Annotated in this window: 51 protein-coding genes, 1 tRNA gene and 3 pseudogenes (1 of these 55 cut by a window edge); 29 read left to right on the top strand and 26 right to left on the bottom strand. The window is 68.9% G+C overall.

What is annotated here, in order from left to right:
* A protein-coding gene (locus ACZ4WS_RS41155) for an NAD-dependent epimerase/dehydratase family protein (protein WP_467988309.1) crosses the window boundary here: on the bottom strand, nucleotides 1-797 show its 5' portion. Its footprint begins 199 nt before the window's first position; the window shows 797 of its 996 coding nt (coding positions 1-797); its start codon is at nucleotides 795-797; its stop codon lies beyond the left edge, outside the window.
* A 449-nt stretch (nucleotides 798-1,246) separates the two neighbouring features.
* Between ACZ4WS_RS41155 and ACZ4WS_RS41150 the strand changes: the two genes are divergently transcribed.
* Nucleotides 1,247-2,089 carry a COG4705 family protein gene (locus ACZ4WS_RS41150; protein WP_467988308.1) on the top strand — a complete coding sequence of 281 codons (843 nt, stop codon included), beginning with the start codon at nucleotides 1,247-1,249 and terminating at the stop codon, nucleotides 2,087-2,089.
* Here the strand turns inward: ACZ4WS_RS41150 and ACZ4WS_RS41145 are convergent.
* Both ACZ4WS_RS41145 and ACZ4WS_RS41140 read right to left on the bottom strand, forming a co-directional pair.
* Nucleotides 2,054-2,554 carry a bromodomain-containing protein gene (locus ACZ4WS_RS41145; protein WP_467988307.1) on the bottom strand — a complete coding sequence of 167 codons (501 nt, stop codon included), beginning with the start codon at nucleotides 2,552-2,554 and terminating at the stop codon, nucleotides 2,054-2,056. The two genes, ACZ4WS_RS41150 and ACZ4WS_RS41145, sit on opposite strands and share 36 nt — an antisense overlap.
* Nucleotides 2,555-2,785: 231 nt before the next feature.
* Nucleotides 2,786-3,841: a helix-turn-helix domain-containing protein gene (locus tag ACZ4WS_RS41140; RefSeq protein ID WP_467988306.1), complete on the bottom strand. Its 1,056-nt coding sequence runs from the start codon at nucleotides 3,839-3,841 to the stop codon at nucleotides 2,786-2,788.
* A 153-nt stretch (nucleotides 3,842-3,994) separates the two neighbouring features.
* On the opposite strand from ACZ4WS_RS41140, the gene ACZ4WS_RS41135 reads away from it, so the two are divergent.
* Nucleotides 3,995-4,285 (top strand): hypothetical protein, encoded by a 291-nt coding sequence (locus ACZ4WS_RS41135; protein ID WP_467988305.1) that lies wholly within the window; start codon nucleotides 3,995-3,997, stop codon nucleotides 4,283-4,285.
* A gap of 606 nt (nucleotides 4,286-4,891) precedes the next feature.
* A complete protein-coding gene (locus ACZ4WS_RS41130) occupies nucleotides 4,892-6,364 on the top strand; it encodes a PLL family lectin (protein ID WP_467988304.1) in 1,473 nt (490 codons plus the stop codon).
* A 76-nt stretch (nucleotides 6,365-6,440) separates the two neighbouring features.
* Here ACZ4WS_RS41130 and ACZ4WS_RS41125 read toward each other — a convergent pair whose 3' ends face one another.
* The 3 genes and pseudogenes from ACZ4WS_RS41125 to ACZ4WS_RS41115 all read right to left on the bottom strand — a co-directional run bounded on the left by ACZ4WS_RS41125 (nucleotide 6,441) and on the right by ACZ4WS_RS41115 (nucleotide 9,768).
* The gene (locus ACZ4WS_RS41125; protein ID WP_467988303.1) at nucleotides 6,441-8,111 is read right to left on the bottom strand and encodes a lysyl oxidase family protein; all 1,671 of its coding nucleotides are present in this window, start codon (nucleotides 8,109-8,111) and stop codon (nucleotides 6,441-6,443) included.
* Between the two features lie 238 nt (nucleotides 8,112-8,349).
* Nucleotides 8,350-9,411, bottom strand: a pseudogene (locus ACZ4WS_RS41120) (chitinase); the annotation flags it as partial.
* Between the two features lie 243 nt (nucleotides 9,412-9,654).
* The gene (locus ACZ4WS_RS41115) at nucleotides 9,655-9,768 is read right to left on the bottom strand and encodes a BBE domain-containing protein (protein ID WP_467988302.1); all 114 of its coding nucleotides are present in this window, start codon (nucleotides 9,766-9,768) and stop codon (nucleotides 9,655-9,657) included.
* Nucleotides 9,769-9,975: 207 nt separating this feature from the next.
* Here ACZ4WS_RS41115 and ACZ4WS_RS41110 point away from each other — a divergent pair, with 207 nt between their 5' ends.
* On the top strand, nucleotides 9,976-10,854 hold the full coding sequence (locus ACZ4WS_RS41110; protein WP_467988300.1) for a hypothetical protein: 879 nt from the start codon (nucleotides 9,976-9,978) through the stop codon (nucleotides 10,852-10,854).
* A gap of 429 nt (nucleotides 10,855-11,283) precedes the next feature.
* On the opposite strand, the gene ACZ4WS_RS41105 is transcribed toward ACZ4WS_RS41110, so the two are convergent.
* Entirely contained in the window at nucleotides 11,284-11,553 is a 270-nt protein-coding gene (locus ACZ4WS_RS41105) for a hypothetical protein (protein WP_467988299.1), read from the bottom strand.
* Nucleotides 11,554-11,662: 109 nt separating this feature from the next.
* Between ACZ4WS_RS41105 and ACZ4WS_RS41100 the strand changes: the two genes are divergently transcribed.
* On the top strand, nucleotides 11,663-12,283 hold the full coding sequence (locus tag ACZ4WS_RS41100) for an RNA polymerase sigma factor (protein WP_467988298.1): 621 nt from the start codon (nucleotides 11,663-11,665) through the stop codon (nucleotides 12,281-12,283).
* Nucleotides 12,280-13,335 (top strand): CU044_5270 family protein, encoded by a 1,056-nt coding sequence (locus ACZ4WS_RS41095; protein WP_467988296.1) that lies wholly within the window; start codon nucleotides 12,280-12,282, stop codon nucleotides 13,333-13,335. Before ACZ4WS_RS41100 ends, ACZ4WS_RS41095 begins: the two co-directional genes overlap by 4 nt.
* A gap of 368 nt (nucleotides 13,336-13,703) precedes the next feature.
* On the opposite strand, the gene ACZ4WS_RS41090 is transcribed toward ACZ4WS_RS41095, so the two are convergent.
* Nucleotides 13,704-14,648, bottom strand: coding sequence for a DNA-3-methyladenine glycosylase family protein (locus tag ACZ4WS_RS41090; RefSeq protein ID WP_467988295.1), 945 nt, complete (start codon nucleotides 14,646-14,648; stop codon nucleotides 13,704-13,706).
* Between the two features lie 5 nt (nucleotides 14,649-14,653).
* Nucleotides 14,654-15,022, bottom strand: a complete 369-nt coding sequence (locus tag ACZ4WS_RS41085) for a VOC family protein (protein WP_467988294.1) — start codon at nucleotides 15,020-15,022, stop codon at nucleotides 14,654-14,656.
* Nucleotides 15,023-15,104: 82 nt separating this feature from the next.
* Between ACZ4WS_RS41085 and ACZ4WS_RS41080 the strand changes: the two genes are divergently transcribed.
* Together ACZ4WS_RS41080 and ACZ4WS_RS41075 are read left to right on the top strand one after the other, a co-directional pair.
* Nucleotides 15,105-15,566, top strand: a complete 462-nt coding sequence (locus ACZ4WS_RS41080; RefSeq protein WP_467988293.1) for a MarR family winged helix-turn-helix transcriptional regulator — start codon at nucleotides 15,105-15,107, stop codon at nucleotides 15,564-15,566.
* 161 nt (nucleotides 15,567-15,727) lie between these two features.
* Entirely contained in the window at nucleotides 15,728-15,871 is a 144-nt protein-coding gene (locus tag ACZ4WS_RS41075; RefSeq protein ID WP_467988292.1) for a hypothetical protein, read from the top strand.
* Nucleotides 15,872-16,099: 228 nt separating this feature from the next.
* Here ACZ4WS_RS41075 and ACZ4WS_RS41070 read toward each other — a convergent pair whose 3' ends face one another.
* A complete protein-coding gene (locus ACZ4WS_RS41070) occupies nucleotides 16,100-19,399 on the bottom strand; it encodes an AfsR/SARP family transcriptional regulator (protein WP_467988291.1) in 3,300 nt (1,099 codons plus the stop codon).
* Nucleotides 19,400-19,510: 111 nt separating this feature from the next.
* On the opposite strand from ACZ4WS_RS41070, the gene ACZ4WS_RS41065 reads away from it, so the two are divergent.
* Nucleotides 19,511-19,840 carry a hypothetical protein gene (locus ACZ4WS_RS41065; protein WP_467988290.1) on the top strand — a complete coding sequence of 110 codons (330 nt, stop codon included), beginning with the start codon at nucleotides 19,511-19,513 and terminating at the stop codon, nucleotides 19,838-19,840.
* Nucleotides 19,841-19,916: 76 nt separating this feature from the next.
* Here ACZ4WS_RS41065 and ACZ4WS_RS41060 read toward each other — a convergent pair whose 3' ends face one another.
* Nucleotides 19,917-20,546, bottom strand: a complete 630-nt coding sequence (locus ACZ4WS_RS41060; RefSeq protein WP_467988289.1) for a TetR/AcrR family transcriptional regulator — start codon at nucleotides 20,544-20,546, stop codon at nucleotides 19,917-19,919.
* 109 nt (nucleotides 20,547-20,655) lie between these two features.
* Between ACZ4WS_RS41060 and ACZ4WS_RS41055 the strand changes: the two genes are divergently transcribed.
* On the top strand, nucleotides 20,656-21,426 hold the full coding sequence (locus ACZ4WS_RS41055; RefSeq protein ID WP_467988288.1) for an SDR family NAD(P)-dependent oxidoreductase: 771 nt from the start codon (nucleotides 20,656-20,658) through the stop codon (nucleotides 21,424-21,426).
* A gap of 489 nt (nucleotides 21,427-21,915) precedes the next feature.
* Here the strand turns inward: ACZ4WS_RS41055 and ACZ4WS_RS41050 are convergent, their stop codons facing one another.
* Complete coding sequence (locus ACZ4WS_RS41050) at nucleotides 21,916-22,179, bottom strand: hypothetical protein (protein WP_467988287.1); 264 nt, start codon at nucleotides 22,177-22,179, stop codon at nucleotides 21,916-21,918.
* Nucleotides 22,180-22,500: 321 nt separating this feature from the next.
* Here ACZ4WS_RS41050 and ACZ4WS_RS41045 point away from each other — a divergent pair, with 321 nt between their 5' ends.
* From ACZ4WS_RS41045 to ACZ4WS_RS41025, 5 genes are all read left to right on the top strand, one after another.
* Nucleotides 22,501-22,854 carry a hypothetical protein gene (locus ACZ4WS_RS41045; protein WP_467988286.1) on the top strand — a complete coding sequence of 118 codons (354 nt, stop codon included), beginning with the start codon at nucleotides 22,501-22,503 and terminating at the stop codon, nucleotides 22,852-22,854.
* Nucleotides 22,851-23,177, top strand: a complete 327-nt coding sequence (locus ACZ4WS_RS41040; RefSeq protein ID WP_467988285.1) for a hypothetical protein — start codon at nucleotides 22,851-22,853, stop codon at nucleotides 23,175-23,177. Before ACZ4WS_RS41045 ends, ACZ4WS_RS41040 begins: the two co-directional genes overlap by 4 nt.
* Complete coding sequence (locus ACZ4WS_RS41035; protein ID WP_467988284.1) at nucleotides 23,174-23,647, top strand: hypothetical protein; 474 nt, start codon at nucleotides 23,174-23,176, stop codon at nucleotides 23,645-23,647. The genes ACZ4WS_RS41040 and ACZ4WS_RS41035 overlap by 4 nt, the downstream gene beginning before the upstream one ends.
* 303 nt (nucleotides 23,648-23,950) lie before the next feature.
* Nucleotides 23,951-24,211 (top strand): ribbon-helix-helix domain-containing protein, encoded by a 261-nt coding sequence (locus ACZ4WS_RS41030; protein WP_467988283.1) that lies wholly within the window; start codon nucleotides 23,951-23,953, stop codon nucleotides 24,209-24,211.
* On the top strand, nucleotides 24,208-24,651 hold the full coding sequence (locus tag ACZ4WS_RS41025) for a PIN domain-containing protein (protein WP_467988282.1): 444 nt from the start codon (nucleotides 24,208-24,210) through the stop codon (nucleotides 24,649-24,651). Before ACZ4WS_RS41030 ends, ACZ4WS_RS41025 begins: the two co-directional genes overlap by 4 nt.
* A gap of 752 nt (nucleotides 24,652-25,403) precedes the next feature.
* On the opposite strand, the gene ACZ4WS_RS41020 is transcribed toward ACZ4WS_RS41025, so the two are convergent.
* Nucleotides 25,404-26,900 (bottom strand): YVTN family beta-propeller repeat protein, encoded by a 1,497-nt coding sequence (locus ACZ4WS_RS41020; protein WP_467988281.1) that lies wholly within the window; start codon nucleotides 26,898-26,900, stop codon nucleotides 25,404-25,406.
* Between the two features lie 486 nt (nucleotides 26,901-27,386).
* On the opposite strand from ACZ4WS_RS41020, the gene ACZ4WS_RS41015 reads away from it, so the two are divergent.
* The gene (locus ACZ4WS_RS41015) at nucleotides 27,387-28,193 is read left to right on the top strand and encodes a DUF1963 domain-containing protein (RefSeq protein ID WP_467988280.1); all 807 of its coding nucleotides are present in this window, start codon (nucleotides 27,387-27,389) and stop codon (nucleotides 28,191-28,193) included.
* Between the two features lie 357 nt (nucleotides 28,194-28,550).
* Here ACZ4WS_RS41015 and ACZ4WS_RS41010 read toward each other — a convergent pair whose 3' ends face one another.
* The gene (locus tag ACZ4WS_RS41010) at nucleotides 28,551-28,970 is read right to left on the bottom strand and encodes a hypothetical protein (RefSeq protein ID WP_467988279.1); all 420 of its coding nucleotides are present in this window, start codon (nucleotides 28,968-28,970) and stop codon (nucleotides 28,551-28,553) included.
* 261 nt (nucleotides 28,971-29,231) lie between these two features.
* Nucleotides 29,232-30,002: a transposase gene (locus tag ACZ4WS_RS41005; protein WP_467988278.1), complete on the bottom strand. Its 771-nt coding sequence runs from the start codon at nucleotides 30,000-30,002 to the stop codon at nucleotides 29,232-29,234.
* Between the two features lie 87 nt (nucleotides 30,003-30,089).
* Between ACZ4WS_RS41005 and ACZ4WS_RS41000 the strand changes: the two genes are divergently transcribed.
* The gene (locus ACZ4WS_RS41000) at nucleotides 30,090-30,617 is read left to right on the top strand and encodes a GNAT family N-acetyltransferase (RefSeq protein WP_467988277.1); all 528 of its coding nucleotides are present in this window, start codon (nucleotides 30,090-30,092) and stop codon (nucleotides 30,615-30,617) included.
* 69 nt (nucleotides 30,618-30,686) lie between these two features.
* On the opposite strand, the gene ACZ4WS_RS40995 is transcribed toward ACZ4WS_RS41000, so the two are convergent.
* Nucleotides 30,687-31,739: a DUF1152 domain-containing protein gene (locus ACZ4WS_RS40995; protein WP_467988381.1), complete on the bottom strand. Its 1,053-nt coding sequence runs from the start codon at nucleotides 31,737-31,739 to the stop codon at nucleotides 30,687-30,689.
* Between the two features lie 135 nt (nucleotides 31,740-31,874).
* Here ACZ4WS_RS40995 and ACZ4WS_RS40990 point away from each other — a divergent pair, with 135 nt between their 5' ends.
* Both ACZ4WS_RS40990 and ACZ4WS_RS40985 read left to right on the top strand, forming a co-directional pair.
* The gene (locus ACZ4WS_RS40990) at nucleotides 31,875-32,615 is read left to right on the top strand and encodes a GntR family transcriptional regulator (protein WP_467988276.1); all 741 of its coding nucleotides are present in this window, start codon (nucleotides 31,875-31,877) and stop codon (nucleotides 32,613-32,615) included.
* Between the two features lie 271 nt (nucleotides 32,616-32,886).
* Nucleotides 32,887-33,615, top strand: coding sequence for a GntR family transcriptional regulator (locus ACZ4WS_RS40985; RefSeq protein WP_467988275.1), 729 nt, complete (start codon nucleotides 32,887-32,889; stop codon nucleotides 33,613-33,615).
* A 16-nt stretch (nucleotides 33,616-33,631) separates the two neighbouring features.
* Here ACZ4WS_RS40985 and ACZ4WS_RS40980 read toward each other — a convergent pair whose 3' ends face one another.
* On the bottom strand, nucleotides 33,632-34,279 hold the full coding sequence (locus ACZ4WS_RS40980) for a dihydrofolate reductase family protein (RefSeq protein WP_467988274.1): 648 nt from the start codon (nucleotides 34,277-34,279) through the stop codon (nucleotides 33,632-33,634).
* 175 nt (nucleotides 34,280-34,454) lie between these two features.
* Here ACZ4WS_RS40980 and ACZ4WS_RS40975 point away from each other — a divergent pair, with 175 nt between their 5' ends.
* The 3 genes and pseudogenes from ACZ4WS_RS40975 to ACZ4WS_RS40965 form a co-directional block, all read left to right on the top strand.
* Nucleotides 34,455-34,805, top strand: coding sequence for an SCO3933 family regulatory protein (locus tag ACZ4WS_RS40975; RefSeq protein WP_467988272.1), 351 nt, complete (start codon nucleotides 34,455-34,457; stop codon nucleotides 34,803-34,805).
* A 4-nt stretch (nucleotides 34,806-34,809) separates the two neighbouring features.
* Nucleotides 34,810-35,838 (top strand): annotated as a pseudogene (locus ACZ4WS_RS40970) (FtsK/SpoIIIE domain-containing protein); the annotation flags it as partial.
* A pseudogene (locus tag ACZ4WS_RS40965) lies at nucleotides 35,823-36,312 on the top strand (tyrosine-type recombinase/integrase); the annotation flags it as partial. The pseudogenes ACZ4WS_RS40970 and ACZ4WS_RS40965, both read left to right, overlap by 16 nt.
* Nucleotides 36,313-36,361: 49 nt before the next feature.
* On the opposite strand, the gene ACZ4WS_RS40960 reads toward ACZ4WS_RS40965, so the two are convergent.
* A tRNA-Gly gene (locus ACZ4WS_RS40960) sits at nucleotides 36,362-36,435 on the bottom strand.
* Nucleotides 36,436-36,963: 528 nt separating this feature from the next.
* Here ACZ4WS_RS40960 and dcd point away from each other — a divergent pair.
* Both dcd and ACZ4WS_RS40950 read left to right on the top strand, forming a co-directional pair.
* Nucleotides 36,964-37,539 carry a dCTP deaminase gene (gene dcd, locus ACZ4WS_RS40955; protein WP_010985889.1) on the top strand — a complete coding sequence of 192 codons (576 nt, stop codon included), beginning with the start codon at nucleotides 36,964-36,966 and terminating at the stop codon, nucleotides 37,537-37,539.
* Between the two features lie 10 nt (nucleotides 37,540-37,549).
* Complete coding sequence (locus ACZ4WS_RS40950) at nucleotides 37,550-38,059, top strand: phosphoribosyltransferase (RefSeq protein WP_467988380.1); 510 nt, start codon at nucleotides 37,550-37,552, stop codon at nucleotides 38,057-38,059.
* A gap of 124 nt (nucleotides 38,060-38,183) precedes the next feature.
* Here the strand turns inward: ACZ4WS_RS40950 and ACZ4WS_RS40945 are convergent, their stop codons facing one another.
* The 8 genes from ACZ4WS_RS40945 to ACZ4WS_RS40910 all read right to left on the bottom strand — a co-directional run bounded on the left by ACZ4WS_RS40945 (nucleotide 38,184) and on the right by ACZ4WS_RS40910 (nucleotide 49,398).
* Entirely contained in the window at nucleotides 38,184-38,798 is a 615-nt protein-coding gene (locus ACZ4WS_RS40945) for a hypothetical protein (RefSeq protein WP_467988271.1), read from the bottom strand.
* Between the two features lie 332 nt (nucleotides 38,799-39,130).
* On the bottom strand, nucleotides 39,131-40,147 hold the full coding sequence (locus ACZ4WS_RS40940; RefSeq protein WP_467988270.1) for a Yip1 family protein: 1,017 nt from the start codon (nucleotides 40,145-40,147) through the stop codon (nucleotides 39,131-39,133).
* A gap of 45 nt (nucleotides 40,148-40,192) precedes the next feature.
* A complete protein-coding gene (locus tag ACZ4WS_RS40935; protein WP_467988269.1) occupies nucleotides 40,193-41,635 on the bottom strand; it encodes an FG-GAP and VCBS repeat-containing protein in 1,443 nt (480 codons plus the stop codon).
* 32 nt (nucleotides 41,636-41,667) lie between these two features.
* Nucleotides 41,668-43,104 carry an FG-GAP-like repeat-containing protein gene (locus ACZ4WS_RS40930; protein ID WP_467988268.1) on the bottom strand — a complete coding sequence of 479 codons (1,437 nt, stop codon included), beginning with the start codon at nucleotides 43,102-43,104 and terminating at the stop codon, nucleotides 41,668-41,670.
* A 79-nt stretch (nucleotides 43,105-43,183) separates the two neighbouring features.
* The gene (locus ACZ4WS_RS40925; protein ID WP_467988267.1) at nucleotides 43,184-44,677 is read right to left on the bottom strand and encodes an FG-GAP-like repeat-containing protein; all 1,494 of its coding nucleotides are present in this window, start codon (nucleotides 44,675-44,677) and stop codon (nucleotides 43,184-43,186) included.
* A gap of 492 nt (nucleotides 44,678-45,169) precedes the next feature.
* Nucleotides 45,170-46,438 (bottom strand): glycosyltransferase 87 family protein, encoded by a 1,269-nt coding sequence (locus tag ACZ4WS_RS40920; protein WP_467988266.1) that lies wholly within the window; start codon nucleotides 46,436-46,438, stop codon nucleotides 45,170-45,172.
* A gap of 275 nt (nucleotides 46,439-46,713) precedes the next feature.
* Nucleotides 46,714-46,941 (bottom strand): hypothetical protein, encoded by a 228-nt coding sequence (locus ACZ4WS_RS40915; RefSeq protein ID WP_467988383.1) that lies wholly within the window; start codon nucleotides 46,939-46,941, stop codon nucleotides 46,714-46,716.
* 189 nt (nucleotides 46,942-47,130) lie between these two features.
* Nucleotides 47,131-49,398, bottom strand: coding sequence for a (Fe-S)-binding protein (locus ACZ4WS_RS40910; RefSeq protein WP_467988265.1), 2,268 nt, complete (start codon nucleotides 49,396-49,398; stop codon nucleotides 47,131-47,133).
* 242 nt (nucleotides 49,399-49,640) lie between these two features.
* Here ACZ4WS_RS40910 and ACZ4WS_RS40905 point away from each other — a divergent pair, with 242 nt between their 5' ends.
* The 5 genes from ACZ4WS_RS40905 (at nucleotide 49,641) to ACZ4WS_RS40885 (ending at nucleotide 55,063) form a co-directional block, all read left to right on the top strand.
* Nucleotides 49,641-50,669, top strand: coding sequence for an MraY family glycosyltransferase (locus ACZ4WS_RS40905; protein ID WP_467988263.1), 1,029 nt, complete (start codon nucleotides 49,641-49,643; stop codon nucleotides 50,667-50,669).
* Between the two features lie 224 nt (nucleotides 50,670-50,893).
* A complete protein-coding gene (gene dnaK / locus ACZ4WS_RS40900; protein WP_467988262.1) occupies nucleotides 50,894-52,738 on the top strand; it encodes a molecular chaperone DnaK in 1,845 nt (614 codons plus the stop codon).
* Entirely contained in the window at nucleotides 52,735-53,388 is a 654-nt protein-coding gene (gene grpE / locus ACZ4WS_RS40895; protein ID WP_467988261.1) for a nucleotide exchange factor GrpE, read from the top strand. Before dnaK ends, grpE begins: the two co-directional genes overlap by 4 nt.
* A gap of 33 nt (nucleotides 53,389-53,421) precedes the next feature.
* Nucleotides 53,422-54,603 carry a molecular chaperone DnaJ gene (dnaJ, locus tag ACZ4WS_RS40890; protein ID WP_467988260.1) on the top strand — a complete coding sequence of 394 codons (1,182 nt, stop codon included), beginning with the start codon at nucleotides 53,422-53,424 and terminating at the stop codon, nucleotides 54,601-54,603.
* Nucleotides 54,604-54,610: 7 nt separating this feature from the next.
* The gene (locus ACZ4WS_RS40885) at nucleotides 54,611-55,063 is read left to right on the top strand and encodes a heat shock protein transcriptional repressor HspR (RefSeq protein WP_467988259.1); all 453 of its coding nucleotides are present in this window, start codon (nucleotides 54,611-54,613) and stop codon (nucleotides 55,061-55,063) included.
* Nucleotides 55,064-55,274: the final 211 nt, after the last annotated feature.

Here is a 55,274-nt window from a genome sequence, read left to right as displayed (position 1 = left end):
GTGTGCGGCTCCCCGCTCCCGGCGTTGTAGGCGGTCAGCGCCCCTGCCCGCGGCTCGGCCACCAGCGCCGCCACGTTGGCCGCCGCCACATCCCGTACGTGCACGAAGTCCCGCCGCTGCCCGCCGTCCTCGAAGACACGCGGGGCCTCGCCCCGGGCGAGCGCGGACCGGAAGAAGGAGGCGACGCCCGCGTACGGGGTGTCGCGGGGCATCCCGGGCCCGTACACATTGTGGTAGCGCAGCGACACGGCGGAGCCGCCCGTCGACCGGGCCCAGGCCGCCGCCAGATGCTCCTGGGCCAGCTTGGTCGTCGCGTACACATTCCGGGGGTCGAGCGGAGCGTCCTCGCCGACCAGCCCCGGCGTCAGTTCCTCACCGCACCGCGGGCACCGGGGCTCGAAACGGCCCGCGTCCAGATCGCGTACGGTCCGGGGCCCAGGCCGTACGACCCCGTGCCCCTCACACTCGTACGCCCCCTCGCCGTACACGACCATCGACCCGGCGAGCACGAGCCGCTGTACCCCCGCGTCGGCCATGGCGGCGAGCAGCACCGCCGTACCGAGGTCGTTGCGCGACACGTACTCGACCGCGTCGCCGAACCCCGTCCCCAGCCCCACCATCGCCGCCTGATGGCACACGGCGTCCATGCCAGGCAGCGCGCCGGCGACCGCCTCGGCATCGCGCACGTCCAGCCCGTCGCGCAGGTCGAACACGACCGCCTCGTGCCCTCTCGCGGTCAGCGCCTCGACGACATGGGACCCGATGAACCCGGCTCCGCCGGTGACCAGTACGCGCATACGCGAAACGCTAGAACCACGCGCCCACCGCACCGCAGCACCGCGCCTGTCACGTCACGGGTCCGTAAGACCTGGGCGGACCACGAGCGCCGCCGCGGCCAGGGTCGCGAGCCGCTCGCGAGGCCCGCGACGTGCAGTCCGCGGGCGAAGCCGTCGGCGTAACCCGGGCTCCCGATGTCCGTGCCGGCCTGCGAGGCGATGACCAGTTCGAGGACGGCCACGCCCATGGCGGTCCCCAGCCGGCGGGTGGCGGTGACGCAGGGGCTGACAGCGTCACCGGGCAAACGACCTTCCTATCAGCGGCCCAACGGCCTGACCAGCGGTTCCGCGCAGGTGCTCAGGTTGCTTTCAGGTTCCCGGCAGGCTGTGGCAACTCATGCCCCAGAAGCCCCAAAACAATGGCAAAGGGGTCTGGGAGAGGCGCAGTTCACCGTGTCATCGTGCGGGCCATGACGACAGAGCACCTCCTTGACGACCGGCCCCTCGCACCCTTGCGCAGGTCGGCGATCAAGGTGCCGGAAGTGACCGTCTACTTCTGGATCATCAAGGTATTGACCACGGGCATGGGAGAGACGGCGTCCGACCTGCTGGCCCGTCTGCTCGGCCCGGTGCCGGCGGTGGCTCTCGGCGGTCTCGCCCTGGTGGCTTCCCTGGCCGTCCAGTTCACCGTCCGCCGGTACGTCGCCTGGGTCTACTGGACCGCCATCGTCATGGTCAGCGTGTTCGGCACGATGGCCGCCGACGTACTGCACGTCGGCCTCGGCATCTCCTACATGGTGTCGACCCCGTTCTTCTTCACCGTGTTGGCCGCCGTGTTCGCGCTCTGGTTCGCGAGTGAGCGGACGCTGTCCATCCACAGCATCCACACCCGCCGCCGAGAGACGTTCTACTGGGCTGCCGTCCTCGCCACGTTCGCCCTCGGCACCGCCGCGGGCGATCTCACCGCCACCGTCGGCTTCGGCTACCTCGGGTCGGTCGTCCTGTTCGCGGTCGCGATCTGCGTGCCCGCCCTGGCCCACCGCTGGAGCGGCCTGAACGCGGTGATCGCCTTCTGGTCCGCGTACGTCATCACCCGCCCCCTCGGCGCCTCCCTCGCCGACTGGATGGCGCTCGGCCACAGCCGCGGTGGGCTCGCCCTGGGTCTGGGGCCGGTCACCCTCGCGTGGACGGTCGCCATCGTGGGATTCGTCGGATACCTGGCCGCATCCCAGCGCGACACGCGCGGCGCCGCCGCGGCGTTGAAGGCCGCGGGTGGCTCAGGGCGACTCGGTCGTCGCTCCGGCGGACGGTGAACGGAGTTCGTCGATGTGCTCGCGCCACGCCGCCGATACGCTCGGCGGGATCTTCGTGGTCAGGCCGCCGCTCTTGGTGAACGCGAGCCCCCGGTTGTAGGCGCCGCCGCCGCAGCCGTCGGACTGGAGGGTGAGCCTCACGTCGGCGGACGCGTCGATCTCGGGACTGGTGCTCCCCTTCGGGGTGACCCGGAAGCGCACCGTGCCGCTGTCCGGGTCCACGTCGTCCGGGAGCCCGAGGCTCACGTGCGTGATGGCCTCCTGCCGCAACTCGCCCTTCGCGCACTTGCCCCGCGCGCACAGCTCGTAGGAGGCGCCGGCGAGGTCGCCGTATCCCTCGTGCAGGAACATCAGACCCACGCCGGCCACGACGCCGACCCCGGCGCACGGCGGGGACGTATACGTGCAGGCGGACGCGGCCGCGAGCAGGGCGGCCACGCCGACGAGCACACGCGGTCGAGCCATCCGTCTCACCATTTCCCTCTTGGGCCTGTTGCGCGTGCGCCAGTGATGGACACGTAGGGGCAGACGCCACGGAACGAAGCCATGCCCATCGATACCGAGGCTCAGTTCACGGACGCGTCACCTCGGCCGGCGCCTGCCAGAAGCCGAGCGGGCCGTCGTCGGCCCGCACATGGTCCGTACCTGCCACAGACCCGCTGGTCATGCCAGATGAGATGCGCGGCAGTGGTTGGCTCATTCTTCGTCCGCCATGGCGTCATGCCCATGGCGTGGCTGAACTGTCACGGGGACGACGGGGGTGACGGCCGGCAGCCAGCCCTGCTGCACGGCGCGGACGCCGGCCTCGAAACGGCTGCGGGCGTTGAGTCGTTCCATGAGCCCGGTGGCAATGCGCCGGGCGGTGCGGTGGGAGACACCGAGGCGCTTGGCGATCGCTTCGTCGGTGTGCCCCTCGGCGAGCAGCCGCAGGGCGGCGGCCTCGGAACCGGTGAGCCCCCGGGGATCGCGCGGAACCACGTTCCCGAAGGGCTTGGCGGCGGCCCAGGTGCTCTCGAAGAGCGCGCAGAGCGCGGTGAGGGCGCCGTCCCCGGTGAGCAGGACCGCGCCGGCCGCCGTGTCGTCACTGCGGGTGGGGATGACGGCTGTGGCCCGGTCGACGATGATCATCCGGATGGGCAGGGTCGGCACCGTACGGACCTGGCCACCCTGCGCGGCGAGCCAGTCGACGTACTCCGCGGTGTGGGGACTGTTGCGCACACTGTCGAGGTAGATGGTGCGCAACCGCACTCCACAGCCCAGCAGTTGCTCATTCAGGGGCCGCGCGGCCTCGATGCTCCCCCGGGTGTGCTCGCCGTCCGGGGCGAAGGTCATCACCTCGGTCCGCACCGCGCGGGTGAGGGTGGTCAGCCGGTCCCTGATCTGGTCGAGGCCGGTGAGCTGCTCGACTCCAGGGCCGGGGGTGGAAGACCGCGTGTCGGCGTATTCGGCGATGAGTCGCGCGGCGGCGGCGCGGGATTCCTCGATGCGCTGCTGATGAGCGGCGAGTTCCGCCTGCTGACGGGCGAGCAGGAGTTCCATGCCGACGTCCGGGCTGACCGCCTGGAGTCCGCGGCCCGGCTCGTGCGAAGGGCGCAGCAGGGCGAGTCCGCTGAGCTGGTCCAGAGCGCGTCGGCCGCTCATCTCGGTGATACCCAGCCGCCCGCAAAGAGCCGTCAACCCGTCATCGGGATGCGCCAGCATCGCCCGATAAACGGCTTCGGCATCCGCGTCCAGGCCGAGCAAAGTCAGCATATGAGGCCCCCCTCTTGGACATACGTCGTGATCATCACTCACAAGTAATTGCCCAGGCAATGGCTTTCGGCAGCGAGGACACTTCCGGCCAAGGACCACAATGACCAGGGCCACAGGGTGCTCACAGGTGTGAGGGCTTGGGACGGTGGTCGTATGTATCTCGTCCACGTCCAGTTGAAGGGCCCCCCTGGCCAGGCGCTACCCGAGCGGACGGCACAGCTGGTGCTGACACACGCCGAGCCGCAGGACCGCCTGGAGCACGTCAGCGCGCACCCCGGCGCGAGCCCGCACCCCGTACTCGGTCTCTTTCTCCTCGCCGCCGACCTGGACGAGGCGGAACTGCGCGCCGCTCTGGCGTGCCGGCGCGCGCTCGCGCGGTGTCCGTCGCTGCGCCAGTGGCGGCTGGTCACGGCTCAGGTTCCCCTGATCGCCCCTTTCCTGTGATCGCTGTGATCAGTGCGACCACTGGGAGCGCTGCGACCACTGCGAACCCTGTAGGCCTTGTGAACCCCCTGAGACCCTCGCTGGACCGAATGGGCCAAGGCCCTTTGGGGCCAGTCGAATCCCCTTCCACCCCGGTTGAGCTGCGACGAAGCTAGGCATCGCCAGCAGGGAACACCCCCGGCGGGCACCACCGGCACCGCGTCACCGCGGGACACGGGCCGGTTCCGTCCCTCGTATCCACGCTTCGTCGCCACGCCTCAGGAAGGGCTCTCGCCATGACCAGCATCCGTTTCGCCCAGACCGCCGCGGTCCCCTTCATCTTCATCCTGGACGACATGATCTGGCAGTAGTCCGGAGGCGCGCGCCACGGCTGCACCTGCAGGGCAGCCGTCTGTGCCGGCCCCTTCGCTCAGGGCCTGTCGTTCGGATCACGCCTGGGCCGCGGGGTCTGGCACGCACATCTGCCCCCGCTCACCGGCGCTTTCAGGTGCCGTAGCCCGAAGCCGGCGTGATCCGAACGACAAGCCCTGGCTCCACCTCTCCTCGCTGTCTCCTCCCCGCACTCACTTCCAGGGCTGAGCCCTGCCCACATTCAGGAGTACGACCATGTCCGCACTCGCCAAGAGCACCCGTCGCGCCCTCGTTCTCTTCCCCGCGCTCTCCGCCGTCGCCCTCACCGGCCTTGTGCTGCCGCAGCAGGCTTCGGCCGCCTCGACCCAGGGTGGGGACATCTCCCGCACGGAGGTCATCTCACGTGCCAAGAACTGGTACGACCGCAACGTGCAGTACAGCCAGTCCTCGTACACCAGCGACGTGGACGGCGATCACACCTACAGACAGGACTGCTCCGGCTTCGTCTCGATGGCGTGGCACCTCACCAGCAGCCGCACCACGGCGACGCTCGACGACTCGGCCGTATCCACAACGCTCTCGGACAAGAGAGACCTGCTGCCAGGAGACGCGCTCAACGACGCGTCGGACGGGCACGTCGTTCTCTTCGTGAAGTGGATCGACAAGACGGCGGGAACCTTCAAGTTCTACCAGGAGGCGAACCCCGACATAGACATGGCGTACGGCCAGGCGGACATCGACAGCGGCAACATCGCGGGTCTCCCGTACTACAACTACAAGGCCCTCCGCTACAAGAACATCACCGCCGACGCCCCCGCCACCCCGGCCGCCTCCTGGAAGCTGCAGACCCTGGTCAACACCAGCAGCAACGTCTACCACGCCATCCGCAAGGACGACGGAAGCTGGACCAGCTTCGGCAACGTCGAAGGCCAGAGCGGCAGCATCGGCAACGTCCGGGCCGTCGCGGACGCCGCGGTCAGCGATGACACCCATGTGCTGGCGGTCGGCACCGACGACACCCTCTACCACGCCATCCGCTACGACAACGGCGACTGGTCGCCGTTCCGCAGCGTCGAGCACGTCGCCGGGCAGCTGACCAACATCACCGACATCTCCGCCGTGTCCATCGGCACGGAACTGCACGTCGTGGCCGTATCGAACGGCAAGCTGTACCACACCATCCGGCACGAGGACGGCAGCTGGCAGGACTGGGGCAGCGTCTACTCCCAGACCGGCGACGCGGGTGTTGCGAGCCAGGTGTCCATCGCCTCCGTCGGCGGCGAACTCCAGGTCGCGGTCGTCGTCCCCGGCACCGTGCGGCACGCCATCCGCAGCAGCGACGGCAGCTGGAGCTCCTGGGGCAACGTGGAGGGCAAGGCCGGCGACTCCGGCACCCCGACGGACGTCAGCGTCGCCGGTGTCGACGGCGAGCTCCAGATGATCGTGATCAGCAACTCCGGCGCCAAGCAGGTGCACACCATCCGCCACTCCGACGGCACCTGGGACACCTTCAACAGCCTCTCGGGCGTCCTCGGTTCGGGCCTCACCATCAACTCGGTGGGCGCCGCGAGGGTCGACGGCGAACTCCAGGCCACCTTCGTCACCGATGACGGGAAGCTGCTCCACACCATCCGCCACAGCAGCGGCTCTTGGGACGACGCCAACTCCAAGGCCCTGACCGGAGTCTCCGGCACCATCCTCGGCACCTCGGTGACCGGCAGCCTCTGACACACCATCACCTGAGCGCGCACGCCCCGGCCGGGACCCGGTCGGGGCGTGCGCGGTGGCGTGAACCGGCCCTTTCTTACGGGGTGTTGATCAGGTCGTACGGCGGGACGGTTACCGTGCGGGCGTCCGGCGTACCGCCCAGGACGACCTTGCGCAGCGAGACGTTGTTGCTGAGGCTGGTCTCCTGGAGCCGCTTCTCGGGGTTGGCGATCACCTGGATGTAGTACGTGCCGTTCGGTAGGCCGGTGATGTCGAAGGACTGGCCGGGACGGTACTGGGTGTACGTGTCGCCGGAGCCGACGTCGAGGACCTCACGGACGGATATCGAGTTCTGCTGACCGCAGGCGGTCGACAGGTCGGTGTTGTACGGGTGCCAGTTGGCGTTCTTCACCGTGTAGTCGATCGCGTCGGTGTTGGCCAGGCAGAACGCCTCCTTGCCGCTGCGCACCTGCTTGCTCTGGTCCGCGCTCAGCAGCCGGTAGCTCGCGAAGTCCGTGAAGTGCCAGTGCTCGTGGCCCTCCCGCGGGTCCCACTCCATGGTGCCGCTGGGCGTGTATCCGACCTGCTTGCCGGCGGCGTCGTAGAAGTACTGGTAGGAGTCCATCAGCTCCTTGCCGGGGCTGCGGAAGCCGTCCACGACGAGGGGGGCGGGACCGGCGTTCCAGACGTTGGCACTGAAGGCGAGATAGTCCTTGCCCGGTACGTCCCCGTCCTCGCCGTCGGTGATGGCGATGTCCCAGGCGGGCAGCGAACGCAGGTCCGGCTTGGGCACGTTCGCAGGGACGCCGGCCCGGCCGGTGGGCCGCTTGGTGTGGGGCTTCAGCGCGGGTGCGATGCGAGAGCCGTCGGTGTGCCCGGGGCCGTCACCCAGGTGGTGCGCCATGCCCCGGTCTTCGAGGGCGTGCGACAGGGCGGACGGGGTGGGTGCGTCGGCGCCACGGGGACCGTAGTGGTGGGGCGCGGAGTGCGCGCCATGCCCACCGCTGTGATGTTCGGAGGACGGCGAGGAGGAGGCCATTCCCTCCCCACCTCCGTTGCTGACCTGTCGAACCGTCAGCTTGATGGTCGGCTGATCATTGGGAATGCCGAACAGGTCACGGTACTTCTTCGCGACCGAGACCTTGGCGGTGTACTGGCCCGCCGGCAGGTCCACCGGCTTGTCGTAGTCGACCGTGCTGGAGTTGGACGCCCAGCCCTTCTCGACGCCCCACACCGAGCCCAGCGTGAACGGGTTGGTGGAGCAGCTCTCCGGATACTTCGACGTCGCCGGTGCGTCCGGACGGATCCGGCCGGAGGCGTTGTTCGGGCAGAAGGTCCCCTTGCTCTTCGCCACCTCCGCACCGGCCGCGTTCTTGACGGACACCTGAAGGAAGCCGGGCAGACCGGAGAAGTCCTTCACCAGCCCGGCGGGCAGTGCCTTGGCCCGCGTACTGCTTCCGTTGCGGAAGATCTGCTTGGCGACGACAGGGTCTTTGTACGACTTCCGGGTCACCTTGACCTCGAGCGGCGCACCGTCGACCGTGAGATACGTACCCAGGTCGAGGTAGACCCCGGGCTCCCCCTCCCAGCGGTCGAGCGTCACGGAGTTCGACGCGGCGATCAGCTTGAGCTTCGGCTCCCCGGCCGTGCTGCCAGGGGCCGCCCCGGCCCCTGGAGCGGCCCCGGCCCCGGCGAAAAAGACGGTGAGCGCGGCCCCTGCGGCGAACGCCGAACGCTGTAAGCGACTGCGGTGTTGCTGACTGGTCATCGGTTCCTCGTCTGCGAGTGCCGTGGTCAAGCGGCAGCTGACTGGACAGCCCACGACCGGCCGACGGTACGGGCACGCCCCACGTGCCCGGAGGCCAAATCTGTGAGCATCCTGTGAGACGAGTGAAAGCTGTGCAAGGGTTGCCTGTTGGGGAGGAAAAGGAGGAGGAACGGAGGAGTAAAAGAAGGCCCCACGCCGCCGAATGTGCCGGCTCACGCTCTCAACCGCTGACGCGGACCCCGCGCGTGAACGGCTCGAAGGTGTGGCTGAAGTACCAGGTGTCCTGGGCGATGCCGGAGCAGGAGTTGGCGCCGGCGGTGCCCACGCAGCCGCCGTTGTCGCGCTGGAGGGCCCAGAAGGAGAGCGTGTTGATGCCCTTGGCGACGGCCCACTTCTCCACCGTGACGGCGTCCTGCGTGGTGAAGGTCTCCTCCGGGCCGTAGTCGTCGATGCCGGGCATCTCGGTGACGCCGATCATGTGCCAGAGCTTCGCCGAGCTCTTCCTCGGGTAGAGGGCCGCCAGTTGGTCGTGCAGACCGGCGGCGGCGGTCTCGGTGTCGGCCGCCATGTCGTGGGTGGCGCCGTCCCAGTAGTCGAACGTCATGATGTTGACGACGTCCACGCGCGCGCCGTTGTCGACGGCGTTCTGCAGCAGGGCCACGCCGCTCGGCGCGAGGCCGGTGTTCGTGGTCGGCAGGGTGTAGGAGAACTGCACGCTGCGGCCGGTGTGTTCGGCCCAGCGCTGGACCTTGGCGATGGCCTTGTTGCGGCGGTCGATCCCGGCGGAGTTGTTGATGGAGTCGGCCTCGATGTCGAGGTCGATGCGGGAGACGCCGTACGTCGTGACGAGACTCTCGTACACCTTGGCGATCGAGTCGACGCTGGTGCAGCTGTCGGCCAGTTCGGTGCCGGTGGTGTCGGCGCTGTAGCCGCCGAAGGACGGGATGACGTTGCCGCCGCGCGCCTGCATCGTGGCGATGTCGGCGCCGAAGGTGGCCTTGCCGATCGGCTGGGTGGTCTGGCCGTTCCAGTACGCGGTGCACGAGCCCGCCGCGTCCGTCTGGAGAAACGCCATGGTGAGGTACTTGTTGCCCGACTCGGCGGCGAGCGCGGCCGGGCTCTCACCGGTCCACGCCTCGAAGTAGGGCGCCGCCACATGTGCGGGCATGGGCTTCGCGCGATACGAGGACTCCGGTTGCGCGGCGAACGCGCCACCTCCCCCGAGGGCGACCAGCCCGGCCGACAGGGCGGTCACGGTCATGCAGGACAGCAACGTACGAAGAGGACCAGGTCGTCTCATTGACGCTCCCATGAGGAAAAAGTGCAGGCGGGGACAGCGGGCACACATGCGGGATGTCCGCCCCGGCCGGTACGTGCGGGAGAACTCCCCTCGACCAGGGGCGAACAGCGTCCATAGTTGGACTAGACCAATTATCTGTCAAGGTTCTTTACAGTTAACTGACCTGAGTGGGCAGGGGAGATGGGCGGGTGAAGGCTTGCGGGCCGCTCGGGGAGGGCGCGGGGACGCGGATGCCGGCGCTGGTCAGGACGGGGTGATGTTCTTGTTGAAGCGGAGCAGGTTGTCCGGGTCCCAGGCGGCCTTGACCGCGCGCCCCGGCACGGACAGCCAGGGAAAGCTCGAACTGCTCTCCGTCATAGGACACCAGCAGCTCACTCCCTGAGGGAATGCGCACGCGGGAAGCGGCAGCAGCCCCGAGACCAAGTGACATAGGGAGCAGCAAAAAGGCCCGGGTCGCCACCTGACCGCACCGCCGATCCCGGCATGCCGGTCGGCTGGTCGCAGCTCCGGGCCGGGGGTCTGGAGCTGACGAGTTCCTCACACGTCTCCTTCAGTCTGACGATCATGGCTTCATCAACTCGTCGTCTGTCCGGACGCCTGTGCCTTCGTGTCTCGGCCGGGAATCAACAAGCGACCCCCTCTACAACCCTCGGCGCGAGTCGTCTCGGGATACCGGCCGCCGGCCTGGCCCTGCTCGTCACGCTCACCGGATGTGGCGGAACGGGGCCGGGGGTCAGGCCGGCCGACGACGGCCGGCCGGTGGCCGTAGGTGCGCATGACGGATCGGCCACCGTGTCCGCCGCCCCCGGCACGACCCGGGCCAGGCCCGGGCAGGCGTCCTCGAACAGTGCCGGCCCCGCGCGACTGCCGGGCCTGGGGCCCCGGACGCTGGCCGAGATCCCCGACACCGCACGCCAGGTCGTCCTGGTCACCGGCCAAGGCAAGAACTCCTCGACGTCGCAGGTGGTGTTGTACCGGCGCACCGGCACGGGCTGGGAGCCGGGAGCCACCTGGCCGGCCCACAACGCTCTCAGAGGCTGGACGGACGACCATCACGTCGGCGATCTCCGCTCGCCCATCGGCGTGTTCGCCCTCACCGACGCGGGCGGACTGCTGCCCAACCCCGGCACCAAGCTGCCGTACGACCACGGGCGCGGGTTCACCATCAACGGCACCGGCTTCGAAGGCGAGCCGCTCGCGGGCTCCTTCGACTACGTCGTAGCGATCAACTACAACCACAAGCCCGGAACGACGCCCCTCGACTGGACCCGCCCCCTCGGCGCGGACAAGGGCGGCGGCATCTGGCTGCACGTCGACCACGGCGGCCCCACGCACGCCTGCGTGAGCGTGGCGAAGCAGCACATGAAGGAGCTGCTGCGCACCCTCGACCCCGCCCAGCACCCGGTGATCGTCATGGGCGACGCCGCCTCCCTCAAACGCTGACCGGAGCGGTGGGAGACGAAGAAGAGCGCCCCGTAAACGCCGAGGCGCCCGGTCAAGTACCTAGCAGGAGTGGAACATTGATACGAGAAGCTCGTACCGGCTACCGCCTCGGTCCCGGGAAGCCGTAGGCCGCGGTGCCGACGACCGCGAGGACGAGGGCCGTCCAGGTGCCCGCCGCCGAGCCGGGCGGCAGCAGCGTCCAGGTCGCCACCTGCGTCGGCACACCCGCCGGGGGCGGAGCAGCACATGTACCGCCCTGCGGGTACCCAGCGGATCGCGGGCGTCCGGTCCGGCGCGAGGTCTTGGCCGCCGAGTCCGATCGAGGCTGCCGTCGCCCCCGCGGCCAGGACGAGCGAGGGGCGGCCAGTTGCGGATCACCCGGCCCCTCCCCGCCGTCCCGGGCGAGTGCCCACGCCGCCACGGCGCTGATCACCACCGCGGCGAGGGACGCGGGCACTTGCGGCCCTGGGCGAGCAGCGCCCGGGTCAGCTCCTCGCCCTTCGCGGTGGCGATCATCCCGTCGTCGAAGCCGACGAGAACGGCCTGTGGCGTGATCCCGTGCCGTACGGGGAGCCCCGGAAGCCCCGAAGTTGACTCGTCGCAACCGCACACGGCGGCTGTACGTGCGCTCGTCGCACCTGAGCTGCCGACGGTGCAAGCTCGGGACCGGGGGATGGACGCGCGGGCTGCCATACTCACGCTTCGGCAGCACCCTGCCCCTTCCGACAGTGGTGTGGCGCAGGCCACAGGAACCGCGCCGGGGCGGCGGAGAGTAAAGAGTGTGAGCCATACAGAACCAGCGGAATCGTTGCGTGCGCGCATACGGGCAGGGGACCGTGCGGCGTTCGCCGACCTGTACGACCAGAACGCGCGGGCTGTCTACAACCATGCCCTGCGGCTGACCGGCAACTGGTCGGAGGCCGAGGAGGCGATGTCCGAGACCTTCCTCGCCGCCTGGCGCACCCGGGAGAAGGTGGAGCCGGAGGGCGGCTCACTCAAACCGTGGCTGCTGGGCATCGCCACGCACAAGGCGCACAACGCCAACCGCGGTCTGCGCCGGCGGCTCGCCTTCCTGGCGCGCAGCCCCGAACCCCGCCCGGTCGAGGACTTCGCGGACGAGACGGCCGGCCGGATCGACGACGCCCGCCGCCTCGCGGTGGTCCACGACGCCCTGCGCCAACTGCGACGCCAGGACCGGGAGGTGCTCGCCCTGTGCGTGGCGTCCGGGCTGGACTACCAGCAGGCCGCCGAGGCGCTCGGCATCCCGGTCGGCACCGTGCGGTCGCGGCTCTCGCGCGCCCGGGCGCGACTGGCCCGGCTCAGCTCCGGCCAACTTCGGGGCCTGAAAGCGGAACCGCCGGGCGCCCGCGGAGAGATGGAGAGTGAGGCCGCGTTCGCGGCCCTGTTCCTGCAGGAGGAAACCCGATGAACGCCGACAACCTGCCCCGCGCCGGGTCCGCCCGGAGTGAGGCGGAGGAACTGCTGGCATCGGCCGAATGGGACCTCTCGCCGAGCCGTCATCTCCGTTACAAGGAAGCCCTGATGCAGCAGATCGACCGCGACCACACCCTCTCCACCCAGACGTCCACGGCACCGCGCCGCCGGCTCCCGCGCCCGGTCCTGGTGTTGCCGGCCGTGTCGATGGCCCTGGCCGGGGCGCTGGTCATCACCTTCTCCGGCGGCGGGCACAGCTCCGCCCCGGCGGCCGGATCCACCACCGCACCCGCCAAGGTGAACATCGCCTCCGTCACCCTCGACCGGATCGCCGCCGCGGCCATGGAGACCGACGCGACGCCGGTGAAGGACGGCCAGTTCGTGTACGTCGAGAGCCTGCTCCGTGGGAACACGGGCGACTTCAACGGCCCGGTGCGGCTCGGTGCCCTGCACAAGCAGGAAGTGTGGACCGCGCAGACCCAAGGCCCCGTCACCAGGACCGGCTGGACCCGTGAAACCGGCAAGGACGCCATCATGCCCGGTCAGGAACTGCCCATCGAGTCCACCGATCCCGTCCGAGCGGGCATCGACCACCCCACCTACAAGTGGCTGGCCTCGTTGCCCACCGACCCCGAGGCCCTGCTCAAGCTGGTCTACGCGCAGACCAGGGTGGAGAAGAGTGATTCGAAGGACCAGGCCGTCTTCGGGATGATCGGCGATCTGCTGCGCTCGACGATCATGCCGCCCGCAACCGCCTCCGCTCTCTACAAGGCCGTCGAGAGGATTCCCGGTGTGACCCAGATCCCCGACGCCGTCGACGCCGCCGGCCGGCACGGCATCGGCATCACCCGCGAGGACGCCGGGTCCGCGACCCGGGACGAGTGGATCTTCGACAAGGACACGCTCGCCTACCTCGGCTCGCGGTCGTACATGGCCAAGGACAAGGCCAGGGGCATCACGGCCGACACGCTGTACGGCATCGACGCCGTGATGGAGCGCGCGGTCGTCGACCGTCATGGCGAGGAACCCGCCAAGACCGACGGCTGACCCCGGCTGCGCGGACGGGGTCGCGCGCAGCGGTTCCTCAGCCTGGTCAGGGCGGCGGGATCCTCGAAGTGCCAGGCCCCTGTGTGGTCGGGGGCTGTGCTGGGAGCCACTGGTGCTTGCCGTCAGTGTGATCGCTGTCGCCGTGCCCAGCGCGCCGGCCGTGGGGATCACCGACGCCCAGCGCGCCGGCCGAGCCGGGGTGGGGCGGCAGTGAGATGTGAACGATGTCAACGCCGCCTGGCGACACGTCAGCCTCGGGCACCACCCGCTGGAACAACCCCCACAACTCGTCCGGCACCAGCGGCTCAGCAAGACTCGTCACGCCCAGCGCAACGAGCAGCCAGAGCGGTTCGGTGGTTCCGGTGACGTCAGCTGAGCGCTGCGCGGGTGCGTAGCAGGAGTGCGATCCAGCTGCGGTAGGGCTTCCATCGGTCGGCGATCTCGGCCAGCCGGTGCACGTCGTGGGAGCCGGTCTCGCCGAGGTCGTATGCGTCGGCCATGGACGCGTGCAGTCGGGGTTCGTGGCGGGGGAAGACGTCGGGGTGTCCGGCGCCGCGGATGAGAATGAGTTCGGCGGAGAAGGGACCGATGCCGGGCAGGGTGCGCAGCGCAGCGAGGGCGTCGTCCGCCGGCATCGCACGCAGTCGTGCGGCGTCGAGTTGGCCGGCGGCGGCTGCTTCGGCCAGTGCGTGCAGCCGCTGGACCTTCACGTCGGTCAGGCCGGGGAAGCGGCTGATCTCGCGCAGGGCCGGCGGGGCGGGGAAGGCGTGCAGGGTCTGGCCCGCGATCTGGACACGCTGTCCGTGCTGCTCGGCGAGGCGGGCCTTGACGGCGGCGGCCTGGATCATGCGGATACGGTGGCCGATGACCGCCCATGCGGCGGCTTCGTAGGGCGAGGAGAAGCACACCGGCCGAAGTCCCGGATAGTCCGCCATGAGCCCGGCCACCACGGGATCGACCGTGGCGAGTGCCAGGAAGCCGCTGCCGTCGACATCGAGCGAGAGAATGCGGGCGAGCTGGGCCCGGACGGCGTTGTCGGTCCCGTCCCCGGCCGGCACAGGGGCCGCCGGGGACGGGACCGCGTCGCCGGGGTGGACGGTGAACTCGGCCCGTACCCTGCCTGTGGTGCCGTCTGCCGTCTCCTCCTGCCGCACCGCGACGGCGATCGTCGAGTGGCCGTCGTCGGCGGGAAAGGCCAGGCGCAGCATCCCGTCCGCCGCCCTGCGGTGGCGCGCGGGGGTGAAGCCTTCCAGGAACCGCACACTCGCCGCGAGCGAGAAGGGGCCGGATGGGGTGACGGCGACGGCGGTCACGGCCGTCAGCCTCCGTGTGCCGTGATGGCGTAGCCCTCGGGACCGGTGAAAGTGAACGTGCGGCCGAAGGGACTGTCCTTGGGCGCGCTGATGATGGGCACTCCGGCGGCGGCGAGCTGATCGTGCAGTTCCTGGGCGTCAGAGGTGCGGAACCACAGGGCCACCCCGAGACCGGGCTGGGCGGCGTCGAGATCCACGCCGGGCAGCGGCTCGCGGACGGCGAACGGGATCGGTTCGGTGGCGAACACCACTGCACCGGGAGGCGAGGCGGGTGCCCGTCGCAGTCCGAGGTGCTTTTCGCAGAAGGCGGCGGCTGCCTCGACGTCCCGTACCTGCAGAGCGATGAAGTCAGGGCCGTCGACGGTGACACTCATGGGTTCGTCCTCGATTCTTCGATGTCAGGACTTTGACATGCGTGACTGTATGCACGGCGATTGCCTATGTCAAAATCCTGACATGAAAGATCTGGAGCCCGTCGAACCGCCCCATCCCGCTGATGACGTCACCGAGCATGTGGGATACCGCCTCAAGCGCTCCGCTGCGGCGCTGCGAGGTGCCATGGACAAAGCGCTGCGCGAGCACGGCCTGACGGTGCCGCAGTACGCGTGCCTCGAACTCCTCGACCAGCAGCCCGGCCTGTCCAACGCCGAACTGGCGCGCGGCACATTCGTCACCCGGCAGTCCATGAACGTCGTCCTCCGCGGTCTCCAGGACGCGGACCTGATCTCCCGGCCCGCCACCACCGACCACGGCCGCGCCCTTCCGGCTCACCTCACCGCAGAGGGCCGTCGCCGTCTCGACGCGGCCCGGTCCGCCGTCTACGCCATCGAACGGCAGATGGTCGACGCGATCCCGCAGCGGCGCCTGGCCGCCCTCCTCGCCGACCTCGACCGCATGGCGGCGGCTCTCGGCGGATAACCCGCCGACCCGCCGTCAGGCCCAGCGCGACGAACCACCAAGCCGACGGAAGCGCCCTCTGACGGGCCATCCGGTGACGAACGAGGCGCCCACGTCAGGCCGTTACCCCTTCGGACAAGGACCCTCTCGTCCACCTCGGCTCGCACTCCTCGGAGAGTGCCGTGTTGATCTATCGGCACTCCGACGAGGAGCGGCAGCGCGAGGTGGCTGCCGGACTCGAGGGGATGGTGCGCACTCAGCGTGCGAAGCACCACAAGGACAACCCCGCGCACCACAAAGAGGAGCCCTCCGAGAGCCAATGGTGAAGCGACGGCGCTTGGGCGGTCTTTATAGCCTTGACCTGCGCAAATGTCTTGCAAGTGCGGCGCCGCGAGGGCCGTCTCGCACCTCTGTTGACCGTGGTTGTCCGCCCTTACGGGCACGGATTGGGCATGGCTTCGGCCCACGCGGTTTTCCGCGCCTGCCGCTATGGGCCGGATCACATGTCCTGGCTACGGTCGGGAACGGGACTGACGGGCTCAGCTGAGGAGACGTCACCGGTCGGGATCCCCGTACTCCGTCTCGGGCACGCCGATGTCCGAGAAGATGTCCCATGCCTGCTGCCTCATCAGTTCAGCGGCGGCGCCGTCGGTCTTCCGGTGAGCGCGGGCGAGTGCCGTGAGGGTGCGGGCCTCGCCGAGTCGGTGGCCGGTCTCGCGGTGTACGGCGAGGGCCTCCTGGCCGAGCTCGACGGCTGTGCCGTGTATTTCCTCGGCCTCCGCCGTCTCGCACAGGGCTGTCAGGGCCTGGCCCTCCACCACGCGGAACGAGTGGTCGCGAGCCAGGGCCAGCGCCTGTTCGGCGTGGGCGCGGGCCTCGTCGTACCGGCCCGTTTCCTTGTAGGTGAGGGAGAGGCACAGGAGGCTGTCCGCCTCGGCTCGTCTGAATCGCGCCTCGCGGGCGAGGGCGAGAGCCTGCTCGCCGGCCTGAAGAGCCCGGTCCAGCTGTACCAGTCGTCGGCGGGCGGCTGCGACCGTGTTGAGGATGCCGGACTGAACCCAGTGTCGTTTCGTGTCCTCGACCAGCGCGAAGGCTCGCTCGGCCTGCTCCAGCCCTTCGTCGTGGCGGCCGAGTGCGACATTGATCTTCGCGATGGCGTCGAGCATCATCGCGTGGCCGTCGCGGTAACCGGCCCGCTTGTCGGAGGCCACCTCTGGGCCGAGGAGGTCGAGTCCGTCGGTGAGATGGCCGAGTTCCCAGTACACCCCGCCCAGGATCTGCAGGGCCGAGCCGGCGTCCCACCAGCTGACCTCCGTCTCAAGGCCGACAGCACGTTCGAGATGGTCGGCGGCCTCGTGCAGCCGGCCCAGATCCCGACAGGCCATACCGAGGCCGACCACCCCGAATCCTTCGAAGTAGCGATTCCCGGTCTCACGGAAGATGCGCAGGCCGGCGGTGAAATCGTCGTGAGCACCATCGAGGCGCGCCATGCTCCAACGCGCGAAGCCTCTGAGGCCGAGACCCGACGCCTCGCCCGTCGCCCAACCGAGCTCCCGGCTGATGTCCAGTGCGCGTGTGGCGTGTTCCATCGCCTGTCGGACATGCCCCCGGTCCCACCGCGCCGCTGCAAGGCTGGAGTGCATCGCTGCCTGGCCGAACAGATCACTCTCGGTCTCGGCCGCGTCCAGTGCCGTCTGCGCGGTGGTCTGCCAGGTCTTCCGTGGCAGATGGATCCAGAAGTGGCTGAACAGTGCGGAGGCCAGGTGCCAGGCGACGGGGCGGGGGCCGTGGTGGGCGGCATGGTTGATGACGGCGAGCAGATTCGCCCGTTCCGCATCCAGCCATTGTCCGGGTGCGATGGCCGACGGCATGCCCGGGTGCCTGCCGGGACGGAGGCTGCCGGGCAGCTCCGGAAAGAGCCCAGCCCCCGCGGTGGTTCGGGTGGCGTTCAGGTACCAGATCAGGAGTCGTTCGAGGGCGGCTTCACGGTCCGGCGCCGCCTCCTCCACCAGCGCACACTCCTGTGCGTACTCGCGGAGGAGATCGTGGAACCGGTAACGCGCCGCCGTCGCGGGTTCGATCAGGTGGGCCGAGGCCAGCGCACCGATCAGACGCCGGGCCTGCGGCAGCGGCGCGTCCAGGAGAGCCGCCGCGGCCTCGGTGGTGAACTCCGTTCCCGGGAACGGGCCGAGCAGACGGAACAGCCGGCGTGCGCCGGGTGCCAGGACCCGGTACGACACCGAAAAGGCCGTACGCAAAGGAGAGTTGGCGTCACCGTCCGGCTGCAGTGCCTCCAGCCTGTTGCCCTCGGTCATCTCGGCGACGAGGTCGGCCGTCCGCAGGGCCGGATCGCTCGCGAGCCTGGCGGCGGCCACGCGCAGGGCCAGGGGGAGGCTGCCGCAGAGCCGGATCAGTTCGTCGACCGCGTGTTTGTCGTCGTCGACCCGGTCCGTGCCGAGGGTCCGGCTCAGCAGTGCGCGGGCCTCGTCCGGCTGGAGGAGGTCCAGGGGCAGGGCGTGGGCGCCGTCGTGGGCGACGAGGTCGCCGAGCCGGTTGCGGCTGGTGACGAGGACGCTGCAGGTCGGGCCGGACGGCAGCAGCGGACGTACCTGCTCGGCCGAGGCCGCGTTGTCCAGCAGGACGAGCATGCGCCGGTCGGCCAGCAGAGTCCGGAACACGCGGCCCTGGGCCTCGTGGTGCGGGGGGATCTCCGACGCCGCGAGCCCCAGGCTGCGCAGCAGCAGTTCAAGGGCCTCACCGGGTTCGAGGGGCTGCCGGTCGTGGTCGAAGCCGTGCAGGTTGACGTAGAGCTGGCCGTCCGGGAAGCGGTCGCGGACCTGGTGTGCCCAGTGCACGGCCAGCGCGGTCTTGCCGATGCCGGCGGCGCCGCCGATGGCGGAGATGACCACGGTGTTCGCCGTCCCTTGCGCCCGCGCGGGCGCAAGCAGCGAGTGGAGTCGGCCGAGTTCGCCGGTGCGGCCGGCGAAACCCGGAGTGTCGTGCGGGAGTTCGGCGGGCACGGCGCTCTCGCGCGGTGCGGAGAGCACCGACGGGGGCGGACGCAGGAGGAAGGCGTTGTCCTGGCGCAGTACCGCTTCGTGCACCCGGCGCAGTTCCTCACCGGGATCGGTTCCGAGCTCTTCACGCAGTCGTACGCGCAGGTCTTCGTAGGTTTTGAGTGCTTCCGCCTGACGTCCGCGGCCGTACAGGGCCCGCATGCGCAAAGCCGTCAGCGACTCGTCGTAGCGGTCAGCCGCCGAAGACGCCGACAGCCCGCTCAGGTCGTCGAGGGCATCGCCGAACCGGCCCAGCAGGACCAGACACTTGAGCCGCTCCAGCCGGAACGTCAGTCGGCGTTCCTCCAACCGCTGCCGCTCCTCCTGCGCGAATGGTCCCGGCAGCCCGGCCAGGGGCTCGCCCCGGAACAGCCCGATGGCTGCGGAGAGTTGATTCGCGGCGGTAGCCAGGTCGCCCGACGCGACGGTGCGCAGCGCCTCGTCGCCCCGTTCGTCCAGATCCGCCGTATCGAGCCTGACCTCCTCGACGACGAAGCGGTACCAGCCCTTGCCGCTGCGGATCACCGACTCCGCGGGCGGGGTGCCTTCCGGATCGAGCACCCTGCGCAGCGAGTTGACGTGAGTGGGCAGCACCTTGTGGCCGCCTGCGGGAGGATCCTCGCCCCACACCGCGTCGACCAGCCGCTCATGACTCACCACGGCCCCTTGGCGCAGCAGCAGAGCGGCCAGCACGGCCTGCCGCTTGACCGGCCCCAGCTCCAGCGGCGCCCCGCCCCGCCATGCCCGTAACGGTCCGAGCACTTCTAACCGCAGCAGCTGAGGAGATCCGTCGTCCACCCCGAAGCCTCCGCTCCCCTACGTCATCGGAATTTCATCAGAATTGCAGCACCCCCAGCCATGGTGATGGACACGACATCGCACAACCCGCACAACCGAAGGGGGGTCCGCGTGACCGAAGTGGAGTTGGTGGCCACCGCGTTGGCCATGGGGGCGGCGGCCGGACTCACCGACACCTCACGAGGAGTCCTCCAGGACCTCCACACCGTGCTGAGGGAGGCGGTCCGCCGACGGTTGTCCGGTGGCGGCGACGGCGTGCGGGGCGGATACGGCGTACGGGTGCTGTACGCGTACGAGACGGACCCCGATGTGTGGCGGACCCGGCTGCTCCAGGTCCTGGCCTCCGGGCTGGAGATGGACGAGGAGATCCTCGGGGCGGCCCGCGCAGTGCTCCGCGCGGACCGGAGGAAAGGGCACATCGCCGCGGTCGAGGTCGGTTGATGACGGAGATCAAGGCAGCCGCGTACCGCGCCCGCAAGAGGACCGCGCCCGTGGCGGCCCACTGACCGCGAGGTCGTCAGCTCCGTACCGGCTTACGTGCCGTCGGCTCACTCGCCGTCGCGCGGAGGTGCTCGATGCCGGTGTCGAGAGCCGCCTTGAGGTGGGTCGAGTCGCCCGTGGACAACATGATGGTCACGCCTCCCTGAATGCCTGCCAGAAGCGCGGCGGCTGTCCGGTCCACATCAAGGGCCGGCGACACCAGGCCGTTCGTCTGGAGGGCGCGCATCCCGCGGGCGAGCTGCTGCTGCCATTGGCGCATCAGCTCCGTCACGATCGCCCGTGCACCCGGGCGGGACCGCCCGACCTGCAGGAACAGTGCCCCCAAGGGGCAGTGGTCGCCCTGGAGTTCATACCGCTCCACCACAACATCCCGCCACTGCTGCCAGGACGCCCACGAGTCCAGACGCCCCAGGTGCGGCTGCTGGTCCTCCAGGACGCGGTCCGCCTCGAACTGGGCCACCGCCAGCAGCAGTTCGTCCTTGCCGTCGGGGAAGTAGTGGAAGAGCTGGCTCTTGCTCGTGCCGGTGCGGCTGCGGATGTCGTCGAGCGTCGTGAAGGCGACACCCTGCTCGCGCAGCGCCTCGGCCGCCCCCTCGACGATGCGGGCCTGTGTGGCGCGGCCTTTCGCGGTCGGTGCGTTCGGCATCTGACCTCCTCTCCTCCTCCCGTCTCACTGTACCGCCATTCTGGACTTGCTGGTCCATTTCCTACGGCGCACAGTGGTTGGCACACTGCGAGACAAGGGAGATCGCGTCATGAGTGAACGACTGCGGAACAAGACGGCGCTGGTCACTGGGTCGACCAGCAATATCGGGCAGGCGATCGCCGAAGCGTTCGCTGCCGAGGGCGCCCACGTCATCGTGTCCGGGCGCAATCGGGAACGGGGGGCACAGGTCGTCGAAGGGATCCGCACGTCCGGTGGCCGGGCCGACTTCCTGGTGGCGGACCTCGACGGCAGCGCGGAGGCTTCCCGGGACCTGGCCGACCAGGCCCGTGAGACCTTGGGCGGGCGGATCGACATCCTGGTGAACAACGCCGGTATCTACCCGGCCCCCGGCACCACCGACACCGACGAGAAGACGTTCGACAAGGTCTACGGAGTGAACGTGAAGGCGCCGTTCTTCCTCACCGCTGCCGTCGTCCCGGCCATGACGGAGTCCGGTGGCGGGGTGATCATCAACCTCGGCTCGTGGATCGCGCGCCTGGGCGTTCCTCTCGGCGCGCTCTACAGCTCCACCAAGGGAGCCATGGAGACGCTCACGCGGGCGTGGGCCGCGGAGTTCGGCCCGATGGGCGTCCGGGTGAACGCCGTCTCGCCCGGCGTGATCCTGCCCCCGGCCCCGGAAGGCAGCGAGCCCCATCCGGGCGAGATCATGATGAAGGGCACACCGGCCGGTGGCGTCGGCACGCCGGACGCCATCGCGCATGCCGTGGTCTGGCTGGCCAGTGACGAAGCGGCCTTCGTGCACGGAACCGTGGTGGACGTCGACGGGGGCAGGACAGGGGTCGCCGTCATCGCCGCGTAGCGCGCGGACCCTGGGCCTTCCCGTCTCTGCCGCGTGCTTGCCATGGCGTCGGCAGCTCACGCCGCCCTCGGATCGCACTGGAAAACAAGCAAGGCCCAGGTCTTCGACCTGGGCCTTCTTCATGGAGCGGGTGACGAGAATCGAACTCGCACTCTCAGCTTGGGAAGCGACGGCGCTCGGGCGGGAGCTATGCCTCTGACCTGGGTATACGTCATCTCCTTGGGCGGTCGTGGGGGCCGGTTTGCGCCGCTGTTGACCGCTGTTTTCCGCGCTTAAGGGCACGCTATGGGCACGAAGCTCCGAGGAGGATCCTTGGCCTGCCCTGTAGCCCCGGCAGGCATGCGGAGAGGGCATTGCTGAGGTGCGCCGTGATGCGGTGTTGCGGCAGCACATGTCGGACCTCCCGGGAGCCCGCAGCACGAGACGCTGCCGGCGAGGTGCGGTTTGCTCGGCGCCAAGGACGCCGGAGCTGCGCCGTCTTCGGAGGTGTCAAGGCCCCTTCAGCTCATCGGGGTCCAGCGGCACGTCATCGAGGATCTCCACCGTCCACGTCTCTTGGAGGCGGTCCTCTTTGCCGGGGACTGTCCGGTCCGGAAGCGTGTTCATCACGTTGCTGATCCGAACGCCGAAACCGAGATGAGCTGCGGATTGGGCAAGCTCGTAAGCCTCCTTCAGCTCACCGATCATCATCAGCTGCTTGATCACCGGCGGGTCGGTTACGTATCCGTCCACGTCTTGACGTTCTTCCCCCACTGCCTCTCCTGCCAGCTCTGATCAGTTGAAAGTCCTGGTCGCCAGGGTGGCTGAGCGGCGACGACACGTACGGACGATGGTCGTTCTTGGGCGAGATTCGATCGTTTGGTGACTGGAAATTGCAGAGGTGTCCGCATTGAAGCGGCGCATTGTATGCGGCTCTCACCTAGAGGTAACCGGCTTCCCGGAGTGGCTCCCCTCGAACGAGGCATGCACCTCGACCGTGCCTGACGGGACGTCTATCAAGACAGGGGAGCTCAGCGGCGGGTCGTATCCCCGCCACGAGACCACAGCCCTTTGCTCATTTCGAGGAGGCGCAGTATGCCGGAGACGGCAGCAACAATCGACGACGCCAGGCGCACGGAGTCCCAGGGTGCGCAAGAGCGGCGGGTAGTCGGCGGAGTTCTCGCGTCGGAGAGCGGCAACCCGAACCGCTCGCCTGACGTCACATCCGACCCGGTGACGGACTTCGAGGCCCTCACCACCAAGTACGGCCTCCGCGTGGTGGAGTGGGACATGTCTGCCCTGGAGCCCGAACTCCGCGAAGCCTACGTCGCGCATTACCTGGAGCAGAAAGGCGACCGGATCTTCGCCGTCCCCGTCGGTCAGGACCCACGCACCCGTCTTTCAGCCCTCAATCACCTCCTCGCGCACCAGGAGGTGACACCGGTATGACACTTCGTGACACCTCCGTGTGCGTCTATGAGGGCGGCCCCGCCGTCACGGTCCGCACGGGCAAGACCGGCAACCAGTACGGGCTGTGTGCTTCGTGCGCCGACATCACCGAGCGTACCGACGCCGTCAGCGAGATCATGGAAGGCTTCCGAACCCGCATGCGGGAAGCCGGACGCCTCGACGAGCGCATAGAGGACTTCATCAACGGTGTAATCATCTGCGCGCCGCTGGCGCCGGGCAGCGACCCATTGGCCTGGATCAGCACCGTCTTTCATCACCTCGCCAAGAGGTGCGGAGTGGAAGCAGAGGTGACAGCAGCATGACGGCACCGCCCGCCGCGCATCTCATTGCCCAACTCAAGGCCAACCACGTCGCTGCTAACGCGGTCGGGCTCGGCAGCGCAGCCCTGGACGCCTGGTACGAGACGATCATCGATATCGTCACTGACTCTCCGGATCCGGAGGCCACCATCGGCGCCATCGCTCAGCTCATATCCCGCGAACGCCGCAAGGAACTCGCCTGTCAGCTCTACCGCGACTGCACCGAGACCGGGCCGCACTTCGATCACTGCCGTCACAATCTGAAGGTGGCGGGTAGCGACGAATACCCGGTTCTAGAGGCCGGCATGGTCGCTCTCTCGGGCGGGGACATGCAGCCGATCGTCTACATCCGCAACGAGGAGTTCGCGGATGCTGTCTCCGTCCGCGCGAAGACCACCGAGCTGAGGAACCTGCTGGATCAGGTTGATGAGATGGCCGACCGGGTCTTCGCTGACCACGAGGGCCGCTCGTGACGGCGACGACCACGAAGTTCGCCCTTGATACCCGTGATCACGTTGAATGCCCGTCCTAGTCTGCGGCGTCGCTCGACATCCCCCGCTGAGTAGCCCAGATCGAACTCTCCCTCGCCGTGGTCCAAGAGATGTCCGGTCGGCTGGAAGCCTCCGCCCGCCGCTGAGGGAACTTGAGGCGTAGAAGGGGCCGAGCCCGGTCGACATCCTGCCACTGCCCGCGCTGAGCCTTGCGGCGCGGTCCAATCGAAGTCCGTAGCTCATTACTGTAATACATCAATCCAGTACATGGACTACGCTTGGTACATGTCCATGAAGCGTACGAACGTCTATGCCGACCCCGAGGACCTGGCGATCATCAAGGAGGCGGCCAAGCGGCGGGGCATAAGCGAGGCCGAGATCATCCGTCAGGGGATCCATCTCGCGGCGATGGCGAACCGTGTCTGGGACGAGCCGCTGTTCTCGCGGACGTTCGAGGGGTCGGGGCGCACGCCGTCCAGGGCGGAGGTTCGTGACGTGGTCGCGGATGCCGTCCGCGGCGAGACGGACTCGGGAACTGCCGCGTGATCATCGTCATCGCGGACACGTCCGGCCTCCTGGCCGCGCTCGACTCGACGCACCCGGAGCACGGGGCTGCGAACGAGGCGATCATGGCGGCCGGTCTCCTGATCATGTCCCCGCTTCTGCTGGCGGAACTCGACCATGTGGCCACACGTGAGCTCGGGCGGGAGGCCGCCGTCAGCGCGGTCGACGACCTGCGGCGCTGGATGAGCCGGGGTCGTGTCGTGATGCCGGAGATCACGGAGGACCACTTGGGTGCCGCCCAGTCCGTCCGAGTCCGCTACGGCGCGCTCGACCTGGACCTCGCCGACGCGGTGAACGTGGTGCTCGCCGCCGACTACGACACCGATGCGATTCTCACCCTCGATCGACGCGACTTCCGGGCCGTACGCCCGTTGGGCCGGCACAAGGCGTTCCGGGTGCTGCCCGACGACCTCCCGCTCTGACACGAGATCCTCTGCGGCCAAGCGCCTGCATCCGCAAGCGACTTGGTCCCTTCCGTTCGCGACGCGCGGTGCGCGTCCGGCACCGTGCGGGACGGGCGGGCTGAGTGCTCTCACCGCGCGAGCCTGCCGATGGCCGATGTGAAGTCACAGGTCAGCGCCGTGCTGCAACGTGAGCGGGCTGCACCCGCAAGGCGCTCGTGCCCTCCACGTGCCCGATCTTTGAGTCCAGGGCTGCCGGCAAAACGCCGAAACGGCTCACCAATACACAAGCCCCAGGTCACTGACCTGGGGCTTCAAATAGAGCGGGTGACGAGAATCGAACTCGCACTCTCAGCTTGGGAAGCTTAGGTGATCTAGGGGTCGTCGCCTTGTTGACCTGCGTCCGGAGCAGGGTTGGCGCCCGTTCGGCCCCTGGCCCGTTTCCCGGTATTCCCCGTGGTTCTCCGCACGACCTGGCACGGATCTGGCACTGACCCCCAGGCGAAACGGTCAGGGGCCGTGGTGCCGCGCGGTGCCCGCTGGCCACCGTGGTTCCCCGCGACTCCCCGCACGATCGGGCACGGATAGGGACGGGCGACTTCTGTCACCGCTGCCGACATCGAGACGCGGTCATGCGCATCCGGCAGAGCCTGACCTGGCTCTGCCGGATGCGATTCACGTAGGTCAGTCCAGGGTCCGGTGACGACTACTCAGATCAGAGCGCCGGTTCTTGTCGGGCAAATTCGCTGCCGTCGTACGGGACGGGCGGGACGTCACCGGTGGTGTGAGGAACCACGGGGGTTGATGGTGGTGGGGTCGGTGGCGGTGTCGGGGGTGGTGTCGCCGCCTCCGGTGACGGTGGCGGTGTTGTTGACCGTGCCGGTGGGGGCGTTGCGGGCGACGCGGACCGTCAGGGTGATGGGCGGGTAGCTGTTCCCGGGGTTGAGGACGTCGCTGCGGGTGCAGGTGACGGTGGACCGGTTACAGCTCCATCCGGAGCCCCTGAGCCTGGCGGCGGTGATTCCTGTCGGGAGGGTGTCGCTAACGGTGACCGTGGTGCCGTCGGTTGGGGCAGTCCCCGTGTTGTCGACGGTGATGGTGTACTCGCCCCGCCTGCCTTGGGTGAAGTCCCCGGTGTGGGTCTTGTCGATGGTCAAGGACGGCGCCGACGGCGGCGGGGTGATCGGGTTGATCGCCACACTGATCGGGCCGCCGCCGACGGGGACGGTGTCGGTGACCGTGTTGGTGGCCGTATCGATCACCGACACATTGTCCGAGAATGAGTTGGTGACGTAGGCGTGCCCGCCGTCCGGGGTGATCGCGACACCGGTCGCTCCGGTGCCAGCGGGGCTGAGGGGGATGGTGGCGGTGACCGTGTTGGTGGCCGTGTCGATCACCGACACCTCATTCGTGCTGTTGCTGGTGACGTAGGCGTGATCGCCATCCGGAGTGATCGCCACACCGTGGCCGCTGACGGGGACGGTGTCGGTGATTGTGTTGGTGGCGGTATCGATCACCGCGACGCCCGAGTCCGAGTTGGTGACGTAGGCGTGCCCACCGTCCGGGGTGATCGCGACACCGGACATGGTTGTGCCGGGGGGGCCGACGGTGATGGTGTCGCTGACCGTGTTGGTGGCGGTATCGATCACCGACATTACGCCCGTGATCACTGTGGCGACGTAGGCGTGCCCGTCCGGGGTGATCGCGATATCGCTGGGGCGTGGAGTGACGGGGATGGTGGTGGTGACCGTGTTGGTGGCGGTGTCGATCACCGACACACTGTCCGAGTCGTTGGCGGTGTAGGCGCGGGTGCCGTCCGGGGTGATCGCGATACCGATCGGGCCGCCGGTGCCGAAGGTGATGGGGATGGTGGTGGTGACCGTGTTGGTGGCCGTATCGATCACCGACACATTGTCCGAGAGGAAGTTGGTGACGTAGGCGTGCTGGCCGTCCGGGGTGACCGCGACATCCCGTGGGTCGTCGCCGACGGTGATGCGGGGCAGGATCTCCGTGTTGGTGGCGGTGTCGATCACCGACACGTTGTCCGAGTTCGAGTTGGCGACGTAGGCGTTCGGGCCCGGGTCGGCCCAGGCCGGGGTCGAGACGATGGCCGGCAAGGCCAGTCCCGCCAGGATGGCCAGCCCGGCCATGCAGGCCCGCAGCCACGCCCATGGCCATGGGCGAAGCCCGCTGTTTTCGGGCCCCGGACCGCGATGCGACCCAGCCTGTTTGGTCTTGCGCCTGATCACCGGCACCTCCGCTTCACGCATAAGGGCGGCCTCCGTCGGCCATACCGATGGCGCCGACGACAAGCCGCAATCACGCACTGTGATCGCGCGTCAGCTTATGTGCCGCTTATTCGATTCTGGCGTTATGACATGGTTCATCCGGGTCAACTCGTACCGACGTGTCGTCTCCACGTCTACTCCGGATGTATGACACCGCAGCGGCTTCGCCATCAACAAGCGCATCCAGACCAGCTACTGAAGACGCGACAACGAGCGACCCGACATGTGAGGTCGGCGAAGTCTCAATGGCCACGTCAAATTGCCGGCGGACCTGAACGCCGCTCGATGCGAACTATGGGCAGGGCGGTCGTTGAGGTCTCGCGGGCTGGTCAGGACGTCGGTAGCGGTGGCTGACAGCCGTTCGTGGTCGCAAGGGTTGCTGTACTTCAGTGCTGTACGGGGTTGTCGGTGGCAGGTACTAACGTGCCCGCAGCGTCCCGTCGATCTTTGTACTCTTGAGGAGCCACGATGCCCGGAGACACACCCGAGTTGCCCGCGAAGGATCTGCGCACACTGATACCGGATTACGCGGGCCTTGCCCGGGAAACCACCCTCCTCAACCCGGAGCCCGGCGACCCTGGCGTGCGGGAGAGTTCGCTGGGAGGCAAGCTGCTGTGGCCCGCGGACGAGCCGTGGCCGTACTGCGCGCAGGAAGACCACTGGACGTACGGGGCCGACTGGCGCAACCGCACCGAGATTGTCCCGGGCGCCGTGCCGATGGTGCCGATCCTCCAGCTGTTCGCCCGGGATGTGCCGGGGTTGGAGTTCCCGGAGGGCATGGATCTGCTACAGCTGGTGTGGTGCGCGCTGATACATGAGCAGGACCCCGGGCCGGTGATGCCGCAGCTGTACTGGCGCAACGAGGCGGAGGTCGTGGCTGGAGGGCTGCTGTCCGAGATCCCCGGGGTGAGCGAGGGGGAGTACGACGAGGACCACATGCCGGAACCGTCCACGTTGTCCCCGACTACCGCGGAGGACTTTCCGAGGTGGCGGGATCTGCCCAAGGACATGTGGGAGACCTGGGAACCTCGTCTCCGGTTGCCGACGGGCCGCTCCGTGTGGCCACCCGACTCCAACATCATCGGGACGAAGGTCGGCGGCTGGCCCGCCTGGACGCAGCCTGCCGACTGGCCGAACTGCGAGTGCGGACACCGCATGGAGCACCTTCTGACCATCACCGGCGACATACAGTTGGGCGACTGCGGTGGCGTCTACTTCTTCCATTGCCGCCAGTGCCCCGGCCTCCCGTGGGACTGGCGCTTCGACTGCCACTGACAGCTGAGGTCGGTGGAGCGACTTTGGCCTGGAGCTGCTTTGGCGCGAGTAATCACAGCCCTGTTAAGTCGAACGCTGCCGTGCCACGGTGGTGCACCTAGCGGAGCGCCCACGACGGGCTGAGCCACATCGCGGCAGCAGCTGCTCCCCCTCAGCCCATCCCTCGGCGTTGGTCCGCTCACGCTCCCGCATCCGTGACGGTGGCGGTACGGCGATCTGCCCCCGCCGGCCGTTTCCGCCCGGCTTCGGCGCCCGCCCCAAGGCCACCCCTTCCGCCGCCAGCCTGATTCGACAGCACAACAGCTATGGCCGCGGACGGCTGCGCTCGGGCCGCGTAAACCGCCCAGCGATGCCGCTTCAGTCGGCCAGGCTTTCCAGCCCCAGCTTCGCCAAGCGGGACCGTATGGCGCTGGGCTTCCGGCCAAACCGCTCTCCGAGGACATCGAAATCGCGTTCACCTTGCTGATAGAGGGCCAGGAGCTGACCGTCGTCCTCGGATGACCAGGGGTGGCCCATCCTGGGGTACGTGGCCCGTAGCTGCTCGGGTGTCTCAGACGCCTTGCCGGGGCTGGGCTCGGGGCACACGGATTCGACGGTTTCCAGTGGGAAGTGTCCGACCTTGGCCCCGGCGAGCCAGAAGGTCAGGTGGCCTTCGTGGAAGGTGAGCCGGTCCGCATGGATGGTGACGGCTCGGCGTAGAACGTCGCTGTCAGTCGGGTCCGGGAAGTAGTCGGTGAGCGTCAGACGGAACGCTGAACGTGCTGCGGATGCCCCCATGCCCGGGGATCTTGCCAGGCACAACGGTTACGCGGGAGATCGTTTTTCGCCCTCTGCCCGCATGCACGCAGCGCGCCGCCGGGCGGGCCCGCCGCTGGCGAAGACAGAGCGGCGGGCCCGCCGACAAGGCGGCGCGCGCCCGCGCCGTGCGCGGGCCTTGAACCCGTAGAGAAAGTTGTTACCCAGGCTTCGGTTGGGGCGTGTCTAAGGCTTGTCCCGTAAATGATCTCTGACGTGCCGGATGGCCTGGCCGTTTGCCCGTTATTCCGCGAGGGCGAGGTTGTGCAGGCGGGCGATGCCGAGCATGGCGTGGTGGACGCCGTCGCCTTTCAGGCGGCAGTCGCGGAGGATCTTCCAGGTCTTCATGCGGGCGAAGGCGTGCTCGACACGGGCGCGGACCTTGCGGTGGGAGGCGTTGTGTTCCTCTTTCCAGGCGGGGAGTTCGGCCTGGCCTTTCTCGCGGCGGTGCGGGATGACCAGGCCGGTGCCCCGGTAGCCGCCGTCCGCAATGACCGTGGTGCGGCCGACGGTGTCCTTCGCGCCGGACAGCTCCCACGCCTTGCAGTCGTTGCGGTTGCCCGGCAGTGGCCGGCCGACCGCGACGACCAGGCGGGTGTCGGCGTCGATGACGACCTGGTGGTTGGTCGAATAGCGGTAGTTCTTCGACTGCTCGGCGACCGGGTGGTCGCGGGTGGGGACCAGAGTGCCGTCCACGATCAGCACGGCGTCGCGGCGGAACCGTTTGCGCGGCTGCAGTGCCAGCGACGGGCCGAGGTGATCGACGATCCGGTCGGCAGCTGACTTGGACACCCCGAACAGGGGCGCCAGTTGGCGTAGTGTCAGGTTCGTCCGCCAGTACGCGGTGACCAGCAGCACGCGGTCCTCCAGCGGCAGGCTCCACGGCCGGCCCTTGCGCACCGGATCCGCACCCTCGCGCCGCAACGCGGTGACCAGCTTGTTGAACTGACGCGGGCTCAGCCCGGTGAACGGGGCTATCCAGGACGGCTCCGACGCCGTGATCACGCCAGCCACACCAAGATCATCCTCTGTGGTGGTGGCTCTAGCGATACCCTGCGGAATCCGATGGCGCGACGCAGCTCCGGCGTCAAGAATCGCCGGATGCATGAAGTGAATCTGTCCGACGGGATCATTGCTCTGTCCCCGCTGCGCTTGGACGATACCGAGGCGCACCTCGCGGGGGAGGATGAGCCGCTGGTTCGCTGGCTCAGCGGCGGTCCCGGCACACGCGAGGGCGTCGAAGCGTACATCCGGCACTGCCGGGAACAGTGGGAGACCGCCGGGCCACTCCGCGCTTTCGGTATCCGGGTAGGCGCCGCCGAGGCGCTCGCGGGGACGATCGACCTGCGGTTCGCAGCAGAGGGCCTGGCTCCCGGCCAGGTGAATGTCGCCTACGGCCTCTACCCGTCCTGGAGGGGGCACGGCCTGGCCACCCGCGCGGTCCTCCTGGTCTCCCGGTACGCGGCAAGTGAGGGCGGGAACGAGGCGGTGATCCGGGTAGAGCCGGAGAACGCCGCATCTGCCGCAGTCGCCCAGCGGGCGGGGTTCATCCCCGGCAAGCACACGCACGGCGAAGACGGGACACGTCTCGACTGGTACATCCGGGACCTGTGCATCGAGACCCAGTGACGACCCCACTGCCCCCAAGCCGGCTTGAGGGCGTTTGGCAACGCGTGACCAGCGATTACGGGACAAGCCTTAGGCTGCGGTGGGTCCAGTTGGGATGCGCCAGAGCGGCGCCTCGTACTGCTCCGGTCGGCTGCTGAGCAGTAGGGCTCTGAGGTCCTGGCGTTGCTTGCCGTTGAGGCCGAATGCCTCGGTGATCCTGCGGAACGTCGTGTGTGTGATGCCACGACTGCGTGCTCCGGCTTCGAACTGATCGAGTTGCCGGAGCGTGGTTTCCGGGTCGAGCTTCTGTTCCGGCTGGTTGCCGAGCCAACTGGCCTTGTTCCGCTCGTAGTCGATCTCCGAGTAGCCGCAGATTTCGCGGCTGTACTGCTCGGCCGCCTCCAGGCTCTCCGTCGCGAGGAGGGCGCGGGCAAGCTCGTTGCGATTGAGCGCGTCGTCCAGGTCTGTTTCGTGGACGGTGGGGCCTTCATCGCTGAGCGGGACCGGCAGGCCCGCGTCCCTGACCTCGCAGAGGCCGCGGACTCCCCTGGCCGTTGCCGCCAACATGGCCGTTGCCTCGGAAGGGTGCCACTCGAGAACCGAGCTCACCGGTTCGACATGCTCGGCCGTGAACGTCAGAAGCACCGGGCCCATGCGGTCGTGCAAGTCCTCGGCCGGGATCTCTCCGTCCAGCCCAGGACCGGCGACCAAAAGCCTTACGGGTGCGTTGACTTGGCAGCACGCCGCCAGGGTGAGGGCATCGGCGAGCGGGCTGCGGAGCGTTGGTTCGTCGCCCTTGGCGAGGATGTCGCCGCCGACGTCCAGGAGGTCGATGGACTCGGGGGCCAGATGCTCGATGAGTTCTTCGAGTTGACGCGTGATGCCCTCGGCGCCGTGCACTGGATCGATCAGGGCGAAGGTGTGCGGCAGTTCGGCTGCCAGCCGGGGGAGTGTCGAGCCGGCGGGAGCGATTGCCCTTGCTTCGCTGGGTACTGTCCAGACACTTGGGGTGAGGGGACGTAGGCCCGTGAAGTTGGCCGGCCCTCGTGGCCCTGGCACCGGATCGATCAGCAGGCGGTCCCACGCGTACGTGAGGATCACCGCCGGACTTCCGCCACCTCCGTAGAGGGCTGCGTCGAGCATTGCGGCGGCGACTGCGTCGCCCCCTCCTCCTGCTGCCACGATCAAGCGCGTCACCCGCGTCAGCGTACGGGTTCCCCTGCTGACCACTCACCCTATAGTGGCTACTGGTCATAGCCACTTAGGGAAGGGGCTCCGATGCCGCAGATCGAAGAGACCCAGCCCAAGTACCTCCAGATCGCTCACCACATCCGCGATCAGATCTTGCGAGGCGACTTGAGGCCTGGCGACGAGGTTCCCTCGGAGCGGCAACTCGCGGCTTCCTGGAACGTTTCGCGGCCCACGGCAGCTCGGTCGCTGGAGGCCTTGAGCCATCAGGGACTGGTCGAGAAGCGGCAAGGGTCGGGTACCTACGTGCGCGGACTTGCCGTGAACCGGCGGGCCCGGGAGCTCTACGGCCGGGCCAAGCAGACCGGCAAGATCTACACGGCTGGCGAGTACGCGGTGATCACGTCGGCCGGATGGCTTGAGGCTCCGGACTACGTGGCCGAGTCGCTGAGTCTGGCGCCTGGTACCCGAGCTGTTCACCGCCGTCGTGTGACCAAGAACGAGTCTGGGCCCATCACGATCTCCACCTCATGGTTCAGTGCCGATGTCGGTGAGCGTGCCCCCAAGCTCCTTGATCCTGAACGGATTCAGGAGGGGACGCTCATGTACGTAGAGGGCATGACGGGCCGTCAAGGCAGCTATGCCGAGGATCGGATGTGCGCCAGGTTGGCAACCGACGATGAGGCCGCTGATCTCGAACTCGGCGCGGGTTCAGCAGTCCTGATTGTCCATCACGTGGTCTATGACATGCAGGATCGCCCCTTGGAGTTCGCCGAGGCGACTTACCCGCCCGGCCGTTGGGCGTTCGAGCAGGGCTACCCGATCAGCTAGAAAGTCGCGCCTCTCTCGGCGAACCGCTTGTGGCTGCGAGTGGCTAATGCCACTATCCAGTAAGTGGCTAAGGCCACTTGACCGGAAGGGGCATGAGCGTGAGCCAGGAGCGCGCGGAGTTACGGCACGTGTCGCGGGAAGCGGACTGCCGTGGAAGCCGTGAAAACGACCTGTCCAGTCGGCGCCCACGAGTTCGAGGGCATTCAGCAGCCGCCTCATTTGAGTAGGCTGGTTGACAGGTTGACTTGGCGGATTCTCACTAGGCGGAGCTATGGCGTACGAGGTGGCTGCACCCAAATATGTGCGGCTGGCGCAGACGCTCCAGGGGCGCATCGAGGACGGTACGTACCCGCCGGGGAGTCGCGTCCCCAGTGAGAATCAGCTTGTCCAGGCCTTCGGCATGTCCCGCCCCACTGTCGTCCGCGCTCTGGAGCTACTGAAGCGCGATGGCTGGCTGGAGTCCCGGCAGGGGTACGGAACGATCGTCCGTGGGCGCCCCGAAGTGATCGAGCGGAAGGATCAGCGGGGGCGCGAGGCGCTGGAACGTGATGAGTCGGCCACCCCCGGGCGTCTCATTGAGGTCGGGCAGGTGTCTGTGCCTCCGCGGGTCGCTTCGTTTCTCGGTGTTCCGAAGCGGACCAAGGTGCTCGTCCGGCGGCTGCTGGTCGAAGAAGAGGGAGAGCCGGTTGAGCTTTCCTCCTCCTACTTCCCCGTTGGCCTTGCGGAGGGCACTGACCTCGCTGACTCGACTCCGCTCGCGGAGGGGCTGCGAGCGCACTTGGAGGCGCGAAAGAAGGTCCGCTTCGACCACGTCACGGAGCGGGTTTCGGCTCGGATGCCGAGCAGCGAGGAGGCGGACCTCTTGGCGCTGCCCAAGGGGGAACCCGTCCTGAGCGTGCTCGTGGTGGCCTGTGACGTGTCCGGGCAGGCCTTGCAGGTCACGGATGTGCTGCTGCCTGCCGATCGGCAGGAGCTGGAAGACACTTACCGACTTAGCTGACTGAGTCCAGAGTCCCCTAGCTGGCGTCGCGTCCGACACCGCGATCGGGTGCGCTCATGTCCCCCGTCCCGGGCGTGCCATCGGCGAGCCCGTAGCGCAGGTACACGGTGCCCTTCGGACTGGCTACGGGCGGTTCGAGGAGTGTGACGTTCGTGGGCACCGCGCCACCGTCGAACACCTTCTTCCCGACGCCGAGCACGATCGGGTGCACCCAGAGGTCGAGACGGTCGAAGAGCTTCTCGCGAAGGAGGGTCTGCACCAGGTTCAGGCTCCCGACGACCTTCACGTGCTCGTGCCGGTCACGGAGCTCGCGCACCGCGCCGGCCAGATCCGGGCCGAGCTGCGTGGACCCGGCCCACGAGAGGTCGGGCCTGCCGCGGGAGGCCACGTACTTCGGGACGCTGTTGAAGAGGGTGGCGATCTCGTTGTCCTCGCCGCCCTTCTGGTGCGGCCAGTAGGCGGCGAAGATGTCATACGTCCGCCGGCCGAGCAGGAGGGCGTCCGTGCCCTCGTACGCGGCACCGATCTGGGCCCCGGCGACCTCGTCCAGCAGGGGCGCCTGCCAGCCGCCGAAGGGGAACTCCGCAGGGTCCTCCTCGGGGCCACCGGGCGCCTGCCCGACGAGGTCGAGGGTTGCGAACATCTCGACGTGGATGAGGCCCATGTCGTACTCCCGGTGAGTTGGTTGTCTCTGTCAGGAGGTAGACCCGTGGGCGCCGTCAGACTCATCGCTGCGACGGTATCCAACTCTACTCACTTGACAAGTTAACCTGGCATCCTCGAACTTGCTAAGTCAACCTGTCAGGTCGTCTGGTGGGTGTCTACGAAGGAGAAGTTCTGTGCGTGTGATCCGAGTTGAGACCTCGTCCGCGACGATCCTGCTGACCGAGGCTCCTGAGCCCAAGGTCAAAGATCGCCAGACGGGCGAGATCGCCAAGGACGCTCTCAGCGGTGAGGCGTTGATGAAGGTCGGCGTCGTCTACATCGACGAGGGGGAGTCGTCGCTCCTCGCGGTGACCGTTCCGGAGAGCGGGGTGACTGACGGCCTGGTCGTCGGAGCTCCGGTGTCCCTGCCCGGCCTCATCGCCCGGCCGTGGGAAAGCGTCTTCAGCGGGCAGGCCCGCCACGGCATCGCCTACCGGGCGGCCGCCGTGGTCCCCGGCGTCTTCCCGGCCGGACAGGGGAACTGATCTCGTGTCCGAGCTGATGACGCTGGTCGAGCTGGGCGGGCCGCACGCCGCGATAGGCGGGGCGGTCTACGCCCGGAAGGCACACCCGGCGGTCTACTGGGCCACGGTCGGGCTGCCGTCGTCTGTGGCGCGGCTGATGGCCTCGTACGGCTCCACCATGGATGCCTGCGGGCTGACGGTCGCACCGTCCCGACTGCGAGCTCTGGCCGTACGGGCAACCACTCGCCGTGAGGTTCGCCCGGTGCCTCCGCGGCGGGGTCTGATCCGCCCGACCTCCACGGGGCTGCGGGTCCGGCTTCGGCTGGCTCCCGGTCAGGAGCCGGCGGACGTGGCCGCCGCGTGTGAGCGGCTTCGGCACGCCTGGGGTGTTCACGCCGTGCATGTTCGCGACGTCAAGCCGGGCGTGGTCGAGCTGCGGTTGGTCGGCTTCGACGTGCTGCGGAAGGTGAAGATGCCCCGCCGGGGCGAGCATGACGTCTTGGCGGTACCGGTGGCTTTGAGAGAGGACGCGACCGTGTTCGTCCGCGACTACCGGGCCGTCCCTCACCAACTCGTCCTCGGCGCAACCTTGTCGGGGAAGTCGATGTTCCTGCGCAACTTGCTGGCCGGCCTGGCGGCGCAACCGGTCGCGCTGGTCGGAATCGACTGCAAACGCGGCGTTGAGCTGGTGCCGTTTGCTCCGCGGCTCTCCGCCCTCGCCACAGACTCGAAGGAGGTCGCCGAACTGCTGCCCCTGCTCGTCCAGGAGATGGAGGACCGATACGACCTGATCAAGGCTCGGCAGGGCATCGCGCCCGGGACCCCGGACGAGGAGATCACCTCGGACGTGTGGGGGCTGCCGGAACACGAACGCCCGGCGCCGATCGTGCTGTTCGTGGACGAGGTCGCCGAACTCTTCCTCGTCGCCACGCGCAAGGACGAGGAGCGACGGGACGAGATGGTGACCCATTTGATCCGGCTCGCCCAACTCGGCCGGGCTGCGGGCATCTACCTGGAGATCTGCGGGCAGCGCTTCGGCGCCGAGCTGGGCCGGAACGGATGAACGGGCGGCGCGTGCAGGGCGACACCAAGTCCGAGGCAGGCGCACGGACGGTGGTCCTTCCCGCGTTCCTCCACCGTGAGCTGCGCTGGCACCTGGAGTCATACGGGGAGCCGGGGGCTGACGGTCTGCTCTTCGTCGGCGAGAAGGGTGCTCCCTTCCGGCGCAGTACCTTCGGCCGGAAGTGGAGAAAGGCACGTGAGATTGTTGGCATGCCCGAGGGCTTCCGGTTCTACGATCTCCGGCACACCGGGCACACGCTGTCCACGCGCTCCGACCCTTAAGGACACGATGGTCCGGGCCGGGCAGTCCTCTGAGAAGGCGGCGCTGATCCATCAGCACTCTGACGACGAGCGCCAGGAGGAAGTGGCCGCAGGCCTGGACGCCACGGTTCGGAAGGCTCGGGCCACGGCCGCGAGGAAGGCGCCCGACAAGCCTTCTGGCACGGATCTGGCACGCGGCGAGTGATCGTCGCAGACAGCAAAAAGGCCCAGGTCGTTGACCTGGGCCTTTGCCATGGAGCGGGTGACGAGAATCGAACTCGCACTCTCAGCTTGGGAAGCTGATGTTCTACCACTAAACTACACCCGCGTAAGACGCCGGCCGAGCCGGTGTCGAATGCTCGCTCACTCTACCTCATGCCTGGCCCCCGGCGCTGAAGCCCGTGGGGCCAGAGCGCGTTTCGGAGGGTGGATGTGGCTGCGGGGGACCGGAGTTGGGGCGTACGGTGGAGGCCTGGAAGAGGGCCTGGGTGGGACCGGAGTGCCGCCTGGAGGGCCGTCCCTTTCATCCCGTAATGTGGCTTTCGTCGTCAGACACGCCAGTGCCTGACGAAGGCTCTTGGGGAAGGGACTCTGAGGACTTGATGGAGCGCACCGTCGTCCGTTGTGCCGAGGGGCACATGTTCAGCACCACTTCGTTCCCGATGCAGCAGGCCGAGCGGCTCGGTCCTGGTCGGCTGCTCCGGTGTCCGCGGTGTGCGCGGCTCCGGAATGTCGTTCCGGTGGAGTTGGAAAAGCGGTAGCGAGCAGCGGTAGCCGACAGCGGTAACGCCGAAGTGGCAGGCGCGCGGACCGTCACGATTGTGGCCGGTCCGCGCGCCTTGCGTATCCTCAGGGCGTGCTTCTCTCAGACAAGGACATCCGGGCCGAGATCGACGCCGGGCGGGTCCGGATCGATCCCTACGACGAATCCATGGTGCAGCCGTCGAGCATCGACGTGCGGCTCGACCGCTACTTCCGGGTGTTCGAGAATCACCGCTACCCCCACATCGATCCGTCCGTCGAGCAGGCGGATCTGACGCGGCTCGTCGAGCCCGAGGGCGACGAGCCGTTCATCCTGCATCCCGGTGAGTTCGTGCTCGCCAGTACGTATGAGGTCATCTCGCTGCCTGATGATCTTGCCTCGCGGCTGGAGGGGAAGAGTTCGCTCGGGCGGCTGGGGCTGGTCACCCACTCCACCGCCGGGTTCATCGATCCCGGGTTCTCCGGGCATGTGACGCTCGAGCTGTCCAATCTCGCGACCCTCCCCATCAAGCTCTGGCCGGGCATGAAGATCGGGCAGCTGTGCATGTTCCGGCTCAGCTCGCCGGCCGAGTTCCCCTACGGCAGCGACCGGTACGGGTCCCGCTACCAGGGGCAGCGGGGGCCGACCGCCTCCCGCTCCTTCCTCAACTTCCATCGGACCCAGGTGTGAGGGCGTGAGCATGTCCCAGGCGCGTGAGAACCTCACCTACGAGGGGTTCGGGGCCGCGGTGCGCGAGCTCGCCCAGACCATCGCCGACGACGGGTACGAGCCCGACATCGTGCTCTCCATCGCCCGTGGGGGTGTGTTCGTCGCGGGCGGGCTCGCCTACGCCCTCGACTGCAAGAACATCCACCTGGTGAACGTCGAGTTCTATACGGGGGTGGGGACGACGTTGGAGATGCCGGTCATGCTCGCTCCCGTCCCCAACGCCATCGACTTCTCCGACAAGAAGGTCCTGATCACCGACGACGTCGCCGACACCGGCAAGACGCTGAAGCTCGTGCACGACTTCTGCGTCGACGCCGTCGCCGAGGTCCGCAGCGCCGTGATCTATGAGAAGTCCCACTCGCTGGTGAAGTGCGAGTACGTATGGAAGCGCACTGAGGAGTGGATCAACTTCCCGTGGTCCGTGTTGCCTCCGGTTCGCAAGGCCGGCACACCGATCACGCCGTCGCGGGACGCTCTGTAAGGACGTAGGGCGTAAGGCGTAAGGCCTCGCCCGACCTGCCTTGGCACTCGTTCGACCTGCCTTGACGCGCCCCCTCGGCCCCTGCCGGGTTCCGAGAGGGCGTGTTCGCGTCGGCGGAGATTCTTCAGCTGCGGACGACGGCCTCGCAGTTCGTGACGGTGTCGAGAGCGGCTGAGTCCGCGACCACGAGGTCGGTGCCGCCGTCGCAGTCGACGACGTCACGGCCGCGGTTGCTGCTGACGATCGTGTCGTTGCCTCCGCCGCCTTGGAACGTCACACCCAGCGGCCCTGTCCCGGGGTGGCCGTCGGGGTCGGTGAGCCGGTCGGCGGCTGCCCCGCCGACGATGGTGTCCTGTCCCGGTCCGCCGTCGATGTCGCTCGGGATCGAGGTCCCGTTCACTGCTTGATCGTCGCCGGCGCCGAGAGCGGCGCGGATCCGGGTGAGGCCGGCGGTCGCCCCGCAGGTCACCGTGTGGATGTCGGGCCCCTGGGTGCAGCCGGGACCGGCGAAGAGGTTGCTGATGGTGTCCATGACGACGAGGGTGCCGCCGACCGTCGTGAAGGAGACCGAGTTCTGTTCGGTGCCCACTCCGGCGAAGAGGATTTGGCTGCCCTGCCGGGTGACGTAGGCGGGGTTCGCGCTCGCCGGTTGGGCGACCGTGAGCGTCAGCGCGAGCGCGCCCAGCGCGGGTCCGACTACCTTCGCTCGGCGCAGGAGGCGTGCAGTTCTCGGGTTCATTCGTGCGATCTTTCTGTCCGACCGCAACCGCACAACCGCGATGCGCTCCGAGACGTGAGCGTGCTGTCGGAGGCCGCGGTCGTCACGTCGCGGAGCTGGTCGCGGACCGTGCGGTGGGTCCGCCTGCTCATCCCGTACCCGAGCCACCGCCGCACTCGTACGCCAAGCCGATGAATGCACTCCGCTGTCGCATGCGTTCACACGGGTGCACTCCCGGGGCGGCAGGGAAGACCTTCCGGCGGTACGCGCGAGAAAACGCGAGGGGCCCCGCCGACGACCAGTCGGCGGGGCCCCTCGGGTGTGGTTCGACTACGTATCGAGACCGTATCGAGCTAGAACGTGCCCAGCTTGATGATCGACAGGATCGCGATCAGCTGGATGGCCGAGGCGCCGAGGGCCTTCGGCCACGGGAGGTCGTGGGACTTGCTGACCATGAGGGTCAGCAGGGCACCCGCCGCGACCCAGGTCACCCAGCCCAGGAGCTGGACGAAGGAGGCGTCGCCGCCGAAGAACATGGCGACGACCAGGCGCGGGGCGTCCGTGAGGGACATGATCAGCATGGAGAGGCCGACCGTGGGCTGCCAGGCGCCGTCGCCGCCGAGCTGGCGGGCCAGGGTGTGGGTGACCACGCCCAGGATGAAGGTACTGATGACGATCGCCACAGCGGTCGTCAGGACGATCGGGACCGCGTTGGAGAGCGTCGCGTTGATCGCGTCCGAGCGCGCGCCGTCGAAGCCGAAGACCGCCAGCAGGCCGTAGAGGAACGTCACGATCAGGGCCGGGGCCCACATCGTGTAGTCGCGCATCTGGAGGAAGGTCTGGTTGGGGCTGGTGACGATGCCCCTCAGCAGGTCCTTCCAGTGCAGGCGCGGGCCCACCGGCGGGGCCGCGGCCTGGCCGGCGCGGTAGGTCTCGCCCTGGCTGTACGGGTCCTCGCCGACCGAGAAGGCCTGGGTGTGGCCGGGGCTGTTCGCCGCGTACGGGTCCGGGCCCTGCTGCGGGTGCCCGTCACCGAAGTACTCCGGCTCGCCCTGGCCGCCGCGGCCACTCGCCTGCGGCCAGCCGCCCTGCTGTCCCCCGCCGTAGGGCTGCGCCCCGCCGTACTGCTGGCCCCCGTACTGCTGCTGCGGCGGCGCAGGCGGATAGCCGTACGGCGGCTGCTGGCCTCCTTGGGGGGCCTGCTGCCCGTACGACGGTCGGTGTTGTTGCGGTCGCGCTTGCGGGGGGCGATTGTCCCGGCCGCCGCGTCCGATCCTGAATCCAGCCACGTTATCGAACGTACCTGGTCCCGGAGAGTGAGGTGCCGGGCCCGGGGCAACGGGCCCGGCATTGGGGCCGACCTGTGACATCCCCTAAGGGGGACGTCACAGGAAATCTCCGGGGTCATTCCGGGGTCACCGCAGCAGCGCGAAGCCGAACCTCGGGTAGCCGGATGTCGAGATGCCTGCCGCCGATGGGCCGAAGCTGAGCGCGTTCTTCGTGGTGATGCCGGAGGAGGAGCCGCGCAGGGTCCACAGGGCGCCATCGGCGTTGTTCTCGCCGTCGGCGCCGATGGAGAGGTCGGCGCGGCCGTCGCCGTTGAGGTCGGCGAGGCGGACCGCCTTGCCGAACTGGTCGGTCTTCTCGGCGGTGCCGGGGACGCCGGCGGTGTTCTGGGTGAACGACTTGGCGTCGGAGGTGGACAGGCCGGTCGCCGAGCCGCGGAGGACCGTGACGCTGCCGGCGAGGACGGCCGAGCCGATGTCCTCGTAGAGCGCCCCGACGGCCACGTCGGCGCGGCCGTCGCCGTCGATGTCGCCGATGGCGAGGGAGGAGCCGAACCAGTCGGAGTCCTCGGCCGTGCCCGGAACTCCGGGGGTGTCCTGGTCGATGGTCTGGCGCGGGGTGGTGGCGATGCCGTTGGGGCCGCCGAGGTAGGTGTTGATGGAGCCGCCGTCGCCCTCGCGCACGGCGTCCGGGGCCGCGCTCGAGACCACGTCGTCGTAGCCGTCGCCATTGAGGTCGCCCACGGCCGCCGTCTCCCAGGCGTGGTTGTTCAGTACGGCCTGGAAGGCGAGCCCGCTGGAGGAGCCCAGGTACACCAGGGTGCCGTCGGTGTACGTCGACGCGTCGGGGTTGTACGTGCCGCTGACCGCCAGGTCGTCGGTGCCGTCGCCGTTGATGTCGCCGGCGCTCAGGGACTGGGCGCCGTAGATGCCGTTGCCGGGCTCCAGGTCCGTGGCCAGCTCGTACCGGGACGCGGCGCCGGAGGCCTTCGTGTAGCCGCCCCGGTGGATCCAGATGTCCCGGCCCGTGCCGCCGACGGCGAGGTCGGCCTTGCCGTCCCCGCTGAAGTCGCCGACGGCGAGGGACATGCCGTACTGGTCGTGGGCCGAGGGAGCGGGATCGGGGACCGCCTGTCCGCCGGAGAGGCCGTTCTTGCCGCCCCAGATGATCACGGCCGTACCGCCGTCGGCGTCGGAGCCGACGTCCTCCTTCGCGGCGCCGACCACGAGATCGGCGTACCCGTCGCGGTTGAGGTCGCCGGAGGCGAGCGCGGTGCCGAACTCGTCCTCCTTCTCGGCCGTGCCCGGGACGCCGGTGGAGTTCTGCGTGATGACCGTGCGGCGGGAGGCCTTGATGCCGGACGCCGAGCCGTAGTTGACGACCACGGCGCCCGCGTAGGCCTTGCCGCCGACGGTGGCGAAGGGCGCGGCGGTGACCAGGTCGCGGTAGCCGTCGCCGTTGAAGTCGTCGGCGTACTTGGCGGGCGCGGCGGAGGCGGGGGCCGTCAGGGTGAGGGGGGTGAGGCCCGCCGCCACGAGGGCGGCGAGCGCCACCGAAGTGCGCTTACGCATAGAGGAGTTCTCCATCCAATACGTGAGGGATGTCAGCCCGCGAACACGTTCCCGAAGTACGCGTCTCCCGAAGGCCCGCCCAGCGTCACGCTGTTGAGGGACTTGGAGCCGGTCGCGGTGGTGCCGGAGGTGGTGGACTTGAAGAGCCAGACGGCGCCTTCGCCACCGTTCTCGCCGCGGGCGCCGACCGTCAGTTCCGCGCGGCCGTCGGCGTTGGCGTCCGTCAGGAAGACCGCGTCGCCGAAGTAGTCCTCGGACTCGGCGGTGCCGGGGACGTTCGCGGTGTCCTGCGAGTAGGACTTGGAGCCGGTGCCGGTCAGGCCGGAGGCGGAGCCGCGCAGGACGGTGACCTGGCCGGCGTGCTTCTTCGAGCCGAGGGTCTCGCTGTCGGAGCCGATCACGACGTCGGCGTACCCGTCGCCGTTGGTGTCGCCGGACGACAGGCTCCAGCCGAAGCCGTCCCACTTCTCGCCGGTGCCGGGGACGCCGGTGGTGTCCTGGGTGATACGGACCGGGGTGCGGGTGCTGAGGCCGCCGGACGCGCCGTACGTCACCGTGATCGCGCCGCCCAGGCCGCCGTTCGGCTCGGTGGTCGACTTCTCCATGAAGTTGCCGGTGACGATGTCGCCGTAGCCGTCCTTGTCGACGTCGGCGATGGTGGCCGCGTAGCCGCCCGCGAGCTTCTTGCTGTACTTCGGGCCGGTGGCCGAGCCGAGGTAGAGGGCGCTGCGGGTGGCGTAGTCGCCGCTGCTGGTCTCCTGCTGGCCCATGACCAGGAGGTCCGTCTTGCCGTCGCCGTTGACCTCGCCGGCGACCAGGTTGTCCGGGTAGATCGTCGTCTGGGCGATCGTGTCGACGCCGACGAGCGAAGCCGCCTTGCCCGTACGGGAGATGGGGCCCCGGAAGATGTCCAGGGAGGGTGAAGCGTTGTTGCCGGCCGCCAGGTCGGTGTGGCCGTCGCCGTCGAAGTCGCCCGCCGCGAGCGCCCAGCCCAGTTCGTTGATGTTCTCCGGCAGCGGCGAGGAGATGTCGGTGCCGGACTTCACCCCGTCCGCGCCACCCCACAGCACCGTGAGCGTGCCGTAGGAGTCGGTGGAGCCGATCTTCTCGCTGTGGACGCCGACGACGATGTCCGTGTAGCCGTCGCCGTCCATGTCGCCCGTGGTCAGGCGGTCGCCGAAGTAGTCGGACGACTCCGGGGTGCCGGGGATGCCGGTGGTGGCCTGGCTGATGATCTGCCGCTTGGAGGTGTCGAGGCCGCTCGCCGTGCCGTAGACCACGGCGACGTAACCGGCGCCGGTCTTGCCGCCGACCTTGGCGATCGGCGCGGCGATCGCGAGGTCGCGGTAGCCGTCGCCGTTGAAGTCGCCGGAGAGGCCGGAGGGTGCGGCGGAGGCGGTGGTGGCGGGCAGGGCGGTGAGCAGACCGGTGGTCAGGGTCGCGGCCAGCAGGAGGGTGCGCTTGCGCAAGACGGGGGCTCCAGGGGGGAAGCCGGGCCCGCGGAGGCGGCCCCGGCACATAGAGAGGACGTAAGGAAGGAGGGGCGGGTCAGTCGGCGAAGAGGGCGCCGAACTGCGGCGAGCCCGTCGTCGAGACGCCCGAGGTGCTCGGGGAGATGGTGCGGGAGCCGGTCGTGGTGATCTTCGTGCCGTCGGAGGGCAGGTAGGTCACCGCGCCGTTGCCGCTGTTCTCGTACGAGCCGACGAGCAGGTCGGCCTTGCCGTCGCCGGTGACGTCGTCGAGCTTCACGTCCGCGCCGAAGAGGTCGCTCTTCTCGTCGTTGCCGGGGACGCCCGCCGTGCTCTGGGCGAAGGCCTGGGTGCCGGTGGCGGTGTCGACGCCGCTCGCCGAGCCGTACAGGACGGTGACCATGCCGGTGTTGGTGACGCCGCCGATGTCCTCGTTCGGGGTGGAGATGACCACGTCCTGGTAGCCGTCGCCGTTGACGTCGCCCAGGTCCAGGTCCCAGCCGAAGCTGTCGCCCTTCTCCGAGGTGCCGGGCACGCTGCCGGTGTTCTGGGTGATGCCGGCGGTCGAGGCGGGACCGGACGCGGAGCCATAGGTGATGTTCACCTTGCCGCCGTCGGCGGAGTCCGGGACGGTCGTGCCGTCGCTGGTCTTGCTGTCCCAGCCGGCGCCGCTGACGATGTCGCCGTAGCCGTCGCCGTTGATGTCGCCGATGCCGGTGACGATGCCGGGCTTGAGGGCCTGGGCGGACGCGACGCTCAGACCGCTCGCGGTGCCGGGCACGAAGTAGTTGGTGTTCCAGCCGTCGGTGGTCTGCGTCTCGTAGCCGTCGACCACGAGGTCGGTGCGGCCGTCGCCGTTCACATCACCGGCGGTGAGGCTCATCGGGCCGTACGGGTAGTCGTTGGTGCCCGTGATGATCGGGGGCTTGATGGTCGTACGGCCGCCCGGCGTGCCGGCGGTCGTGAAGCCGCCCTTGTAGACGTAGATGGTGCTGGACGAGCTGCCGACGGCCAGGTCGGCCTTGCCGTCGCCGTCGAAGTCGCCCGCGGCCAGGTCCTTGCCCCAGTAGTCGTGCGAGGAGGCGGCCGGGTCCGGGACGTCGATGCCCTTGCCGGTGAGGCCGCTCGCGGAGCCCCAGAGGATGGCGAGGCCGCCGCCGTTGGTGTCGGTGCCGACCTTCTCCCACGGGGTGCCGACGGCGAGGTCGTCGTAGCCGTCGCCGTTGAAGTCGGCGTACGCCGTCTCGCCGCCGAAGCCGTCCCCGGCCTCGGCGGTGCCCGGGACGCCGGTGGTGTTCTGGCTGATCGTGGAGCGCTTGGCGGACGATACGCCGGTGCTGGTGCCGTAGAGCACGACGACCTGACCGGCGCCCGAACGGCCATTCACATAGGCGGTGTTGGCCGAGGCGACGACGTCGCCGATTCCGTCTCCGTTGAAGTCGGCCTGCGGGACCTTGAAGGAGTCCGCGGCCGTCGCCGACACGGCCGAGATCGTGAGCAGACCGCCCGTCAGCGCGGCCGCGGTGGCCGTCGCGAGGGCGAGTCGCAGGTGGTGCCGGTTGTTCTTGGGCATGCGGGTTCTCCTGCGGCATGCGGGGATGTCTGGCGGACATCCACAGTCGATGGGGTGCGGATCACTCGCGTTTGCCTGGAGTTGTCCTGGGGTTCGCGGGGTGATCGGCGAACAGGAGACCGTTGGTGGGGGGTGGGGGTTGTACGTGAGTTCGGTAAATCTTTGAGATTGGCGGGTTGAGCGGGGTTGGTGCGGCGTCGGGGCCAGTGTGCTGCGCCTTGTGGCGGGGCCGGTTCCTGGAGCGGGGGGGGGGGGGGGGGGGGGGGGGGGGGGGGGGGGGGCAGCCCCCCCCCCCCCCGCCGTCGGTCACCCTGGACCAGGTCGAGGACGTGGTCGTGGCGACGCTGGAACAGACGCCGGCGAACGCAACCCACTGGTCGCGGGCCTCGATGGCCAAGCGGTTACCGACGAATTTCCGGCGCAGCACACCAGGGGCGCCACCGGGCACCGGACGGGACTGACGGCGTCCCCCGGGATCGCTCGACCATGGCTTCAGCCGACGGCCGCGACCTCGTCCGCCGTCTGTGGCCGTGGCACCAGCCCATCGGCCTGATCCGGCGAAGTGCCCGCCGCGGCGGCCGCGGTGCGGAGCCGGCGCAGAAGGAGCACCGCGGCGGCTACCAGCAGCGCGTCGCGGACGGCCAGGGTGACGACGGCGGACCAGGTGCCGTTGATGAGGTTCCAGTAGGTAAACGGGTAGAGGACCAAGGTGAAACCGCACGCCGCGAGGATCATGCGGGCCGGAACCCGAATCCCGGAGGTGCGCCAGCTGGTGCCGACGGCGGCGAGCCCGACGGCCCAGATCATGAACTGGGGGCTGAACACCCGGCTGGTGAAGATGCAGAGCAACACGGCCGCAAGGCCCAGGACGGAGGGAGCGGCGCCGGTGAAGAAGCTCGCCGGAAGCCGCAACCTCAACCACACCAGCCAGGCAAGCCCCAGGACGTTCAGGACCAGGAGTGCGTGGGCCGTGAGTTCCACGTATGGCCCCGTGAACTGCATTGCGCCATAGGCCATCGTCACCTCTCCCGGCCAGCCGAAGTGGCGTGCCACGTGAAAGGGCAGCGCGCCGAACGACTCGATCTGGAGACCGCGGTCCCGCTGCCCGGAGAGGAAGGACCACGCCCCGGCCAGGACGGAGCCGAGCGCCAGGCAGATACCGGCGGCGATTCCCAGAGCACGCTTCCATGCCGTGCGCATGGCGACTTTTGACCCGACCCCCAGCAGCACAAGCAGGGGCCAGAGCTTCATGCTTGCCCCGACGCCGGCCAGGGCGCCCCCGACGCCGGCACGGGTGGGCAGCCAGAGCAGAGCGGCCACGCAGATGCCCGTGACCGTGATGTCCAGGCGCGCATAGGGCATCGACCCGAGCAGTGGGATGCCGATCGTCCAGACCCACGCGCCCATCACGCTGCGCCCGGGCCGACGGCCGGTGCGCACCAGCGCGGCGAACACGGCGGCGTCGACCAGGAAGGTGACCAGGACGAAAGCCTGCTTGTAGGTGAGCCCCGGTAGCAGCGCGGGCGCCAGGACCGCCAGAGACATGCCCGGAGGGTACTGCCAGGTGACGTCTCCCACCGGGTAGCTCCAGGACTGAAAGCTGTGCAGCCACCCTTGGTAGATGGCGATTTCGCCGTCGTTCCAGTCCACGCCCGCCATGGGGATCAGGCCGAACACCAGCATCAGCAACAGCAGTCTGCTGATCCCCCACTCCAGGAGCGGCCCTGCTTGTCGTCCCAGGTCCCGTTGGTGGCCGATCATGAGTTTCCTTTCCTCCGTGTCGCGCGCCGCATATGGCGGCACCTCGTCAGGCGGCGGACGTCCCGGGCCGGACGTGAGACGGCGCAACTGGCACGTGGAGGCCCCTGTTCGAGGCCAACGGCGTCGGATGTTTCAGGTCAAAGGATGGCGAAAGGCCACGGGAACCCTAGGGCAGCCACCGCTTCGGGGTACCGGCGCGTGGCGCGGCTTCGGCACTTTTCGCCCGTTCGGCGGGCTTGAACGTTAGTTGTTGCGTGACTTCTCCTGGCGGTGCGTCAGTTCCTCGCCGGGGCCCGAAGCTGGAACCGCTGCTGCTTCTCCCGCCATGGCCGCGAGCCGTGGCGCTTCCCGCCCGCCGTAGCCCGTACGGGCTGGACACCCCGCTCGACGGCACCGTCACCGTGGCCGTACGCCCGTACGTCACCGCTCACGAACAGCGCGAGCGGCGCCGCGAACTGGCCCTGGCCACGCTGGGGCCGGACATGCCCGGCCCGCCCGGACACCCCACCGGGAGAGCTCCGCTTCCTCGCCGAGCGCCTGACCGAGGCCCTCCACGTCGCACTCCACGTCGCCCTCCGCGTCGCCGAGAGCCGTGGCCGAAGGCTGGACCACTTGAACGGACCGGGAACGGCGACGCCCCCTGCCCGGTGGGAGCAGGGGGCGTCGGTCGTACCGATCGGGCCGGTGGCCGGTTACTTCACCGGCTCCGGCTCCGGCGCGCTCTCCGTCTCCGCCTCGCCCGCCGGGTCGACCGGCGTCTTGACGGAGTCGAGCAGGAGCTGGGCGACGTCGACGACCTGGATGGACTCCTTGGCCTTGCCGTCGTTCTTCTTGCCGTTGACCGAGTCGGTCAGCATGACGAGGCAGAACGGGCAGGCGGTCGACACGATGTCGGGGTTGAGGGACAGGGCCTCGTCCACGCGCTCGTTGTTGATGCGCTTGCCGATCCGCTCCTCCATCCACATCCGCGCGCCACCGGCGCCACAGCAGAAGCCGCGCTCCTTGTGGCGGTGCATTTCCTGCTGACGCAGGCCCGGGACGGCGGACATGATCTCGCGCGGGGGCGTGTAGATCTTGTTGTGGCGGCCCAGGTAGCACGGGTCGTGGTAGGTGATCAGACCCTCGACCGGGGTGACCGGGAGCAGCTTGCCCTCGTCGATGAGGTGCTGGAGCAGCTGGGTGTGGTGGATGACCTCGTAGTCGCCGCCGAGCTGCGGGTACTCGTTGCCGATGGTGTTGAGGCAGTGCGGGCAGGTGGCAACGATCTTCTTCGCCGACCTCGGCTTCTTGGTCGACTCGTCCTCGTCATCCTCACCGAACGCCATGTTCAGGGCTGCCACGTTCTCCATGGCGAGTTCCTGGAACAGGGGCTCGTTGCCGAGACGGCGCGGGGAGTCACCTGTGCACTTCTCGTCGCCGCCCATGATCGCGAACTTGACGCCCGCCATGTGCAGCAGCTCGGCGAAGGCCTTCGTGGTCTTCTTGGCGCGGTCCTCCAGGGCGCCGGCGCAGCCGACCCAGTACAGGTACTCGACCTCGGTCAGGTCCTCGATGTCACGTCCGACGACCGGGATCTCGAAGTCGACTTCCTTCGTCCACTCCAGGCGCTGCTTCTTGGCCAGACCCCAGGGGTTGCCCTTCTTCTCCAGGTTCTTGAGCATCGTGCCCGCCTCGGACGGGAACGCGCTCTCGATCATCACCTGGTAGCGGCGCATGTCGACGATGTGGTCGATGTGCTCGATGTCGACCGGGCACTGCTCGACACAGGCGCCGCAGGTGGTGCAGGACCACAGGACGTCGGGGTCGATGACGCCGTTCTCCTCGACGGTGCCGATGAGGGGGCGCTCGGCCTCCGCGAGGGCGGCGGCGGGCACGTCCTTCAGGGCCTCGGCCGAAGCCTTCTCGTTGCCCTCCATGTCCTTGCCGCCACCGGCGAGCAGGTACGGCGCCTTGGCGTGCGCGTGGTCCCGGAGGGACATGATCAGCAGCTTCGGGGAGAGCGGCTTGCCCGTGTTCCAGGCGGGGCACTGCGACTGGCAGCGACCGCACTCGGTGCACGTGGAGAAGTCCAGCAGGCCCTTCCAGGAGAACTGCTCGACCTGGGAGACACCGAAGACGTCGTCTTCACCGGGGTCGGTGAAGTCGATGGCCTTGCCGCCGGAGGTCATGGGGAGCAGCGCGCCGAGGGCGGTCTCACCGGTCGCGTTCCGCTTGAACCAGATGTTCGGGAAGGCGAGGAAACGGTGCCAGGCGACACCCATGTTGGTGTTCAGCGAGACCACGATCATCCAGATGAACGAGGTGCCGATCTTGATCATCGCGACCAGGTAGACCAGGTTCTGCAGCGCGGAGACGCTCAGGCCCTTGAAGGCCAGGACCAGCGGGTACGAGGCGAAGTAGCCAGCCTCGTAGCCCTCCACGTGGTGGATCGCGCCCTCCAGGCCGCGCAGCACGTAGATGGCCAGGCCGATGGTGAGGATGACGTACTCGACGAAGTACGCCTGTCCGGCCTTGGAGCCCGTGAAGCGGGACTTGCGGCCGGCCCGGGAGGGCAGGCTGAGCAGCCGGATCGCCATCAGGACGACGATGCCGAGGACGGTCATCACGCCGATGAACTCGGTGTACATCTCGAACGGCAGGAAGTCGCCGATGAGCGGCAGCACCCAGTCGGCCTTGAAGAGCTGACCGAACGCCTGCGCCAGGGTCGGCGGGAGCGTCAGGAAGCCGACTGCCACGAACCAGTGGGCGAAGCCGACGATGCCCCACCGGTTCATGCGCGTGTGGCCGAGGAACTCCCTGACCAGCGTCACACTGCGCTGATAGGGGTTGTCGGTCCGGGCGCCGGCGGGTACCGGCTGGCCGATCTTGAAGTACGCGACGAACTGGCCGATGGCGCGGGCGAGCAGCGCAACGCCGACCACGGTCAGGACCAGCGACACAATGATCGCGGCGAGTTGCATTTGGGGGCTCCTCGGGCCTGCGAGGTGTTGCTCCGAGTGTGACCTCGAAGGTGATTACTAAGCGGTAACTTATGCAGTCCGTCTGAGACTACCCACTTCTCTCGCCGCACTGTAGCCAGCGGTGCGGTGATCTGCGTCGCTGAGGCTTCCCTGACTCCCCAGGTCCCGGACCGGCGGATCGACTCGTAAAGCCGATCGTGTTATTCGCACCATATCGTGACATTTGCGCCTAAATTAGCGACGTGTTGTACGGAATCGCCGCCGCCACCGCCGCCCTGCTCCTCGCCGCCGTGTTCGCCGCGCTGCTGCGGATGTTCGCCCTGCGCTTCGGGGTGGTCGAGCGGCGGCGGGTGCGGAAGGTGCCGCTGCTGGGCGGGGTGGCGGTGGTCGCGGCGACCGGGTTCGTCGCCGGGGTGGGGGACTGGACGGACGTCGCTCCGCTGGGGCCGGAGGCCGGGCGGCTGCTGGTCGTCGGGATCGGGGTCGCGGTGCTCGGGCTGGTCGCCGACCTGTGGTCCTTGCCGCCCGCGGTTCAGGTGGCCGTCGTGAGCGGCGGGGCCGCGCTGACCGTGCCGTACGACGAACTCGGACTCCCGGCCGGGCTGCTGGCCGTCGCGTGGGTCGTGTTCGTCACACACGCCTTCGCCTCTCTCGATCATGCCGACGGTGTGATGGGGACCGTCGGGGTCGTCACCGCCTTCGCGCTGAGCGGGGGTGCTGCCGCCGAGGTGATGGACGGGCTCGCGGCGCTGCTGAGCGTGCTGGCCGCGGCGCTCACCGGGTTCCTGATGCAGGGCTGGCCTCCGGCCCGGATCGTGGCGGGGCGGTGTGGTGCGCTGTTCGCCGGGTTCGTGCTCGCGTCTGCGGGGGTGCTGGTGCATGCCGGGCGGGAGCCGGGGGCGAGTGCCGCCGCCCTCTTCTCGCTGGCGGCGGTCGCGGTCGCCGATCTCGCGCTCGTGGCCCGGCGTCGTGGCGGGCATCTCGCGCACCGGCTGCGGCGGCTCGGGCTGACCGGGCGCGGCGTCGTGGTCGTGATCGGGGTCGCGGCGTTCGGCTGTGCGCTGGTCGGGTTGCTCGTCGATCTGGGGTGGGTGGGCGGGGGTGCCGCGTGGTGGGTGGCGGGGGGTGTGGGGCTGGTGGTGGTCGGGGGGCGTGCGCGTCGGGTTTCTCGCCCCCGCCGCCCCTACCCTCCGCCACTCTCGGCTTCGCTCGAGCGGGGGGACCCCCATCGTCACCTGGGGCTCCACCCCCAGACCCCCGTATCGCGCTGACGCGCTCGTCCGTAAACGCCGGACGGGCTGAAAGATCTCCAGCAGCCGGACGGGCTAAAGATCTCCAGCGGTCGGACGGGCTGAGAATCACCCCAGCTCAGACCCCACCTGCGCGTAAGCAATAGATAAGAGTTGAGCCACCCCGACTCAGCTCTGTTGACCGAGCGGCGGGCGTCGTGCACACTTGAGTCCGTTCCACTCAAGTCATTGCTGGAGGAATTGAAATGGCACGTGCGGTCGGCATCGACCTGGGCACGACTAACTCCGTCGTCAGCGTTCTGGAGGGCGGCGAGCCCACCGTCATCACCAACGCCGAGGGCGCCAGGACCACGCCGTCCGTCGTCGCCTTCGCCAAGAATGGTGAGGTGCTCGTCGGCGAGGTCGCCAAGCGCCAGGCGGTCACGAACGTGGACCGGACGATTCGGTCCGTGAAGCGTCACATGGGCACGGACTGGAAGATCGAGCTCGACGGGAAGCAGTTCAACCCGCAGCAGATGAGCGCCTTCATCCTGCAGAAGCTGAAGCGCGACGCCGAGGCCTACCTGGGTGAGAAGGTCACGGACGCGGTCATCACCGTTCCCGCGTACTTCAACGACTCCGAGCGTCAGGCGACGAAGGAGGCCGGCGAGATCGCCGGTCTGAACGTCCTGCGCATTGTCAACGAGCCGACGGCCGCCGCCCTGGCCTACGGCCTCGACAAGGACGACCAGACCATCCTCGTCTTCGACCTCGGCGGCGGCACGTTCGACGTGTCCCTGCTGGAGATCGGCGACGGCGTCGTCGAGGTGAAGGCCACCAACGGTGACAACCACCTCGGTGGTGACGACTGGGACCAGCGTGTCGTCGACTACCTGGTGAAGCAGTTCCAGTCCGGTCACGGCGTGGACCTGTCCAAGGACAAGATGGCCCTCCAGCGCCTCCGCGAGGCCGCCGAGAAGGCCAAGATCGAGCTGTCCTCGTCCACCGAGACCTCGATCAACCTGCCCTACATCACGGCGTCCGCCGAGGGCCCGCTGCACCTGGACGAGAAGCTCACGCGCGCCCAGTTCCAGCAGCTCACCGCCGACCTTCTGGAGCGCTGCAAGACGCCGTTCCACAACGTCATCAAGGACGCGGGCATCAACCTCTCCGAGATCGACCACGTCGTTCTCGTCGGTGGCTCCACCCGCATGCCGGCCGTCGCCGAGCTCGTCAAGGAGCTGACCGGTGGCAATGAGGCCAACAAGGGCGTGAACCCGGACGAGGTCGTCGCCATCGGCGCCGCCCTGCAGGCCGGCGTCCTCAAGGGTGAGGTCAAGGACGTCCTGCTCCTCGACGTCACCCCGCTGTCCCTCGGTATCGAAACCAAGGGCGGCATCATGACGAAGCTCATCGACCGGAACACGACGATCCCGACCAAGCGGTCCGAGATCTTCACCACGGCCGAGGACAACCAGCCCTCCGTGCAGATCCAGGTCTACCAGGGCGAGCGCGAGATCGCGGCGTACAACAAGAAGCTCGGGATGTTCGAGCTGACCGGTCTGCCGCCGGCCCCGCGTGGTGTCCCGCAGATCGAGGTCGCCTTCGACATCGACGCCAACGGCATCATGCACGTCACGGCCAAGGACCTCGGCACCGGCAAGGAGCAGAAGATGACCGTCACCGGCGGCTCCTCGCTGCCGAAGGACGAGGTCAACCGGATGCGCGAAGAGGCCGAGAAGTACGCGGAGGAGGACCACGCCCGCCGCGAGGCCGCCGAGACCCGCAACCAGGGCGAGCAGCTCGTCTACCAGACGGAGAAGTTCCTCAAGGACAACGAGGACAAGGTCCCGGGTGACGTCAAGACCGAGGTCGAGGCGTCCATCGAGGAGCTGAAGGCCGCGCTCAAGGGCGAGGACACCGCCGAGATCCGCACCGCGACCGAGAAGGTCGCCGCCGTCTCGCAGAAGCTGGGCCAGGCCATGTACGCCGACGCCCAGGCCGCGCAGGCCGCGGGCGGCGACGCTCCCGGCGCCGAGGCCCCGAAGGCCGACGACGACGTCGTCGACGCCGAGATCGTCGACGAGGACCGTAAGGACGGTGCCGCGTGACGGAGGAGACCCCGGGTTTCGAAGAGAAGCCTGACGTCCCCTCCGGCGCCACCCCTGACGACGCCGAGCCGAAGGCCGCCCCCACGGAGGGGGCGGCCCCGGCCGGGGACGCGGCAACAGCAGCCCAGACGGCGGGCCTGACGGCCCAGCTGGACCAGGTACGTACGGCGCTCGGTGAGCGCACGGCGGACCTCCAGCGGCTCCAGGCCGAGTACCAGAACTACCGCCGTCGGGTCGAGCGCGACCGGATCGCGGTCAAGGAGATCGCCATCGCGAACCTCCTGACCGAGCTCCTGCCCGTGCTCGACAACATCGCCCGCGCACGGGACCACGGCGAACTGGTCGGCGGCTTCAAGTCGGTGGCCGAGTCGCTCGAGACCGTCGCGGCGAAGATGGGGCTCCAGCATTTCGGCAAGGAGGGCGAGCCCTTCGACCCGACGATCCACGAGGCCCTGATGCACTCGTACGCGCCCGACGTCACGGAGACGACGTGCGTGGCGATTCTGCAGCCGGGGTATCGCATCGGCGAGCGCACCATCCGCCCCGCGCGGGTGGCCGTCGCCGAGCCCCAGCCGGGGGCGCAGACCGTCAAGGCCGACGAGGCCGAGGCGGCCGACGACAAGGAGAACGGTGGCCCGGACGAGGGCTGACGTTGCATCGATGAGAGAGGAGGGACGTCGAGGATGAGCACCAAGGACTTCATCGAGAAGGACTTCTACAAGGTCCTCGGCGTCCCCAAGGACGCCACCGAGGCCGAGATCAAGAAGGCGTACCGGAAGCTCGCCCGCGAGTTCCACCCGGACGCCAACAAGGGCAATGCCAAGGCCGAGGAGCGCTTCAAGGAGATCTCCGAGGCGAACGACGTCCTCGGCGACCCCAAGAAGCGCAAGGAGTACGACGAGGCACGCGCTCTCTTCGGCAACGGCGGCTTCCGTCCCGGACCCGGCGCCGGAGGCGGCTCCTTCAACTTCGACCTGGGCGACCTCTTCGGAGGCGGCACCCAGGGCCAAGGCGCGGGAGGCGGCTTCGGCGGTGGCATCGGTGACGTCTTCGGGGGCCTGTTCAACCGCGGCGGCGCGGGCACGGGTACGCGTGTGCAGCCCCGGCGCGGTCAGGACATCGACACCGAGGTGACGCTCAGCTTCACCGAGGCCGTGGACGGGGCGACGGTCCCGCTGCGGATGACCTCGCAGGCGCCCTGCAAGGCCTGCTCCGGCACCGGCGACGCGAACGGCACACCGCGGGTGTGCCCGACGTGCGTCGGCACCGGCCAGGTGGCCCGCGGCTCGGGCGGCGGCTTCTCGCTGACCGACCCCTGCCCGGACTGCAAGGGCCGCGGTCTGATCGCGGAGAACCCCTGCGAGGTCTGCAGCGGCAGCGGCCGCGCCAAGTCGTCGCGCACGATGCAGGTCCGCATTCCGGCGGGGGTGAGCGACGGCCAGCGGATTCGCCTCCGCGGCAAGGGCGCACCCGGCGAACGGGGCGGTCCTTCGGGCGACTTGTACGTCACCGTCCATGTCGACGCCCACCCGGTCTTCGGCCGCAAGGGCGACAACCTCACCATCACCGTGCCCGTCACCTTCGCGGAGGCGGCGCTCGGCGGCGAGGTGCGCGTGCCCACCCTGGGCGGGCCGCCGGTCACCCTGAAGCTGCCGCCGGGCACGCCCAACGGCCGCACGATGCGCGCCCGCGGCAAGGGCGCGGTCCGCAAGGACGGCACCCGCGGCGACCTCCTCGTCACCGTCGAGGTCATGGTCCCCATGGACGTGTCGGGCAAGGCTCGTGACGCCCTGGAGGCGTATCGCGAGGCGACCGCGGGCGAGGACCCGCGGGCGGAGCTGTTCCAGGCCGCGAAGGGAGCATGAGGACGCCATGGATGGAACCGGCCGTCGACGCAACCCGTACGAACTGACCGAGGAGACCCCGGTCTACGTCATCTCGGTGGCGGCCCAACTTTCCGGCCTGCACCCGCAGACCCTCCGCCAGTACGACCGCCTCGGCCTGGTCTCTCCCGACCGCACGGCCGGGCGAGGCCGCCGCTACTCGGCCCGCGACATCGAACTGCTGCGCGCCGTCCAGCAGTTGTCGCAGGACGAGGGCATCAACCTCGCCGGCATCAAGCGCATCATCGAACTGGAGAACCAGGTCGCCGCCCTCCAGTCCCGCGTCGCGGAACTGGAATCGGCCCTCGACGGCGCGGCGGCGGCGATGCAGCAGCGCGAGGCCGCGGTCCACGCCTCGTACCGGCGTGACCTGGTCCCGTACCAGGAGGTCCAGCAGACGAGTGCGCTGGTGGTGTGGCGGCCGAAGCGGTCGTCGGAGTAGCACCCCGACTGCTGCCCCAACTGCGCGAAGGGGCCCGGGGGGGGGGGGGGGGGGGGGGGGGGGGGCGGCGGGGGGGGGGGGGGGGGGGGGGGGGGGGGAAAGAGGGGGGGGGGGGGGGGGGGGGGGGTGACTGGGGCCTGCCCCGCCGCCCACACCCGCGAGCTCTTCCTGCCCCCCCGCTCCCGGTCGGCCTCGCGCATGGCGCGGCCCC

The organism is Streptomyces sp. NPDC029292, assembly GCF_055569295.1.
The sequence above is the reverse complement of the archived record's forward strand: the minus strand, read 5'-3'. Positions and strand labels throughout refer to the sequence as shown.

Coding starts and splice junctions, on each gene's coding strand:
- ACZ4WS_RS40995 (WP_467988381.1), bottom strand. CDS start 31,739: ATGCTCGACGCAGCCCTCTACGGAGGTGGCGGAAGTCCGGCGGTGATC.
- ACZ4WS_RS41150 (WP_467988308.1), top strand. CDS start 1,247: ATGACGACAGAGCACCTCCTTGACGACCGGCCCCTCGCACCCTTGCGC.
- ACZ4WS_RS41085 (WP_467988294.1), bottom strand. CDS start 15,022: ATGAGTGTCACCGTCGACGGCCCTGACTTCATCGCTCTGCAGGTACGG.
- ACZ4WS_RS40950 (WP_467988380.1), top strand. CDS start 37,550: ATGTCCCAGGCGCGTGAGAACCTCACCTACGAGGGGTTCGGGGCCGCG.
- dnaK (WP_467988262.1), top strand. CDS start 50,894: ATGGCACGTGCGGTCGGCATCGACCTGGGCACGACTAACTCCGTCGTC.
- ACZ4WS_RS41145 (WP_467988307.1), bottom strand. CDS start 2,554: ATGGCTCGACCGCGTGTGCTCGTCGGCGTGGCCGCCCTGCTCGCGGCC.
- ACZ4WS_RS41055 (WP_467988288.1), top strand. CDS start 20,656: ATGAGTGAACGACTGCGGAACAAGACGGCGCTGGTCACTGGGTCGACC.
- ACZ4WS_RS41140 (WP_467988306.1), bottom strand. CDS start 3,841: ATGCTGACTTTGCTCGGCCTGGACGCGGATGCCGAAGCCGTTTATCGG.
- ACZ4WS_RS41095 (WP_467988296.1), top strand. CDS start 12,280: ATGAACGCCGACAACCTGCCCCGCGCCGGGTCCGCCCGGAGTGAGGCG.
- ACZ4WS_RS41000 (WP_467988277.1), top strand. CDS start 30,090: ATGCATGAAGTGAATCTGTCCGACGGGATCATTGCTCTGTCCCCGCTG.
- ACZ4WS_RS41115 (WP_467988302.1), bottom strand. CDS start 9,768: ATGACGGAGAGCAGTTCGAGCTTTCCCTGGCTGTCCGTGCCGGGGCGC.
- ACZ4WS_RS40985 (WP_467988275.1), top strand. CDS start 32,887: ATGGCGTACGAGGTGGCTGCACCCAAATATGTGCGGCTGGCGCAGACG.
- ACZ4WS_RS40935 (WP_467988269.1), bottom strand. CDS start 41,635: ATGCGTAAGCGCACTTCGGTGGCGCTCGCCGCCCTCGTGGCGGCGGGC.
- ACZ4WS_RS41060 (WP_467988289.1), bottom strand. CDS start 20,546: ATGCCGAACGCACCGACCGCGAAAGGCCGCGCCACACAGGCCCGCATC.
- ACZ4WS_RS41125 (WP_467988303.1), bottom strand. CDS start 8,111: ATGACCAGTCAGCAACACCGCAGTCGCTTACAGCGTTCGGCGTTCGCC.
- ACZ4WS_RS40925 (WP_467988267.1), bottom strand. CDS start 44,677: ATGCCCAAGAACAACCGGCACCACCTGCGACTCGCCCTCGCGACGGCC.
- ACZ4WS_RS41020 (WP_467988281.1), bottom strand. CDS start 26,900: ATGCGTGAAGCGGAGGTGCCGGTGATCAGGCGCAAGACCAAACAGGCT.
- ACZ4WS_RS41030 (WP_467988283.1), top strand. CDS start 23,951: ATGTCCATGAAGCGTACGAACGTCTATGCCGACCCCGAGGACCTGGCG.
- ACZ4WS_RS41015 (WP_467988280.1), top strand. CDS start 27,387: ATGCCCGGAGACACACCCGAGTTGCCCGCGAAGGATCTGCGCACACTG.
- ACZ4WS_RS41110 (WP_467988300.1), top strand. CDS start 9,976: ATGGCTTCATCAACTCGTCGTCTGTCCGGACGCCTGTGCCTTCGTGTC.
- dnaJ (WP_467988260.1), top strand. CDS start 53,422: ATGAGCACCAAGGACTTCATCGAGAAGGACTTCTACAAGGTCCTCGGC.
- ACZ4WS_RS41080 (WP_467988293.1), top strand. CDS start 15,105: ATGAAAGATCTGGAGCCCGTCGAACCGCCCCATCCCGCTGATGACGTC.
- ACZ4WS_RS40980 (WP_467988274.1), bottom strand. CDS start 34,279: ATGGGCCTCATCCACGTCGAGATGTTCGCAACCCTCGACCTCGTCGGG.
- ACZ4WS_RS41130 (WP_467988304.1), top strand. CDS start 4,892: ATGTCCGCACTCGCCAAGAGCACCCGTCGCGCCCTCGTTCTCTTCCCC.
- ACZ4WS_RS41135 (WP_467988305.1), top strand. CDS start 3,995: ATGTATCTCGTCCACGTCCAGTTGAAGGGCCCCCCTGGCCAGGCGCTA.
- ACZ4WS_RS40940 (WP_467988270.1), bottom strand. CDS start 40,147: ATGTCACAGGTCGGCCCCAATGCCGGGCCCGTTGCCCCGGGCCCGGCA.
- ACZ4WS_RS41040 (WP_467988285.1), top strand. CDS start 22,851: ATGACACTTCGTGACACCTCCGTGTGCGTCTATGAGGGCGGCCCCGCC.
- ACZ4WS_RS40990 (WP_467988276.1), top strand. CDS start 31,875: ATGCCGCAGATCGAAGAGACCCAGCCCAAGTACCTCCAGATCGCTCAC.
- ACZ4WS_RS40945 (WP_467988271.1), bottom strand. CDS start 38,798: ATGAACCCGAGAACTGCACGCCTCCTGCGCCGAGCGAAGGTAGTCGGA.
- ACZ4WS_RS41010 (WP_467988279.1), bottom strand. CDS start 28,970: ATGGGGGCATCCGCAGCACGTTCAGCGTTCCGTCTGACGCTCACCGAC.
- ACZ4WS_RS41045 (WP_467988286.1), top strand. CDS start 22,501: ATGCCGGAGACGGCAGCAACAATCGACGACGCCAGGCGCACGGAGTCC.
- ACZ4WS_RS40920 (WP_467988266.1), bottom strand. CDS start 46,438: ATGATCGGCCACCAACGGGACCTGGGACGACAAGCAGGGCCGCTCCTG.
- ACZ4WS_RS41035 (WP_467988284.1), top strand. CDS start 23,174: ATGACGGCACCGCCCGCCGCGCATCTCATTGCCCAACTCAAGGCCAAC.
- ACZ4WS_RS40910 (WP_467988265.1), bottom strand. CDS start 49,398: ATGCAACTCGCCGCGATCATTGTGTCGCTGGTCCTGACCGTGGTCGGC.
- ACZ4WS_RS40885 (WP_467988259.1), top strand. CDS start 54,611: ATGGATGGAACCGGCCGTCGACGCAACCCGTACGAACTGACCGAGGAG.